Raw genomic sequence first — 57,671 nt, 5'->3', positions numbered from 1 at the left:
AGGCCTGCTTCCGTCATCTGCATGCCTCTCCCGTCTCGGTCGAACAGCGGCGTTCGCAGTTCGTCTTCGAGAGCACTGATTGACCGGCTGATGGCAGGGCCTGCTACGCCGAGGTGAGCCGAAGCGCGGGCGATGCTCTTCAGATCCGCGACGAAAACGAAGTACCGAAGCTGTCGTAGGTCCATGGCTTATGAACGGGCGAATTGATACATAGCAAATGCCGTTCGGCTTGTGCGGACGGGACCGCGACAGCTCTGCAACCAACCGTCAAACCGAGCTTGCCGCATGAATTTTTGGCCCTCACATGTTAGCCACTCAGCTTATGCGAGCCTGGCAGAGCGCACCAGTAGACGTTGGTTTCTTCCTCGCCCATTCGCCAGCTAGCTTGGGCAAACGCATCGCAAGGGCGGCGGCTGCCGAGCTCTCCGGCATCGTAGGTATGAATGGGTCTGCGGGGCCTGAACGGCGATCTGCGAAAAGGACCGCGAGAACGTGCTTCGTTGAGCCGCAATCCGCAGGACCCCTTTCCGACCTTGACGCCTGGTGAGCAAGGATGGCAAGGCGCGTGCGGCGGCAACTCTTTCGACCGCGGCTCGTTCTCGCCCAGTGCAAGTTGGATATTCGGCAATGTCAGTCCGAGCGTCTCAAGCCTGAGGAGACTAAATCGCAGCTAGGCAGCAGGATAATCAACTAGTATTGTATGATACCAATTACCGAATTAGTACAAGGAATTACTGCGTGAAGGTTTCCAAAGTCCAGCGCGTACCGGCCAAGGCCGCACCGCTCCGGCAACAGGTCGCAAGCAATCTGCGCACCGCCATCATTGATGGCCGCTTTCAACCAGGCGAGCGGTTGAAGGAAGGCGAGCTGTGTGCATGGACCGGCGTCAGTAGGACTGCCGTCCGTGAAGCCCTGCGGCAACTGGAGGCCGAGGGCATCGTCGACAACATCCCCAATCAAGGACCCGTGGTGGCGCGGGTATCCCCCGACGAGGCGCGGCAACACTATGAAGTCAGGGGTATGCTGGAAGGGCTGACGGCAAGGACCGCCGCCGAGCGGATCTCTGAGCGCGAAATCAAGGACTTGCACCGGCTCAAACGAGATTTGGACCGCGCCTTCAAATCAGGTAGCGTTGCTAAGGTGCTCGAATGCAAGAATCAGCTCGACGAATTCCTGATGAGCGTTTCGGCCAACAGCGTCGTCAAGGGCTTCGTGAGCGTCATTCGCGCACGTCTCAGCTATCTTCGTCCCATTGTTCTGTCGCAGCCCGAACGCCTGAAGGAAAACGCTGTCGAGGTCCATGCGATAATCGACGCGATCATCACACGGAAGCCGCAGGCGGCGTGGCAGGCTGCCGTCAATCACGTCAACATGGGCGCGAGAGCAACCCTCAAGGTGCTGGAGCAGCTGGAGGTGGCGGCGGAACACCAGGCCGCGCTGGACGCGGAAGCCGCGCTTCGGGCGAAACGTCCGCGGGGACGGCCGCGCCGTGACGCGGCACCAAATAATCCGGTCGGTAGGGTGACGATGTAAAAACCGGTCCGCGCGATGGTCTATCTGCTATCCACCCTCGGCCTGGAGACCGTTGTCTCGAACCACCTGCCCCCAAATATGCGCCTGCTCCGCGTAAAAGTTGCGCATGTAGTCCGGATCGCTCGCAGCGACCGTCAGCCCCATCGCGTTGATCCGTCCCGTCACGCTGGCGTCCTTCAGAACCGCGCGCATCTCTGTATTGAAACGCGCGATGATCTGTTTGGGCGTCTTCCCGGGCGCATACAGTCCCCACCAAGGCGTCGCGACGAGATCGGGAAACCCGCTTTCGGCGAGCGTCGGTACGTCGGGAAGGGTCGGGTGGCGTGTTGCGCCGGTCTGAGCGAGAGGGCGCAGCAACTTGGCGTCGATCTGGCTGTTGAGCACCGTGGTCGCTGCGATGATCAGGTCAATATGTCCCGCAATCGCGTCGTTCACCGCGGGGGCTGCTCCCTTATAGGCAACGTGGCTCCACTGCGCGCCGGAGCGTTTGGCAAGCAGCAGCATCGTGAGATGGCCAAGACTCGCCGTTCCAGCCGACGCAAATGCGAAGCCGCCCTGCTTGGCTTTCGACGCAGCGATCAACTCAGCCAAAGTCTGGTAAGGGCGTGACGGCTGACAGGCAATGATGTTCGGCGCCGTACCGACCAGCATGACCGGATCCAGATCTGTCTCGGAATTATATGGCAGGCTCGGCTGCGTCACCGGGGTGGTCGCGTGAGTATCGAATACGAACAGCCACGTGCGGCCATCTGGCGGTGACTTCGCCACTGCCGCCGCGCCGATGCTGCCCGCTGCGCCCGGACGGTTTTCGATGATGATCGTCGTTCCCAGTCTCTGCTGCAAACCCGGCTGAACCAGACGGGCGATAGCGTCCAGCGTTCCGCCGGCAGGAAACGGGATGATGAACTTCATCTGACCCGCAGGCCAGTCCTCTGCCCTGGCAACAAAGGGGGTGGCGAGTGCGCCGGCGAGCACGGCACGTCGTGTCAGTTGTCCCATGTGTTTCTCCCGAGGTGATGATCGAGAACAAGACTTCGGACCAACAGTTCGGGGGGGGGCCCAGGACGGCATGCAAGCGTCGCCGGCCCCGCCCATTCTCCTTATCGCTGCGCAAACGTTGCGATCGGCCCTGCAACAGGTTTTCCGCGGTGCCAGACCGCCGAGATCTTGTGGACGTTGGCTATGTCGGCCGATGGATCGGCGTCGAGCACGACGAGATCGGCGAGCTTGCCAGCTAGCAGGACACCGCGGTCATCCAGCTTGAGCAGCTTCGCCGCGCCGCTGGTCGCGATGGTCAGCGCCTGCATCGGCGTGAGGCCGGCTTCAACCATGAGATCGAGCTCACGATGTTCGGCAATGCCGGGGAAACGCAGGCCCACGCCGGAATCGGATCCGAACCCGATGCCGATACCTGCCTTGTAAAGCGTCATCAGGTTCTTCTGGTTCATCGCCAGCGCCTTGCGGGCGCGCTCGGAAGCTGGTGCGTCATGGACCTTCTGCTGCCAAGCCGGATCCTCCAATTGCGTCTTCACGGCGGGATCCAGTGCCCGGTTCACGAACGGATCCGCCGAGACCTGCGGCTTGTCGGCAAAAATGAAATTTGAATCGTCGAGCGCCAAGGTGGGAACGTACCAGGCGGCATTCTTCTTCATCAATTCGATCGTCGGCGGATCGATCTCTTTGTCACGGATGCCGTGCGCCAGAATGTCAGCGCCGGCCTTCAGGGCGGCCTGAGCATCTTCGAGGTCGTTGATGTGGAAGGCGACCCGAAGCGCGTTCTTGTGGGCCTCGTCGACGGCGGCGGTATAGACCTCCGGCTTCACTTTGACTGGCAGCAGCTTGCCGAAGTCGTCAAGCCAGATCTTGATCAGGTCGGTCTTGCGTCCCGCCATCTCCCTCACCGCTTCGCGCGCTGCGTCGGGCGTATCCGGGCGATAGATCTGGTTCGGGCCGACGGGAACGATCGCCACGGGCGGTGCTCCCATCGCAACCCCAATGCCGCGGTCGGCGCCAAAGATGTCGGCCCCTGGCGCCTTGCCGGCATGTAGATCCGCTCGCAGATCGTAGAATTCAGGTGCGTTCAGGCCCAGCGACGTGATCGTGGTGACGCCATAGGCCTCCCACTGTCGAAGTTGGGACAAGATGTAGTCGCGATTATAGTTGTCCGGACTCGCCTTGAGGCCCCTGACGATACCCACATGGGAATGATCCGAGATCATGCCGGGGATGATGGACTTGCCCTTGAGGTCAACGACATCGGCATCGGATGGCACCGGCACCGCCGTTACGGACCCAACGGCCGCGATGCGTCCGTCGCGAATGACCAAGACGGAATCGGGAAGCGGCTTTCCACCCGCTCCGTCGATCAGAGTGGCTCCCTTCAGGACGACTGACTTTGTTTGCGCCTGTCCCGGCATGCCCGATAGACACAGGCCCGCGATGGCCAAGATGACGACCGATGCGGCTCTCATGCGGCGCTCCTCCCTGTTTCCTCGTTCCCCACGGGTTGGTCCCAGGGGCCATTAAATCTTATAGTACTATATTACGAGCAATTAGCAATTGATCCCGAGACGATGCGCCCTGGATCACCTAACTCAGCGATTTATCGCAGCACGAACGGATAGGGCTCGTCGCCGCTGCTCATCCAGACGGTCTTGGTCTGCATGTATTCGTTGATGGCCTCGATGCCGTTTTCGCGACCGAGACCGCTGCGCTTGTAACCGCCGAACGGGGCCATGTAGCTCACCGTGCGGTAGGTATTGACCCAGACCATGCCGGCCTTTAGCCGGTCAGCCATGACATGGGCGCGCTTCATGTTCTGCGTCCAGACGCCTGCGGCCAGACCAAAGAGGATGTCGTTGCCGATCTCGACGGCTTCCTCCTCATCGCGAAATGGGATCACGGACAGGATCGGGCCGAACACCTCCTCCTGCGCGATCCTCATGCTGTTCTTGACGCCGGTGAAGACCGTGGGCTCGACGAAGAGACCCTTGCCGCATTCCGGCCGATGGGCACGATCGCCTCCGAGTGCCAGATGCGCGCCATCCTTCTTGCCGATCTCCATATAGGCGAGGACCTTGTCGAACTGCGGCCGGTTGGCGACCGGCCCGACCTGTGTTTCGTTCTGCATTGGATCGCCCATCTTGATCGTGGCCGCCGCCTTCAGGAGCTTTTCGACGAAGGCGTCGTGGACAGATTCCTGTACCAGCATTCGCGAACCGGCGATGCACGCCTGCCCGACGGCCGCGAAGATTCCGGCAATGGCGCCGTTGACCGCATTGTCGAGATTGGCGTCGTCGAACACGATATTGGGCGACTTGCCGCCCAGCTCCAGGCTGACGCGTTTCAGGCCGCGCGCAGCGCCCTTGTAGATCTTCTGGCCGGTGGCATCGGAGCCGGTGAACGCGACCTTGGCGACCTGAGGATGCTCGACCAGCGCCGGCCCGACCTCATTGCCAAAGCCGGTAACCACGTTGATGACCCCAGGGGGGGAGCCCGCCTCCTCCACCAGCGCCATCATCTCGAGGAGCGATGCGGAGGTGAATTCCGAGGGCTTGAGCACCACGGTATTTCCGGCCGCCAGCGCCGGCGCAAGCTTCCAGGCGACCAGCATCAACGGCGAATTCCAGGGGATGATACCGACGACGACGCCGACCGGCTCGTGCTTGGTGTAGGTGAACATGTTGGGCTTGTCGATCGGGATGACCGAGCCCTGAATCTTGTCCGCGAGGCCGCCGAAGTAATAGTACCATTGCGGAATGTAATTGAGCTGCCCTCGCATCTCGCTGATCAGCTTGCCGTTGTCCCTCACTTCGATCTCGGCGAGCCGCTCTGCATTCGCCGCGATCAGGTCCCCCAGCTTGCGCATCAGCGCGCCGCGCTGCGTTGCATTCAGCTTGGGCCACGGCCCCACATTCATCGCCCGATGCGCCGCCTGGACTGCGCGCGCGGCATCCTCGGCATTGCCGCGCGGGATCAACGCCCATGGCTCGGCGGTGTAGGGATTCATGGTCTCGAACCACTCGCCCGAGGCCGGATCCTCCCACTTTCCACCGATATACATCTGGTACTTCTTCACGGAACGCCTCCCTGCAGCATAAATATCTGGAATCATAATATCGTATTATTGGCTTTTAGTGAGGTCAAGCTATTGCTTACTACGCGCCCTGAGGGAGGTTTGACAAAATATCTTTTGCAATAATACGGTATGACATACTTTATTGACGTTGCAGGTCGACGAACCCGCGCGGGGAGGACTAGAATGACAAACAACGTGGCCACCGACATCACCGCTGCGCTAAAGCATGCCGGTGTCGAGAACTTCTTCCTCCTCACCGGCGGCGACCAGCCGTTGTGGATCGCGCTTCGCGATGCCGGAATTCGAATGGTGGTCGCACGCAGCGAGGCCAGCGCGGTCTACATGGCGGACGGTTATGCCCGCGCCAGCGGCCGCGTCGCGCCGGCCTATGGGCAGGCCGGGCCCGGCGCCGCCAACGTCGCGGCCGCACTGGCAGATGCCGTCTGGGCCCAATCGCCGGTATTCGCGCTGACAGGAGCGACCGCGACGCAAGCCCTGCACATGAACGAGTATCAGGACCTCGACCAACATGTCATTTTCCAGCCCGTCACGAAGTGGAACGGTGCCGTCGCCGCTCCTGAGATGACTGGGAGTCTCGTCTCGCAGGCGCTTCACATCGCGGCGACACCGACATGCGGACCCACCCATCTCGACGTGCCGAAGAATTTCTTCGCGCTGCCCGGGGACCCGCAAACCGCGAACCGGCTAGAACGTTCCTACTCAAATGCCGCCAGCAAGGTGCGTGCGCTCGGCACCGAGGTTGCTACGGCGCTCGACCTCCTCAAGCGCGCGGAGCGCCCGGTTCTGTTTGTCGGCGAGGGCGTGCGGCTTGCCGGCGCGTGGGCCGAACTGGCACTGCTGTCGGACCTTGCGGGCATCCCGATCGTCGCCACGGCTGGCGGCAAGCCGGCCATTCTGACGTCACACCCGAATTTCTGCGGCATCGTCGGACGCTATTCCTCGGTGAGCGCCAACAAGCTCGTGGCAGAGGCCGATTGCGCCCTCGCTCTCGGGACCCGATTGGGCGGACTGGCAACCAACGGCTACACTTTGCCGAGCCGCAAGGCGACCGTGATCCAGATCGACCATGATCCGGCTTCCCTCATTAACACCTACGCGCCACGCCTCGGTGTCCGCGCCGACATCAAGATCTTCCTCACCGACCTACTTGACCTCGTTAAACAGCAGAATTTGCGGACATCGTCCGCCTGGCTGGACCGCTGCCGCCGCGATACTGATAAATGGACAGCTAATCACCGCGAACAACTCGCTGCGTCAGGTGGCAACACGGCCCTCTCCCCGCTTTCGGTGCTCGACGAGCTCTCCCGCTATGGCAGCGAGATCACGCTGGTCGCAGACACAGGTTACATGGCTGCCTGGACCGGCGTGCTGTTCCCGACGCTGCGTTACGACGCCTTCTTCCGCGCAGTCGGATCGCTCGGCTGGGCGCTCCCCGCCTCGCTCGGCGTCCAGATCGCGCGATCGGAGAAGGTGGTATGCATTACCGGCGACGGCGGCGCCGGCTATCACCTGGCTGATGTCGAGACGGCGGTTCGCTACAGGCTGCCGGTCGTGATCATCGTCATGAACAACAGCGCGCTCGCCTTCGAATATCACGAGAAATATCGCTGGAAGGGAAATGTGGTTGCGGAAGCGAACGATTTCGGGCGCGTCGACTTCGCCGCGGCCGGAATCGCGCTGGGTGCAAGGGGCGCACGCGCCACCAATCGCGAGGAATTTGTGGCAGCCATGGCGGTCGCAATGAAGGCATCCAATCCGTTCGTGATCGACGTCGTCATCGACAAGGAAGCCTTTCCGCCCGTCACCAATTTCGATGCCGTGATGGAACGGAAGCTCTAGATTGGCGGACGGCGCGCCGGAGGAGCGGGCACGCCGTCAGCGATCCAACCTACGACAATCAACAATCATAAAGAACCAGGGTGGAACCATGAAGACCCGTCGAGCTATTGTTGGAGTTGCCGCGGTCGGCCTGTTGCCGCTGACCGCCCCCTCTGTCGTCCGAGCGCAAAAGGCCACGATCCGCTGGCGCCTGGCGTCCAGCTATCCCAAGAACCTCGACACCATTCACGGTATCGCCGTTCGCCTTGCCAAGCACGTCGAGGAGATGACGGATGGCGGCTTCCAGATTCAGGTGTTCGGCCCCGGGGAAATCGTGCCAGGCCTGCAGGTACTCGATGCCGTGCAGAGCGAAACGGTCGAGATAGGACACACGGCATCGATCTACTACAGCGGCAAGAACAAGGCGTTTGCGATCGACACCGGGCTGCCGTTCGGAATGACGCCACGCCAGCATCTGTCGTGGATGTATCGCGGCGGCGGGCTCGAACTGTTCAGGGAGTTCTTCAAGTCCTACGGCGTCGTGAACTTTCCCGGCGGCAGCACGGGCGTGCAGATGGGCGGTTGGTTTCGCCGCGAGGTCAATACGCTCAATGATCTGAAGGGCCTCAAGATGCGCATCCCCGGCATTGCGGGCGACGTGGTCGCACGCCTCGGCGTCGTTCCTCAGAACATTGCCGGCGGCGACACCTATGCTGCACTAGAAAGAGGCACGATTGACGCGGTCGAATGGGTCGGCCCCTACGATGACGAGAAGCTGGGCTTCAACAAAGTCGCAAAATATTACTATTACCCGGGCTGGTGGGATTGCACGGGGCAGTTGGCCTTCTATGTAGGAGCGAAGGCTTGGTCGGCCTTGCCTGCTCATTATCAGCGGGCATTCGAGGTGGCCGCCGCGGAGGCCTCCTGGGACATGCTGTCGCATTACGACGCCAGCAACATGGCGCCGCTGCGTCGGCTGATCGCAAACGGCACCGAGCTCAGGCCATTCTCGCGCGAGATCATGGAGGGCGGCTATCGCGCGGCATTCTCGCTCTACGCCGAAGAGACGGAGAAGAATGCCGAGTTTCGCAAGATCTACAGCGAATGGCTGAAGTTTCGTGAGGACATCGTGACCTGGTTCAGGGTCGCAGAAGCGAGCTTCGAATCCAATCTGTATAGCTTGTACAAGACGTGACCGGATCGGTCTCTAGGGCTCGGGGGCCCGCGCTTCGCATCGGCAACTCAGGCGACTTCCAGCAGCCGCGTTCAAACGATGCCCAAGAAGTTTCGTGCTGGCTATCCTTCTTGGACTGGCTGCGGCCGAATATGGATCGTGAGGGTCTTACCGCGCACGCTCCGTCATCCCCTCGAACTGTGTGCGGTAACACAACTCTGGGCCCTGACGCGATATATATAGTGCTACGCCGCAGAGTTCTTACTCGGCAACGACGCCCAGTAACGAATTCAGCACGAACACAGGACAGCCCGAGCCGGCGCATGCGGAGTAGGTTGGTGCCGCCGGAAGGCGATGCAATCATGTTGGACGGATTGGGACCGCCAAAACCGCTCGGCGCCGGGGCGGCAACTCCGGCAGACCTTGTCACCCGCCCATGGGACTGACTTTCCGCATTTTATAGCCAAATTGCCGGGCTGGCTCCACGTGAATACGCAAGCAAGGCGTAACTTAAGAAGGCACGGCAATGATCTGCTCGCTGTGAATTTCGCTATTCCGAGCGAAGGAATTGAGCAGAAGGCGCGCAAGACCGGTGGCTCGTGCGCCGAACCCGAGCAGATCAGAACCGACGTCGACCGCCACGCCGCCGAACCGAGAGTCTACAGATGCATCCTAGCTGCGCCGCGAAAAGCGACGGCTAGCACCATTCGCACATGATCGAAGAAGGCCTGGTCGGAACCTCGAAAAGTGGGATTAAGGTGCCGTTCCGGGCCGCCATTGAATGGCTAGCCATTGAGCTTGGCTGAGTTGTGCAGGCGTGAGATTATTGGCTACCGCGTCTCTTGTTCGAAGGTAATACGGGCGCCGTAGCTGAGGAGCGTGGGCGGCAGCCAAATTCAGCCACATGTACGCAAGAACGCCATCCTGCGCAACGCCATGCCCCTTATCGTAGGAGAGGCCGAACAAATATTGGCCTGTCGGATCACCGCATGCGGCTGCCGTGTGGTAATACGCCGCGGCTATCTCGTAGGACTGCGGGACATTGAAGCCATGTTCGTGCCTGAAGCCCAAGACAGCTGCGGCTCGAGCGGACCGGCATGCTTCAATCGCACCGCCCGCCGCCGAAACATGTCGCCGCGCGAATGAGCGCCCGTTTTCGGAGAGTTCGGCGCCGAACACGTTGCCGATAGTCCACAGTGTGAGGAACAAAGTTCCGATCAGGGGGCGTGCATTCTTCATAGATGTTCCCGAGTCGATTTGCAATCTGCAACGATCATTCGAACCTCACCAGACCTTCCATATCAGCCATGTGACCCAAATGGCTGGCGCGAAGAACAGACCGAACGGCAGCCGGGTGATGGCTTGGATGCTGTCGCGACGGAGAAGCGCCGCAATTCCGCAGGCGATTAAAGCTGATCCGGCCGCGACCTCGATTGCGATTGGAATCAGATTCCAATCGAGCCAGACTCCAGCAACGCCGGCGAGTTTGACGTCCCCCAACCCGATGCCGTCGCGCAGACGGACGGACCTGTAGGCGATGCGCAATAGCCAGAACATCGCGGCTAATGCCGCTCCGCGCGATGCTGCCGTCGCGAGCGTCGGCACCATCCAGTCTGGAGGTTGCACGAACACGTTTGCCAATCCGAGTACAAGCGCCAGGATGGTCAGTTCGTCTGGTATTACGAAGAGTCGCGCATCTATAACGGCGATTGCGATGGCAACGGCGGAGAATGCCGCCCCGAGGAGGCCTGCGGAGCTCGGATCCGCTGCGACGCTCGTCGCCATGCAGACGGCGCAGAGGACGAATGCCGCCGTGACCGTGACGTGGGTCGGTGCTCGGAACGTGAGAAACTTTTGCGAGCAACGCGAGAGGCGTTCCGGCATTTTCCTCGTTGCTCCTTCATTGAAGTAGTGGCGGTTGTCTTCCCCTGGAAGGAAGGGACTCGACCGTTCCGCGCAGCTTTGCCCGAAACTCCTCGGCGACGTAGTGGGCGGCAATGCTGTCCCGAATGACTTGCGGACGGATGAAGATAATGAGCTCGGTCCGGGTCGTCGTCTTGTTCTGGTGCGACAGGAGGTCGCCAATTTTCGGTATCTCGTCGAGAACCGGAATCCCACCACGATCGACTTCAGTGTTTTCCTGAATGAGGCCTGCCAAGAGTACGGTTTGCCCGTTCGGCACGGCGACAGAGCTCTTCACTTTGCGTTGCGAGACGGTCGGCGTGAGCGAGTTCGCGGTCGCGTTCGTCGCCTGACTGATTTCTTGCTCGATATCGAGGCGCACGTTGCCGTCGGGACTAACCCGAGGAATGACGCGCAAGATAATGCCGGTGTTGCGATAGTCGATTGAGTTGATGATCGTGTTGTTGGTGCCGGTCGCCGAATTGAGAACGTTGCCGGTGCCGGTCGATACCGGGATCTCGTTCCCAACGAGTAGTGTGCCGACCTGATTGTCGATCACAACCAGCGAAGGGTTCGATAATATCTTGACATCTGTCACCGCGTGCAGCGCATCTATGATCATGTTGGGCTGCGCCTCAGGGCCGACGAGGAAATTAAAGCCTGGGAAGGCGCGGTTAAGGAAAGCGGATGCGACGCCATTGAGGACGCTCGACTGCTGTCCTGGGGGGGAGCTTGGGACGTTCAGGGCGGAGCCTCGATCGGGAGCCATACCGAGGTTTTTGCTTTGGATGAAAAATTGAACCCCGTAGCTCAGATTGTTGTTGAGCGTAACTTCAGCGATGGTCGCATCGATCGCGACTTGAGCCTGCGGTTGGTCGAGCTGGCGTATGGTCTGTTCGACGGTCCGGTAATTCTGAGCGTTCGCATAGATAAGCAGGGAGTTCGTGGAAACGTCGGCTGCGATGCGAATCCCCTCCATCACGGGCCTGCCGCTAAGGCCAGCGCTCTGTAGCTCCGAGCCGCCAGTGTCGTTCCCTGTTCGCGATCCGCCCCCGAGTGCGCCTCCGCCGAAATCAGTATTGCCTTTTGTGCTTGTGGAGGAGCTGGAAGTCGTTGAGATGGCTGGTAGTCGGTCGGCATTGGACGATGTCCTCACCAAACCGCTCCCAGGCGCGACCTGTCCCGCCGCGCTGTCGGTTGCATTTGAGCTGCCTCCGCCGAAGATTTCGCCGAGCACTTTCGCGAGCTGCCGGGCGTCGCCGTACTTGACCCGGCGGACATGTACAACAACACGGGCAGGATCTGATGCGTCGAGTCGGCCAATCCAAGTCTGGACCGTTCGCAGGAGCTGCGGCTTGGAGGTTACCGCCAAAATCGCGTTGCGGCGCTCCATTACCTGAAACTTGACAAGATCGTGCCCAACGTCGCCTTCCTTTGAATTCAAGATTTTTTCGAGTTCTGTCAGGACAGGCTCAGGAGCGCTGTTCTGGAGTGGAAAGATACCGACTGACTGCCCCCGCATCCAATCAACGTCGAAACCAACAGCCGTATCGACGACCGTGCGACGCTCGGGCCCTGTGCCCTGAACCAGCAGCATGTTGCGAGCCTTATCCACGCGAACCGCACCGGGCTTCGTAGCAAAACTATCCAGGAGCTGCATCAGCGTCCCGGCCGATATGTATTGAAGCGGCACGACAGAGACGCCAAATCCCGGCTCCACGTTTGCAGGCTGCGAATCAAGACTGCCGGCTGCGAGTGCCTCTGTCTGTGGGACAATTCGATAAGCGGCGCCGTCGCGGACGAGCGCGACTCCTGCCAATCGGAGCGCACTCTCGAACACGAACAGCAAGTCCTGCTTCGGAACCGGCCTTCCCGACGCAATATTGATATTGCCCTGAGCACGCGGGTCGATTGTGTAGCTCGTCTTCAGGATGTCGCCGAGTACAGTTTTTGCAACCGACGCAATCGTGGCGTTTTCGAAATTCAGTTCATACCCGGGACCGGTGCCGGTACTCGTCGCCGGGGCCACGATTGCCTGCATAGAAGAGACCGGCTCGGCCGAAAAGAGTTGGGCGCGACCTGGCCGGACAGTGCCTTGCAGATCGGCTTCTGCGGTGCGTTCCGGAAATCGGGGAAGCAGATCCTGATTACGAACCTCATCCATTACGTCAGGTTTGGTGTGAGTGTCCTGCCACGTGAGTGGCGCGCCGCATCCCGTCAGAGCCCCCGCGGCAACTAGGGCAATTGTCTTCTTCAGCTTCGCGCCACATCGCAAACGGTGCAGGCGTGTCAACATAGCGCGTAGCCTCTCACTCTCTCGCGTCTTCATTACAAATGCGAGCAGATCGTCGAGCGCGTGAACCGCGCGGCGCCCAATCTTCTCAATGATTGACGTTACTCCTTATGTTGTTGTCGCAACGGCTAAGCCGCATGCAACAATATCGCTGCACCGACACTTTCGTTTCGCCCGTGACAATTCTGCAAAGCAATGTCTCCGCGCGCGAAATCGCTCATAAGACAGCTTGTTCAGCGTCGAGCGGCGACTTCATTCGGTTGAGCAAGGCTGTAATTGCCTCTAACTTAGACATCGCACCGAAACCTTGTTTGAGTATTGCGCATCCCAACCGACCGGTTGAACGTTGGGATTGAGATAAGCATCGCCGAGAAGTTCCCGTTGAGCGGCGGCATCGCCTGGCCGTGCGACGACGAGCGCGCAGTCTTTGGGTGCCTTCGTCATGATGACGGCGTCTCCTTCTTGGAAATCGAACTCGATCTCGTCTGTTTCATCGAAGAGCTCGAGCGTGAAATTGCTGTTGCTCACGGGCTGCTTGAAGTTGAGAGCCATATGCAATGTTAGCACCGATCCATCCCACTCGAGCCATGAATCGGATGCGCCATCGAATGGCTGCTTGGTGCCATTGACGCGCGCGAACGTATAGAAGTCAGACGCGCGCAGCGAATTAACCGTCGCCCTGGCCAGCGGATCAAGCTGGTCACGCCCGAGGTGTGGGGCGCTTTCGTTGAGGCCGCTACTTCGCAATGCCGTCACCGACGTTTCCCTATCGTAGGTCCAAGATACGCGGACGCCGCTGATAGAGCCATTTCCATCAAAGATAACCGCATCATGCATGTGAACCAATATATCCGGATGAGCGTCGACGTGCCTTGCGTGGATGCACACACACAGCGTTGCGACGATTACGAACCAAATCAGAGAGCGTTTCATTGCATCATTTCAGTTGCATCCGGCGCGCGGATCGTGGAAGGGCGCGACGGCTCCTCTTTTCGAGCAGCCGTCGGCGCGGTGGTCACGGCTTCCCGTGGTCGTCGTGGTGGTCGTCTGGATCAGAACCGCAATAATGCTTGATGGCGGGCAGCTTCTTTGGATTGTCCCAGCGCGGGTCCCGAATGTCGTAGACGATGGGCTTTGCGTAATCTTCGGGATCAACGAGCCATCGTGTGTCTGGCCATTGATCGAGTGTCAGGCCGAGGCGCTTAATTTGATCCAGGTATCCGCCGTAAACGGCGGGCGAGATGGATTCCTTGAAGGTCGACCCGGTGGTCAGATGCAACGGAATGAAGATCTTCGGGTTCAGCGATTGAATATACGCGAAGGGATCACGATAAGAATTGTTATCGAAATTGGCTGTCGCAATCGTACCGGCATCCACATCGGTGGCCGGTAAACTCTTCAGGATGTTCGTGATACGCTGGCCGTCAGCTGGCGTGCCGTTGGGCCACCCGCTTCCCAATCCTTCTTTGAGTGCTCCCGACGAGTTATACCAAGCAAAGGTGAAGTGACGACCTTCGCGCAACACAAAATCGAAAAACAGCGGAATAGGGCCACCCGGACCACCACTGCCGCTGGTAGCAATGTTGATCTGCCCAGGCAGCGTCCCACTTTTCCCGGGCGCAAGCGGCGTTCCGGCCGGAAACAGCCCCGGATCGCGCGGGTCAACCGCATAATAAACGGACGGATTAGGTGCCCGCGGCCAGGTCGGGTCGACCGGGACTGCAACCGAGTGCAAGTGTCGGAAGGCGATTACGCAGGCGTCCGGTTCCAGGAAGTCCAGTTTGACAATTTGGGTGCCGGGAACCGAACCGGTCGTCGTGACCGTGTTGCAGGAGATCGACGCCTTGTGAGGAAACGCCGTAGCCGGATTACCTTGAATCGCCGGGTCGGCCTGCTCGCGCGCGAAATCGGCTTGCAGGGCAACGCAGGTTTCCGCGGTGGCGTAGAGTTTCGCGCCGGTCATCGCAGCGATGTAGGCCGCGTTGTCCGCGTGATCGAAGTGACCATGCCCGATTAGAAGGCCTTCTGGTTTGAGAGCAACCAAATCGCCGATAACGAAGGGCGTGCGGCCCGGCGAAACTTCGAGCCGAGTGACGTAAGTGTCCAAAAGCAAAACGTGGCCGGCAATGGAAGCCGCCAGAGTTGAATTCGAGAGCCACGACAAGATGACCTTGTCGGGACTGACCCGCCCGGACTCGGGATCGACGTTCTCGTCGCCGAAAAATTTCTGACGCGCTGCGATCAAGTCGCCATTGTTTGCGTGAGCCGTGGTCGACAACGCCGAACCTGCCATGAGCGTCGCGGCCAAAGCCAAGGCACACTTGGTTGGGATTGAGTTCCTGCGTAACATATAAAGGTTCCTCTTTCGGTTGTTCAATCGTTAGAGTGAAGGTCGCCATCTCGAAAAGCCTCGCTCGTGTTTCCGAGTAGATAGGCGACAGATCGGATCGGGCCATTGATGTTTGAAAGTCCCCCGCCAGCCGCGCCAAACGAAAAGCGGTTCATAAGGCGCTTTCTCGCGATGCTAGGGACTGAATGACGGACATCAATATCTGAGGTGTGTTGTCGAGCGACACGAAGTGTTGCTTGTCAAGATGAATTGCCTCTGTGCGCTGCAACGTAGGGTCTGCGGCATTGCACGCAATGGCACGAGCGGCTACGAGATCGTCGTGTCGGTGTACCTGAAGGCGACCCATCGCAGCGCGGCACACTTGGCGGTTGCGATTGATCCGCTAACATAATCGCATTTACCCTTAACGCTTCGCAGGATGCCGTATTGAAGCGGTGCTGGCTTCCACAGGCGCCGGATCTGCGGTCGTGCCGGGCAAGGCGAGAGCCAGAACCTTGATGTTCTCGCCGTTCGAAAGCGTGGCTTCACGCGCTCCGATGTCGCGCAACGTCCATCCTGATTGAACTTCATCCTGCCGCAACTTCACCGTCTCGCCAGTCGCGCGATTCACAAAGACGGCGATGCTGTCGGCGCCCCCAGTTATCGTGCCCACGAGTTCAAATGGCGGAAGCTCAGGCTCGAGCGGCTTGGGAGCCGCGACGACAACGGGGATAGTGGGCGCGTTCGGCGGCGGCAGAGACGGAGGGCGGCGTGACGGAGAGAATAGCGGGCGCTCTTGCGTTTTATTGAGCTGCGCAAGGGGGACTTTGGCAATGGGATTATGCTCCGATCGGGTAGCCTCGAATGGCTCCTTCGCAAGCAGGTACTCCATTGTGGGCGACACTGGCGGATTCAGGCCAGTAGCCGTTGAAGTCTGACTCGCCTCGGCAGGCCGCCTCCCCGATTCGACTGCCAAGATCAGGAAGGCCAGCGCGAGAGCTTGAATCGTGAGGGGGCACTTCATTTGACACTCCGCCACCATCCGGAGACGACAATTGCGACGCGCACCTTCGTCGCGGCGTGTCTTGTCGACGACTCGGGTACCTGTATGACCAATTGATCGATGAACAGGAAGGGCGATCCCGCCTCCAGCTCGTAAAGGAGGCCTTGAAGGGCCGGCTGCTCGATCTCGAGATCGACAGAGACTCTGACGATCCCGTGTTGTGCTCCTGCGTCCTGCAGATCGACCTGCGACGATAAGATGTTGCTTCCCATCCGCGTCGCTTCTGCAGAAACGTGCTGCAGCACCACGGCGGCCGCGACTGTGACCGTGGGACCTTCGACAACTGGTGGACTCACAGCGAGCGCCCCGTCGTTCGTGCTGCGGGCCGCCCGCTGTTGTGACTGCAACCTGTCGAACATTTCGTTCGCGTTCGCCAGCGTACGATGCTGTTCCGCCAGGTCCAACGCCGTCCAGCCCGTGATCAGCAATAGAAATCCCGTCATTGCCGCGTAACAAATTGTGGCAACGAACGGAATGGCGCTGACGTAGCGTCTAATGCGGTAGGTCTGGTTCATGGATAGCGGCGAATGCGGGGTTGATTTGAGCCTCGACGTGGAATTGCTCTTTGGTTGCTCCTTCAGACCGTGTGGTTGGAGCGAAGAAGATCGCGTGTGAAAACTGGGGCGACTGCTCGATCAGGCGGATGAGCGATGCGGCGTCGCTCGTAAGGCCCGCTATCTGTAGTTTCGCGTGATCGATACGCAGCTCCGTTAGGAACGTGTTGTCTGGCAGTAGATCCGACAGCGCCTCAATCGCCATTACGGGCGAAGGAGTGTTGCGCTTCTGTTGTTCGAGCTCTCGCAAAGCGGATTCGGCAACAACATTCTGCGACGCTCTTGTGAGCACCGATATCTTTCGAGAGAGTTCTTCCCGTCTCAGGGCCAAACCGTCCGAAATGAGCGCTGAAATGCAAAGCGACGAAGTGGCAGCAAAGCCGCTTAACAGCAGAACTACCATCAGGCACGTACGAACACGACGGAAATCGGTCGGTCCGTGTATTTGTGTCTCAACGATCCTAATTGGCACGTTCGAACGTGACGTGGAGACCAGGATTGACCAAGTCCCAAGCGATCCGATAGCATCGAGCAAGGGCGTTAGCTTAGCGCGAGGCGTGGCAGCGATTGTCAGCTGAATGCGGTCGCCAGTCTCGTCAGGTGAAGCACTCCAACCATAGACCGCTTCTTGCACATCCCACGGGGTTAGTCGGTCGATTTGGGACCTCACGACACCCGCCGCATATTCGGCAGCGCGCCTCGGCAAATCCAGCGGGCGAAACAGAAATCGCGCCGGGTGAAGGACAAGTTCAAGCTGACTTCCAGTCAGAGCTAACTTCCATGCTGGAGGGATTGGGCTAGCAACCGCTCCCTCCAGGACCGCGAGCGCGTGGTCAGGCGCTTTCGCGTTTTTGGGGTCGGTCACGAGATGAAGGGTGAATTGATCCTTCTCGAATTCCACCATCCGAACCTGCGAGCGTCGGCGCAAGCCGTTCGAGAGCGATGAAACTTCGGACGCCACGGCTTGTACCCACGAAGCGAGGCCTGCCGCTATCGAATTAAACAGGATCATGGCGGGTTCGCCGTTGCCATGCCCTGACGACAGTCACCGCGCAAACTGTCATCCCAGGCAAGGATATGAAAAGGATCGTCCGGACCCTGTAGCAAGATGACCGCTTCCGCACAGCTATTCCATCCCCCTGCGCCCCCTATTTTTATGTCCAGCCGGAACGCGTCACTTGCATCGGCGGTCGCGGCGGTTTGATCTGAACCGAGCAGTCGGACTAGAGCGTCCTTACTGGGAGCCACGAGCTGCCGTTGGCCAAGAAAACCATTCAGACGATCTAGGGTCATGCCAGGCAAAGCCGCAACAAGCTCGGGCGGCGCGTCGAAGACGTTAATATCGGCCCTGCCGCTGTAAACGGTCACCAGAGGCAACATTCGTTCTATGATGACCTGCGGCAGACCTTGAACTAACCATAACTCTCCTACATGTGCGAAGGGAGCGCCTCGCGGTCCATAGCCGCGGCCGGCGGCGCGGTAAAGCTGCGCTTCATTAGCGCGATCGGATGGTCTTAAGCGCTCTCGCCAACCAACAATCCGCGCAGCAAAACGCGGGGCATCCTCCTCCGATGCGCCGATCGCTATGAAGAAACTCGATAGTAGTTCGCGCGGGGCCTGATTGAGATCGAGCCGGGCCGCTTCGGAAACGAATCTGACCGATGCGTTGGCTTGGCCTAGCCGGAAGCTGAAGTGGCCATGCGTAGGTCGATCGCGCTGGTCTGCCACAGCAAGGCGTTGGGTCGCGAGATTAAGGCTGGCTGACACCAATTGATCGGCTTGCAGACGGCGCTCGATCACCGAACTCGACCAGGAAGAACTGCCTATGTAAATCGAATAGATGGACGCAAGTGTCGCGAGTGCAATCAACATCCAGAGGACCGCAATGAGGATAAAGCCCTCCCGCCCCCCAGATAAGTGTCCTTCCTGCGGATTGCAAAATATCATTGTGGCCTCAGGTCCGACGGCTCTCGAGAGAGTCCGCTGCGGGAGCCGTATCGGGACTAGTGTCGGGCTCTCCCGTGCAATCCGTGCTCTTTCCGCTGATGCATAGTGCAGGCGCGTCAACATGAATAAGCGTCGTGGTCGAGATTACCCTCGCCTCCCCAAGGGTGTGATCTTGGACCGTGAGGCGGATGGCGGCCGGCAAGTGGCCGACATTCAGCCAGTTCGCCTTCCACACGCCGCCGGGTCCCGCATAGGCGAACTCGGCCCGATAGGGCGATCGCAGCAGGACGACGGGATTACCAAAGCCAGACGGGTCAATCGCACCTTCAAACAAGACGAAGGGCCTCGAAGAGCGTATGAGGACGAGACCAGTAGGGTCCTTGATTGTTTCGATTTTAACGATCTCGAGGCCCGACTTGGCGTTGGGGCTTGTAACCGTGCGCACAAAAGTGACAGATCCTTCTGTGCCGTTGAACAGCGGCTTTTTGCTTCCGCCGTTGGCGGAAATGAACTGCGATGCCGCAAGATCGGCGGTTAAACGGTCAAGGGCGATGCCAATAAGCTCGGCGCGTTGCGCGCGCGCCAGGCCACGATCCCAGCTGGGTAGCCAATGCGTCGCGATTGTGCTTAGACAAAAAACAACAATCCCCATAAGTACGATCGCCGCGAGAGCTTCGAACAGCGTGAACCCCGCGATACTCGCGCGGTGCAAGGCTTGGGAGAGGTGATCCCGGGCTATCACTGCGACCTCCGGCCCAGACGCGCAGTTTCCAGGGCGAAGCTCGTACCTGCTGAAGATTTAACCTGGATCCGGACCCGTTTCGGCACCCATTGCTGCTTGTCGGACGCTGTCCTGAGCAAGGGCGATATATCGACGCGCCAGACAATGCCGTTGAGTTCACCCGACGTTACGCCCGTGGTTGCGTCGCCGCGCGGCGGCAATGCTGCCGCCAGAGTGCGCGCCGTCTCCACCAAGACCATGCGATCATCAATCCTCCGCGCGCCTTTTATGCTGGTCGACATGAGCGAGCCGATCGCCGCCAGCATGGCGGTGGCGATCGCGAGAGCGGCCAATGCCTCGACGATCGTAAACCCCGCGACGCTGCGGGAGGCATTACACAGCCGGAACGCGCACAATCTCGATTCCCCCCGTAAGCCAATTCACACGAACTTCGTAGACAGTATTCAGACGCGAGAGTCTAAGCGTGCCACCGCACGAGAACCCGCTCGGGAAAAAACTTATGGTCGAAAGGGCGGGTCGTCCTTCGCAATCCCGTGGCAATAGTGCGTCCAGCGTCACATCGTCCGGTACCACGAGAACGCTGCCGTTCGAACCTGATTGCAGGCGCCGGGTGCTCGCGTCGATTCTGGTCAGCACGCGCATCCCGCTCTTAACTGCCGCGTTCCGGTCGATCTTCAATAGGGACGCGATTTCGAGTGCCGATGCCTCGAGCCGCGGCCGCGACGTTCCAGGCGAAAGCCGTGGCAGAAGGATACCGACCAGCATTGCGACGATGGACAACACGCAGACCATCTCAAGCAAAGTAAATCCGTTTTGTGCTTCCGGGCTATTTCTCATTGCTGTTTGACGAGATATCGGCGGCAGAATCCGCACCGCCCTCATGCCCGTCAGCCCCGTAGGACATGATCTCAAACTTGGCGTTCCCACTGGGCGACCGGTAAACATAGGGCCTACCCCACGGGTCGTTCGGTAGGCTATTTCCATCGATGTAGGGACCGTGCCATCCGGCCATCGAAGCTGCGGGTTTTACCAGGGCGTTAAGGCCTTCCGAAGATGACGGATAGCGTCCCGTGTCGAGAAACATGAGATCGAGCGAACTGGCGAGGCTGCGGATTTGTATCTTGGCCGTCTTGACCTTGGACTCAGCGAGATAGTTCAACACGCGGGGGCCGATCAGTCCCATGATCAGCCCGATGATCGTAATGACGACCAGCATCTCGACCAAGGTGAATCCATTCTCGCCCGCTGCGAACGACCGCCGCCGCCAGGCCATTGCGCGGGATGAGATAAGCGTCATTTGCGCTCGCTGTTTTGAGATCACGATACGAGTTGAGTGATAGACAGCAGGGCCGTCATAATGGAAACGATGAGACCGCCGACAACCACGCTAATGCCGATCACGGCCGCCGGTCCGATAACGGCGAGGAGCCGGTCAAGACTCCTCTGTAGCTTGGCTTCGTAGAACTCCGCGATGCGCCCGGCGAGTATTGGCAGCTGGCCGGTTTCTTCGCCAATGCGGATCATGCGGATCGCCATCATGGGCAAGACCGTTGACTGGGAAAGGGCGTCAGAAAGCTTCGCGCCGTGTCGTACTTGATCAGCCGCGGTTGTCCAGGCGGGAACATCGCCCGAAAAGGACATGATATCGACGAGGATGCGCAGGGTGGTGGTCAAAGGTACCTGACTGCCAGCAAGGATGCCGAGATTGCGGCAGAACACCGCAGTTTGGTAGGCCCGAAAAATCGAACTGGGGCCCGGCAATCGCATCAGTGTTGCGAGCAGCCGGAACCGGATCACGGGCCGGCGGAGGACGGCATAGGCTGCAAAGATGGCGGCCCCTGCGACTCCAAGAATCGCCAGACCGTTGGAGCGCGTCCATTCAGAAACGCCAAGCACCGTGACAATCAGCGAGTCCTGCTTGGCGCCGAAATCGCGCAACACAGCTCCGAACTGTGGCAGTACCACGAGAACAAAAAATGCCAGCACGCAGGATGCAGCGAGCAACACGAATGCAGGATATTGCAGCGCATCAGTAATTCTTCGGCGCAAGGCCTCCGTGCGCGCGCGCTCGCTTGCCAGCATATCGAGAAGGTGGCCGAGCTTCCCGGACGTTTCGCCGACTTGCACGAGCGCCGCATAGATAGGCGGAAAGCAACTCGGATATTTGCCGACGGCTTCAGCGAAGCTTTCGCCCGCAAGCACTGCGACGCGGAGTTTACTCACAATCGGGCGCAGGCGGCCGATGTCGTCATCTGAGCACAACAACTCCAGTGCATCGTCAAGCCTCGCGCCCGCCTTGAGCAGCAAAGAAAGATCACGTGTAAAGATGGTCACGTCTTCGGCGCGTGGTCGCCCAAGAAAACCAGCAGCGATATGAGCGACCGCAACCTTAGTGTCCTGAGCGACTGTTTCGATCGGAACGAGACCGAGATACTCGATACGCGCGAAAACTTCCTTCGCGGTGGACGCGGAGATCATACCGTTTACGAGCTCACCGCTCTGGGTCATAGCTAGATAGCGAAAGGTTTGCATCACGTTATCGTATGGTCGTTACGCGGAGAACTTCCGCGGGCGACGTGACGCCGGCTCGGCATTTCGCGAGGCCGTCTTGGATCATGGTGGTCATTCCAGATCGAACCGCTGTTCGATCAATCGACACGGCGTCGCAGTGCGCATTCATCAGCTGACGAACCTCATCGGCCACTTCAAGGACCTCGAACAGGCCAACGCGGCCGCGGTAGCCCGTTCCGCCGCAACGCTCGCATCGGCCTGCCTTGTAAACTTCATCACCAACCCGAAGGCCGATCGCGGCGTACCGCCGATCGGCCGCAAACTCCGAGTGCTCGAGCCGGCTCGTTGTTTTGCACCGGTCGCAAAGCTGCCGCACCAGCCGCTGCGCGATCACGGCACGGAGGGTTGAACTCAACAGAAACGCCTCGACGCCGAGGTCCAGCAGTCGCGGCACGGCGGCCGCAGCGGTTTCGGTGTGCAGCGTGGTCAGGACGAGGTGCCCGGTCAGGGCAGCGTGGATCGCTACTTCCGCTGTCTCGGCATCACGGATCTCGCCCACCATGATGACATCCGGATCTTGCCGCACGAAAGCGCGCAATGCCTTCGCGAAAGTCAGGCCGATAGCAGAGTTTACCTGGGACTGATTGATGCCCTTGATTTCGTATTCTACCGGATCCTCGATCGTCAGTATCTTCCGGGAGGATTCGTTGAGGAGGCCGAGCACGGTCGCAAGCGTCGTGGTTTTACCGCTGCCGGTTGGTCCGGTGACCACGATGAGACCGTGCGGGAGCGTCAGGACTGCGCGGAGCTTTGCTTCGTCGTCGGGCGCAAAGCCGAGCTTCTCGATCGCAAGGAGTCCCCGCTCCTTGGGCAGAAGCCGAATGACGGCAGACTCACCATGCTGCGTCGGCATGATAGCGACGCGCAAATCCATTTCAGCTCGCCCAAGTTGGACACGCGCGGCGCCATCTTGAGGCAATCGGCGCTCGGCTATGTTGAGACCCGCCAGGATCTTGATGCGGGAGACTATGGCCTGTGGGAGTACATGGGATGGTGAGGGGATATGGCGAAGCAGGCCATCAACCCGCATACGCACTGCCAGTTCCGTCCTGAAAGGCTCAATGTGTATGTCACTGGCGCGAAGCTCGGCGGCCTTTTCGATCAATTCGGAGACGGCACGGACGACCGGCGCGCCGCTAGCTAGGTCGCGGAGGCTTTCGATATCCTCCTCGCGGACAGCGATGGTATTATCCCTATTCGCTGCGGTGGTCTCGCCTTCGCTAAGGCGCTGAGAGAGCGCGGTATCAATGTCCTCAAACGACGCGATGGCGACCTTTACCGCGGGGCCGAGTACAATCTCCGCGGCGCTGATCGCTGCCGTGTCCGTGGGATCGAACAGGGCAATCACGGCGCGTCCATTCGCGAGCTGATACGGAAAAATCGTCATTTCCCGGAGGAAGCGAGGCGAGAAGTGTTCGACCAAGCTCGTCCCAGCCAAGAGGTCGGCTAAAGCCGCACGGTCATGTTTGAAAAAGGCTGCGACCGCGTCGGCAAACTCCTGGGCCGACAGGTCGGACGATTCGAAAAGCTGGCGCAGCGTGAGCTTTTCGGCGACAAGGCCGCCCATGCCGGCTGCGACATGCGCATCGCCCCGAAGGCGCTCTGCAAACTCAGTCACGGTTTCAGGCCTCATGAAGCGCGGGAGCCTCCTCAAGTGTGAGCTCTGTTTCACCTGGAGTCTCGGGCCATCGCTTTGTGGCAAGTGCGAATGGCCCGTCACGGAGCCGCTCGCGAATATAGCGGACGCAAAGATAATATCGGTACACACTGCTTGAGCGGACTTTGGTGACGGCAGATATATCAGCCGGCTGCCACCAGAGGGGAAGCACGTGGACTAATTGGCCATTCGCGAGCCCCTTGGCCACGTCCCAATAAGAACGCAGCATTATCCCACGGCCGGCAATCGCCCAATTGCGGATGATATCGCCATGGTTGGTGGAGAGGGCAGCGGTGACGTTGATGGTGCGCATCCCGATGGGACCATGCAAAGTCCAGCGCTCGAACACCTCGTCACGTTCGCGCATGACCAGGCACGAATGTCCAGCGAGATCGCCGAGTTCCTCCGGCATGCCGCGTCGATTGAGATAGCTGGGAGCCGCGCAGAGAATGCGTCTTCCCTGCGCAATAGGATGCACGAGCAAGTGAGGCTCGCGTACCCTGCCGACCCGAATGTCAATGTCGACATTCTCCTCAACCAGATCCACGCTCCGATCGACGATTTCCAGCCGAATATCCAATTCCGGGTGTAGGAGCGCCAACTCCGATACAAGTGGTGCGACATGATTGCAGCCAATACCCGAGCTTGCCGTAATTCGTACGCTGCCGCGGGCGACGGAATCGGTCTCAGGACCGTCAGCTACAAAATCCGCATAGGCATCGAGAACGCGCTGCGCTTTGGACAGCAACACTTCCCCATCGCTGCTGAGCACCGCTTGTCGAGCGGTACGCAGGAACAACACGCGTCCGAGTGCCCGCTCAAGTAGCGCGACGCGCTTGCTGACGTAGGCAGGCGACGCACCTAACTCTGTCGCCGCCGCAGCAAAACTTCCCCGCCGCGCCGCAACGATAAACACCTCAAGATCTTGTGCTAATGGTTTCACCCCGACGTTTCCCGATTGCAAAACGGAACTTATTCGCCCGCTAATCTATAATCTTAAGGTCACTGGCTCGCTGACCTCAATGCTCATTATAATATACAAACGATTAGAATAATTTCTTGCGAGGACGTGATCTGCTGGGCAGTTGCGCAAGGTTGGGCCGGCAAACGGCATAGGCCGCGCTGCGACGTCAGCTGGTTAGAGGAAGGGGGCGGCCAGGATGGCGGCGAAGCGCTTAAGCAATCGTCACCACGCGTAAATTATTGGTTGTGCCGGCATCGCCGAAACGTATGCCGGCCACGGCGACGATGACATCGGCATTCTCCGCAAAAGTTCACGTTGAGAGCGGTTTGCGTCGCGCGTTCGACCATCTCCTCGTAGGAGCTTATGTTGGGGGACTTCATGCCGTGGGCGCCCCCACAACAGGCATAGTTGGCGCGAGACCCGTTCCTCCGGTGTGATCGCGAGGATCAGTACCTTGGGACGTTTGCGCGCGATGCGCGTTGCAGTCGTACCGCTCGAGGTGAAGGCGAGGATCGCTGAGGCTCCGATCATCGTTGCGAGATCCGCAGCCGCCGCGGTCGGGGCGGTCTGCTCCTCGTCCGGCTCCGACGCATTGACGATCGAACGATACATTTTATGTCGCTCGGTGCTTTCGATTATGCGGCTCATGTTGGTGGCGGCCTCGCACGGATATTGCGCGGTCGCAGATTCCGCGGACAGCATGATCGCGTCGGCTCCGCCATAGATCGCTGTGGCCGCATCCGAAGTGTCGGCGCGTGTCGGCGTCGGCGCAGCAACCATTGAGCGTCGAGGCGGCACGATCGGATCAATTCCTTTTGTCGGCCGGGAACCTCCGCATGCGGAATTGCGACGCCAAGATCAACGCGCGCGATCACTATCCCATCGGAGAGGCGCACGATGTCATCGATATGCCCGGACGCCGACCGACGGAACAAAGCGAACGGCGTCACCGGCACTGAGGGAAAATCTGCCATTCCTTATGGTACCAACCCGGATCTTTGGCCCCTGCAAGTCCTGAAGAATACCAATAGGGCGGCTGAATCTTCGTTCGAGTTGACGAATTGCGCCATGACGCCTTGCGTGATCTGCCTGTAAGTCGGAACGTATCCGCCCGCCTGGCCCAATGCCGCGAGCATCTCTGGCGAACGGCTGGCGGGTCCGACGGTCGCAATAATCTTGGCTCGCCGACGATGCATGTTTTACCTCGCGAAATTGCGGGGCCGCCCATCAAACAGCCCTGACATTGCCGACGTTCGTGCGTATCGAATCGATGCGAATGAGAGCGCCGACGCGATCAAGAAGGCCGTTGCTATCGCGGGCCGCGAGGCAAGAGCGGATCGAAGTGTGCCGCATGTGCCTGGCCTAGCGCGCTCGGCGCACGATCGTGCCTGGCGCACTCGGCGTCTCCGTCCCAGCCAAGTAGAGCAGCATCACTTTCGCAAACCGGACCTCCAGATCGTTCGTCAAGCCGGATGGGCTCCTGGCCCGATCGGCGTTTGATTGTTCTGCGCATCGACGGCGCTATCGAGAAAACGCTGCAATCAAGGCAGAGCGGATTCAATCTCCAATCGTTTATACAAAAGAATGACATAATAAGACCGGCGTTTTTGATGTTATCGTCGTCGTACGGAGGAACTGATGGACCTGCAACAACTGCGCTGCTTCGTAGCAACAGCCGAAGAGCTTCACTTCGGAAGAGCGGCGCAACGAATGAATATGCTTCCCTCGGCCCTGGGGCGGTTTGTTCGGCTGCTGGAGGAGGATCTCGGCACGCGGCTTCTGACGCGCACGACGCGAAACGTCGCGCTGACGGACGACGGTGTTGTCTTGCTTAAAGATGCGCGTGCGCTGCTGACGCAAGCCGATGCGCTTGCGGTCAGATTTCGGACGCGCTCGCGCAAAGGGGCAACAATCATACGCGTTGGTGCCATCGACAGTGCTGCCGCCGGACTTATTCCGAAACTTCTTAAAGACTTTCGCAAGCGTCGGCCTGATGCAACGATTCAACTGGTCGAGGATAAGACCATTCGTCTGTTGCCGCGCCTTTTGACCGGACGGCTTGATCTCGCCTTCGTGCGCCCCCCAAAAGACGCCAACAAGCGGCTGGAGTTTCTATTTCTCTTCTTTGAGACAGCCGTCGTAGCCCTTCCGCACCATCATCGACTTGCGTCGAGGAAGATGGTCAAGGTTGCGGATCTCAAGAACGAGCCACTGATCGTTCCCGAACGGCGGTCCAGGCCTCATAGCCACGATCTAACGATGAAGCTCTTTGCGGAAGCCGGGCTAGACGCCCGGATTGCTCAGATTGCGGAGGAAAAGCAAACGATCGTCAACCTGGTGTCGGCCGGTTGGGGGATCGCTATCGTACCTAGCTGGACGTCGCGCCTGGCGAGCCGCGGGGTTCGCTATGTCCGGCTCGTGGCGTCGGACATGAACAAACTTCCCCTTGCGGCTGCTTGGTCGCGCGGGACCAGGGATCCCATCCGAGACGACATATTGAAGATGCTGCGGGCCGATCTTGCAGCTTACGCAAAGGAAGCTTGAGTCGCACCCGATCGCACTACTCTCTCCCGCAGACTGCCCGCCACCTATGGCGGGCGTTTTTTTGGGAGTTAGGCAGACTGGGAAAACCACCGGGCCGGAAGGCTACATCATTTCGGGCCACTCGAGGTAGATTCGGAAGAAGCCCATGGGGTTCAAGCGGCCGCGTTATAGACACCGCGGATCTTGGTTTTGTTGTGCTTCCAAAGTTGGTGGAGCGCCGCCTCATCGCGCCATCGCTGTATATTTAGGGGCCTACTATCTTAGGCGGTTATCGGATCGACGAAACCGTGTCCTCTCTTTCCGGAGACGATCTTGCGCAGGATATACCGAAGCGGGCAATCAGCTCGGAGGCGACGCGCGTCGGCGGCCGGATCCGCAAGGCAGATAAGGCCCAGATCCCTTCTGATTTCGGCCTGACGATTGAGCCGGCGCTCAAAGTTCCGTCACGAACTCATGTCTGACCGCGCAGAACGGGAGGACGCCGGGGCAAGGCGCTGCCGGACGAGGTCTTTTAGAGGAATCATCGTGTCGATCTCCAGCACAATCGACACCGACAGATCGATGCCCGCGGCACCGGCGTCGAGAAGGCTTCGAATCGGATTTTGAGCAGAGGGAAAGAGTATAGCAAGCAGGCTCGCGGGGCTGACCGGATCGCCGGCGAACATTTCTGGCGGCCCGATTGCGAACAGCCGCTCCACTGCGAGGCGCTTGCTGATTAAGCGTGGGCTTTCTGGTTGAAGACGTGGACCAACGCGACGTCGATCGAGCGCGTCAACGTCCCTCTAGCAAGTGCGGGCGTACTCGGGCAGACGCTCCCGGTAGGCCCTGATCAGCTCCGCGCCTGCCAATGCAATGACGGACGGGGTAGCACCGATGATGACATCACTGGTGAGATGCTTTCCGTCGGCCATGACTTCCTAACCGGCAAGGTCACGCAGGATCTGAGATGCGCTCCGGTGCAAGAGAAGGCTTGCCTCGGTCATCTGCATTCCTCGACCGTCGCGGTCGAACAGAGGTGTTTGTGAAACGCAATAGTTACGGCTCCGGGGCTAGCAGCGGATCGCACCCCCGATCGGTCGTCCAACTTGGATCGCGCTGATGAACATCGAAACGCACGCGAAGTGGGCTTGCAGGATGCCTCGACAATCGACGGCTCATGAGTATTCGTGCTCCTTGCCTCCCTTTCCAGATGCGCTCAACGATGACCATCGGTACCCGACCGAACACGGTTCAAACACTTTCGGACCGGCGAGCTTGACATTTGCGCTCGCATCGGAGCTCGGCGCCTGGCTTTCTGCAAGAATCATCAGGCACCTTTGGCATAAGACCGCAACCGCTTTTCGAGGACCGTCAAAAGCGTATCGCGAATAGGATCGCGGGAACCACGCAGCCAACTTGCAGCGAGCGGAAGCCGTCCAACTGCTCCAAAGCGCTCCAGCTTGAGCGGAACAAAGCGAACGCCCGCAACAGCCATGCGAGAGGTCCAGCGGGGGACGACGGCCAGTCCCAGTCCAGCCGCAACCATGTTCACGATCGTCTGCTTTTCATCGGCGAGCTGAGCGATGCGGGGCGTCAGCCCGGCGTCCTCGAACAGCTTCATGGTCAAGTCGTGGCTGTGGGGCCGAGATCGCCGATCAGGAACGATCATCGGTTGATGAGCGATCGCCGAGAGCGACAGACATTCGTTACGTGCAAGCGCGTGCCTGCGGGGAAGGGCGACCACTGCGGTTTCCATGAGCAGAGTTTTACATTCGAGCCTTCGGTCCATCTTCTCCGGAGGACGGATGAAAACGAGATCGAGCGCTCCGGAAAGGACCTTGGGAAGCAGCCGGAACGTCTTTTCCTCCAGAAGATGAACGGTGACGTCGGGGTATTTCGCGCGGAAGTCTCGCAACAGCTGCGGCATAAGCCCGGCCGCAGCACTGTCTATGGCGCCTACCTTGAGATTCCGGGCTCCGACCGAACGCGAGCGACCGCGCAAGACGGCCTCCACGGTCGAGACCTTTGAGAGAATGATGCGCGCCTCCCGAAGAAGTAGCGCGCCGTCGTCGGTCAAAGAGACGGCTCGCGTGGTCCTTGCAAACAGCCGCGTACCAAGATCCTCTTCCAAGAGTTTGATGTGGCGGCCGAAGGCGGAAGGTAGCATCTGCAGGTGTTGGGCCGCGCGGCCAAAATGCAGCTGCTCGGCGGCGGCGACGAAACATCTCAATTGACGCAGCTCCATGAGCAGGCCCTTTTGTCGAATCCGAGCCATTATACCATTTTTTTGTACAAATAAGGGCGTATTGAGTGACGCCGTCTCTTCCTTCTAGGCTGGCCGTAGATAAAAGGCATGGCTGCCAGCCGGGGCGCCAGCCGAAAAACGAGGAGGCCCAAGGTGGTGAACGAGGTTCAGAAGCGCACGATCCGTCGAGTAGCTTACCGGATCGTGCCATTCGTGATGCTACTCTACTTCGTCGCGTTTATCGACCGAGTGAACATCGGCTTCGCAGCGCTGACGATGAACAAGGATCTTGGTTTCTCCTCCTCCGTATACGGATTTGGTGCGGGCATTTTCTTCTGGGGTTACTTCCTGTTCGAGGTGCCCTCCAACATCATTTTGGACAAGGTGGGAGCCCGACTGTGGATCGCTCGGGTCATGATCACCTGGGGCTTGATATCCGGGGCAATGGCGTTCGTCCAAGGGCAAACAAGCTTCTACGTTCTTCGCTTCTTGCTCGGCGCGGCCGAAGCTGGGTTCTTCCCAGGAATTATCCTCTATCTGTCCTATTGGTTTCCCGCGCGCCAGCGTGCCGGGATCACCGCTCTGTTCATGGCAGCGGCGCCTCTTTCAACGGTCCTCGGATCGCCCGTCTCGGCCGCTCTTCTGGAGTTGCACGGCTTGTTCGGCCTTAAGGGGTGGCAATGGCTATTTCTCCTCGAGGCGCTACCCGCCATCGTGCTTGGGTTCATCGTGCTCGGATTCATGACGGATCGGCCGGAACAGGCGAAGTGGCTTGCCGATGATGAGCGGGCCTGGCTGGTCGAGGCCATGAATGCGGAGCGGGCGGCCAAGGCAGGGTCGGCGAGCCATAGCGTCTGGCGGGGACTGACGGATCTACGCGTTCTGGCTTTGTCCCTCGTCTACTTCGGCACGTCGGCGGGACTGTACACGCTGGGGGTATGGGCGCCGCAGATCATCAAAGGCTTCGGCCTGTCGAATATGGCGGTTGGATCGCTCAATGCGATCCCGCCGACGATCGCCGTGGTGGCCATGTATCTGTGGTCAAGGCATTCGGACCGCACCAACGAACGGACGTGGCATGTAGTCATCGCTTGCCTCGTTGCGGCGGCCGGGCTCGCGCTGGCAGGCATGTCGACTGGCGTTGCTTCAGTTATCGCTGCGCTGGTGCTGGTGAACGTCGGCATCAGCGCCGCCAAGCCGCCGCTTTGGAGCATGCCGACACTGTTCCTGGCCGGTCCGGCCGCGGCGAGCGGCATCGCAACCATCAACTCCATCGGCAATCTCGGCGGCTTCGTCGGTCCGGCCATGATCGGATGGATCAAGGACCTCACCGGCAGCTTCGAGGGCGGGCTCTATTTCGTCTGCGCACTCTTGTTGTTGTCCGCCACGCTGACGTTGCTGCTCGCGCGCTCGATCGGCCGCCATCAGGCGGCCGTCGCGCACTAATCATACGGAAGAGGAAGGATATCTCTCATGAAGACCTACAACGTTGCGGCAATCCCAGGCGACGGTATCGGCTCCGAAGTTGTGGATGCCGGCGTCGAAGTTCTTAAGGCGCTGGCGAAGCGCGATGGGGCATTCACCTTTCACTTCGACCACTTTGATTGGGGTGGGGAATATTATAAGCGGCATGGCCGCATGATGCCCGAAAACGGGCGCGATCTGATCCGTAATCACGATGCAATCCTGTTTGGCTCCGCAGGGCACCCAGAAATTCCGGACCACATCACGCTTTGGGGCCTGCGGCTCGCGATCTGTCAGCCGTTCGATCAATATGCGAATGTGCGTCCGACCCGCATCCTTCCCGGCATCACCTCGCCCTTGCGTGCCGTCAAGGACAAGGAGCTCGACTGGGTCATCGTTCGGGAAAATTCGGAAGGCGAGTATGCGGGCGTCGGCGGACGGGTCCATCAGGGATCTCCTTTGGAGGCAGCAACCGATGTCGCTATGTTCACGCGCGCCGGTGTGGAGCGGATCATGCGCTTTGCCTTCGGCCTTGCACGGTCTCGTCCCCGCAAGTTGTTGACCGTCGTGACGAAATCCAATGCACAGCGGCATGCAATGGTCATGTGGGATGAAATTGCAGCGGAGGTCGCGCGCGAGTTTTCTGACGTGACGTGGGACAAGATGCTGGTCGATGCCATGACGATGCGCATGGTCATGCGCCCGCAGAGCCTCGATACGATCGTGGCTACCAATCTCCATGCTGATGTGCTGTCCGACCTTGCCGCTGCCCTTGCCGGTTCGCTTGGCATCGCCCCGACCGCCAATCTCAATCCCGAGCGCAAATTCCCATCGATGTTCGAGCCCATCCATGGCTCCGCCTTCGACATCACAGGCAAGGGCATTGCCAATCCCGTCGGGACATTCTGGTCGGCGGTTATGATGCTTGAGCATCTGGGGGAGAATGCAGCCGCGCAGCGGCTCATGAAGGCAATCGAGCGCGTCACCGCCAACCCCGAACTGCATACGCCAGACCTTGGAGGATCGGCGAACACCCGCAAGGTGACAGACGCTGTCGTGAGCGCGATCCAAGCGGAAAACGCGTGAAGCCCCCCAATGTCCGCTGTGTGGACCGACGCACGGGCTCGCAGCTTGCTGCGGCAACTCTTTGATGCCGCAATCGCGAGCGCTGATCCGCGCATAGCCGTCACGACGCATCTGCCGCCAAAGCCCAGCGGACGCTGTATTGTTGTCGGAGCCGGCAAGGCGTCCGCGGCAATGGCTGCGGTGGTCGATGCGGCCTGGCCCGACGTCGAATTGTCGGGGGTCGTTGTGACGCGGCACGGGCACGCGGTGCCGGCGGGCGGGGTCGAAGTCCTTGAGGCGTCGCACCCCGTCCCGGACCACTCGAGCGAGGCCGCGGCGCTGCGGATGCTGGATGCGGTCAGAGGGCTGACGAAGGATGACCTGGTCCTAGCGTTGATGTCCGGTGGCGGGTCCGCACTGATGGCCCTTCCCGCCCCTCCGATGACCCTCGCGGACAAGCAAGCGGTAAACCGGGCATTACTCGCGAGCGGGGCGACGATTGCGGAGATGAATGTGGTGCGCAAGCACCTGTCGGCGATCAAAGGCGGTCGGCTGGCGCTTGCAGCGCGCCCTGCGCGCCTCCTCACCCTCGTGATCTCAGACATTCCGGGGGACGATCCGGCTGCGATCGCCTCCGGCCCGACGCTGCCGGATGCCAGCACGAAGGCCAATGCGCGCGAGATCGTTCGCCGTTTCGGGATCAAGCTGCCCGACTCTGCGCAAGCCGTTCTAGACGGCGGACAAGATACGGCGAAGCCTGGGGACATTGCCGAAGATGTCCGTATTATCGCCGCGCCACTCACGGCCCTTGATGCTGCAGCGCAGCTCGCCAAGCGCGAGGGATTGAGCGCTGTTGTACTTGGGGACGCAATCGAGGGGGAGGCCCGAGAGCTCGGTACCATGATGGCCGGAATTGCCCGGTCGGTCGCTCAGCACGGGCATCCTGTAAAGGCGCCGGCCGTTCTGCTTTCAGGAGGAGAGACGACAGTTAGCATCGGTCATGGCCGAGCAGGTCGTGGTGGTCGCAATACCGAGTTCTTGCTCGGACTTGCGGTGGCCCTTGATGGAGCGGCGGGCATTTGGGCCATTGCCGGGGATAGTGACGGGATTGATGGAACGGAGGATGCCGCCGGCGCTTTGGTGACGCCAGATACCTTGCATCGCGCCGCTGCGAGCCAGCTCGATGCCCGCGCGCTTCTGACGGCTCACGATAGTTACACCTTTTTCGAGCGTCTTGGTGATCTCGTTCGAACAGGTCCCACTCTCACAAATGTCAATGACATTCGGGCCGTTCTGATTGCGCCGACTAGGCAACAGACGTCGTAAGCTGGCAAAGCTCGTTCGTTCGCCTACATAAGGCGCCCGCTCGTGCGAGAGCTCCCGCGAGCGCGTCGTGCAGAGCTGCATGCTCAGAGAGCAACCATTCCACACCAGAACATCCAATCTTTGCCGATATCGACCTCGTATTTGCGAGCGAAGTTCAGTTTGCCATCGTCGGCGACGTCGAATACTGTCAACCCTGCTGGAACCGTCCGAACGGCGCCACCGTCGCGAACGTCAAGCGGCGCAACCGCAGCTGTGACCAGCATTCGTCCGGCCGGATGGATTGAGAATGTCCTGCAATGGAAGGTCAGGGTATCAATGGTCTGGATGAGCGTCGGCTCTCCGCTTGCGGGATTGATCGAAAACACGGCGACAGTATTTTCTCCCTCCCCATGGACCTTTCGGCCCGCGAAATCGATCGTTCCGTCCGAGCGGTTGGCAAGATAGACGAACCGGCCGTTGGGGTGCACGTGGATGGGGCCGACGAACTGGACCGGTAGCCTAGCTTCGTGGTTTTCAGCAGTATATCTTTCGAACAGCGGCTTAGGATCGATGCCTTCGTCACTCGTCCCATAGACCAGCAGCTGGTTGTTGCGTTCCATCGATACGAACATCCACGGTTTTTCCGGATGAAAGTCGACGTGCCGCGGGCCGAAGCCAAGTCCGTTTCCTTTAGTGATCGAAGTCTCATGCGAAAGCTGCCCCGCTTCAAATCGGAAGACTTTCAGGGCTCCGGGATCTTCGGGCTTGCCGGCGCCCGGATCGTTGCCGCGCGTCGGAAGCACGACGAGCTTGCCAGACGGTGAGACACGGACTTGGTGAGCATAGATGCCGGCATCGATTGAGCCGGACTGCTTGATTTCAACTCCGATGGAGCCGTTCTCCCCGAGCGCATGGACGGTCAGATCTGACGGCATGTTGTAAGCAACAAGCAGATAGCGCCCTGCCGGATCGAGCGTGAGGTTAACTGGGCGGTTCTTGAGAAAGACAGGCTCTCCAAATTGCTGCAGCCGCCCCGTGTCTTGATCGATCGCATAGACCGCGACCCCGTGCCGGTCGTCAGCCTTGGAGGTATACCGGTTGCTAAAAGCCACGTAGAGCAGCGGCTTTGATGGATGCTTCCAGGCGTACTGAACCGCCTCTGGCACGCGAATAGTGTCAATTTTCTGCAAGGCGAGCTTCGTGTCGTCGGCCTCGTAACACATCAGCTCGGACCCAACTGCGACGTAGAGGACCGCGCGAGCTGTGTTCTGCGCAGCAACTGCTCGTGGCGATAGCCCCGCTGCGGCAAGGAGGCCTACAAACGTACGGCGGCTGAGTGACACTGCGCGGTTCATGCGTTCAACTCCTCGTAACGTGCTGCTAAGTCTACTCGGCCTCAAAAGGCTGGGCCGGCGGGGCCGGACCAGCCTTCTGTTTATTAGGGCCGCTTTCCGGCTTCGTGAGTGGCGCGAGTCCATGCCCGAGCCTGATCCGAGAGGCTGAAGCCGAGGCCCGGTCGGTTTGGCACGATCATGCGTCCATTCACGACATGGAGTTTCTCGTTGAACATGGCTTCCGACCACTCGAAGTGCTCGACCCAGGGCTCGCGGCCGTAAGCCGCCGTCAGATGAAGGTGGATCTCCATGCAGTAATGGGGAGCGAGCTGCAGCTTCTTATGGTCGGCAAGCGCGAGGATCTTCAGGAAGGGGGTGATGCCCCCGACGCGGGGGGCGTCTGGCTGAATGAAGTCGACCGAATTGTGCCGGATCAGCTCGTAATGTTCATCGACGCTTGTTAGCATCTCACCCGTGGCGATCGGGGTTGCAAGCTCCTTGGCGAGCGCGGCATGCCCTTCGTAATCGTAAGCATCCAGCGGCTCTTCGATCCAGGTCAGGCTGAACTGCTCGGCAATGCGACCAAACCTCAGTGCAGTCGTGCGGTCCCATTGCTGATTGGCATCGATCGCCAGCGGTACGTCGCCAATATGTTTGCGCACTGCCTCGATGCGGGCGAGATCAACCATCGGGTCGGGCTGGCCGACTTTGAGCTTGATGGCGCCGATGCCCTTTTCGAGCGCCATCGAGACGCGCTCCTTGACCTCCTCGATGGGCATGGAGAGATAGCCGCCGGATGTGTTGTAGCAGCGAACCGAATCTCGGTGGGCGCCGAGCAATTTGGCCAGCGGCAGCTTCGCTCGCTTGGCCTTGAGATCCCACAACGCAATGTCAAAGGCGGCAATTGCCTGGGTTGACAGTCCACTACGCCCGACGGAAGCGCCGGCCCAGACCAGCTTGTCCCAGATGCGCGCGATGTCATTGGGATCCTCACCTATAAGTTCACCGGCAATTTCCTTGGCATGAGCGAACTGCCCGGGCCCTCCCGCGCGCTTCGAATAGCTATAGCCGATGCCACTATGGCCCTGCTCGGTTTCGATCTCCGCGAACAGGAACGCGATCTCCGTGAGCGGCTTTTGGCGGCCGGTAAGCACCTTCGCGTCGCTGATCGGTGCGGCAAGTGGAAGGAAAACCAGCGATAGCTTGACCCATGCGATTCGATCGGTGGTGGCTTCGCCGGGCGCAAGTCCCGCAGCTAGCGGATTGGCAATGATGCGTGTCGTGTTTTGCATAAAGTTCATCTGTTCGTCCTCTTTCGTCGTTGAATACTCTTCTGCGGCCCGGCGTCTATTCGGCTGGTATTGGCGCAGCGCGAGGAAGCTCGGGCCTTTCCTGAATGACGGCACGTTGAATCGGGCCCACGATGACCCAGTAGCTGATAATGGCGAGTAGGCCATGGAGGCCGACATAGAGCAGCGCGCCATTGAAGGATCCGGTCGCTGCAAGGATGTAGCCGATCGCAACCGGGGTCGTGATGCCGGCAGTATTACCGATCGCGTTGAAGACGCCGCCGGTCAGCCCGATGACTTCTTTTGGCGCGGTATCGGCCACTACGGTCCAACCTAGCGATCCAAAGCCCTTGCCGAAAAAGGCGGCGCTCATCAGGACTAGGATCAACGTGGTGGAGTCTGTGTAATTGCAGCCGATGATCAGCATCGTCATCAACAGACCAATCGTAATCGGCGTCTTCCTCGCGGTGCTTAGCGATCCGGTCCTGCGAAGAAGCCAATCTGAGAAGAAGCCGGTCATGACGCCGCCAACGAAGCCGGCGATGGCCGGGATGGTCGCCACTAAACTTGCGTCGAGTACCGAAAAGCCGCGGGCCTTGACGAGATAGCTCGGAAACCAGGAGACGAAGAACCAGGTGATGGATGTAATGCCGTACTGCGCGAGGAAGATGCCGACGAGCATGCGGCTGCGGAAGACTTCGGCCAGATCCGACCATTTTGGACCGCGCTCGGCGGAGCGCACAGGAGCTGCGCCGAGGTCGACAAGGCCGCCACCAGAGCGAATGTGATCGAGTTCAGCTGGCGCGACTTTTGGATGTTGAGCAGGCGGATAGTACGTGACGAACCAGAGGGCGGAGAATGCGAGCCCTAGGACGCCCATCACAGTGAAGATGTGCTCCCAGCCGAAGCGATGATCTAGATAGCCCATCAAAGGCGTGAAGATCACGAGGGAGACATATTGCGCGCTGTTGAAGATCGCGCCGGCAATGCCGCGCTCGCTCGATGGAAACCAGGCAGCGATGATGCGCCCAGCAGCCGGCCCGACTGGAGATTCGAACACGCCAAGCAGGAAGCGCAAGGCGAGCATGGCCAGAAACGGATAGGCGAGCCAGGCCACGCCGCTCATCAGGAACGTGACGACCGACCAGAGGATCAATCCGACCAGGATGCTGAGCTTTGCGCCGAGCTTGTCCGTGATCCAGCCAGCGGGCACCTGAGCCAGCACGTAGGCCCATGCGAAAGCGGAAAACATCCAGCCGAGTTCGACCGGGCTGATGCCAAGAGCCTTGGACATATTGGGGCCCGCGATCGAGAGCGTCGCTCGATCGCCGCTGCTTAGTGCCAGCAACATCGTGATGAGTGCCAAGATCACGAAACGAAATTGGAAGCGCGCCACTCTGCTCCCTGACATACGATCCTCCCGTCGAGGTTTTCCCGGATCGATCTCTCGCCGATCACGGAGCCCAACCTAGACGCAGGATCAATTCACGTCTAAACTCAATTTTGGATCGAGCTAATACCTTAAAGTTATCAATGATCGAATTTGCACAAATTCGTGCCTTTGTTGCGGTTGCCGACGAGCTTCATTTCGGGCGAGCGGCCAAGCGCCTCAACATGACTCAGCCGCCACTCAGCCGGCACATCCAGATGCTCGAGCAACAGCTCGATGTGACGCTGCTTGAGCGAACGAGCCGGTCGGTTGAGCTGACCGTCGCTGGAAGGGCGTTTCTCTCTGAAGCGCGAGGGCTGCTTCAGCAACGGGAGAATGCGGTGAAGGCTGCGCGACAAGCAGCCTTATTGGCTGGTGGTGCCCTGACGATCGGCTTCGTGGGGGCTACAACTTACGGGTATTTGCCTTGGCTTGCCTCGTGCTTGCGCAGCGAACTACCGCACATCGAAGCAAGCTTTGTCGAGCTGACCTCGCGCGAGCAGCTCGAAGCTCTCAAATCAGGGCAAATCGATTTCGGCTTGGTGCGCCCATTGCAGACGGCCGAGACGGTCAGAAGCGCATGCGTGTTCCGCGAGGAGCTGGCGCTCGCCCTGCCACTCGATCACCCGCTCGCGGGGCGGCGCCGGCCCGAGCTTGAGCAGCTCGATGGGCAACCCTTCATCATGTATTCGAGCGCTGGCCCCTACATGAACTCGCTGCTGACCATGGCGTTTGGAGCCGCCGGCATCCGGCCGAATGTCGTGCAGTCGATGAGCCAGGCACAAGCCATCCTCGCGCTGGTCAGCACGGGGTTGGGTCTTGCGATTGTTCCCGGAGAGACCCGCAATGCCTGCTTCGACAATGTCGTGTTTCGGCCTATCCGCTTTGGGCGCTCTATCTTTGCTGAATTGCACGCCATCTGGAGAAGTGACAATCGCAATCCTGTTTTACCGCGCCTGCGCGAGCTTGCCTTTCGGGACGAGGGCAGCGGTGTCCGCCGGCCCTTGCAGCTGCAGCCCTAGAGGCCACTAACCAGAACGCGGACCCGGATTCGGTCCGCCACCGCCGCCCTGGGGTGGCTCGTCGCTTACTTCTGCAATGATGTTAAATGGTTGACGAAAGGTCGTAGTGAAGGCCCTGCGTCACTTCGATAAGATTTATCTTATTGTCAACCTTGTGTATTATAAGAAAAAGCTTATTACCGCGGGAAATATTAATATGGTATTCCTTATAGATTTATCAGCTCGTTATATGGTATATCTTATCGGATGAAAGACGCTATCCGGCATCTCGACAGCCGCTTTGCCGCGCTCCGAGCGCTCTCGCACTCCCAGCGCCCTCCCAAGGGCTGGATTCGCGCGATCCGCGACGCCCTCGGCATGACCACCGCCCAATATGCCAAGAGGCTGGGGGTTTCGCAGCCACGCATCGTGGAACTCGAAAAATCCGAGCAAGGCGGCAGCGTAACCCTCAATACGCTTCAACGCGCGGCCGAGGCCCTCGGCTGCAGGCTGGTCTATGTGCTTGTACCCGACCGCCCCCTCGCAGAAGTTGTAACCAAGCGAGCTGCTGAGGTCGCCGAGCGGCAATCACGAGCTATCGAGCAAACGATGCGGCTCGAGGACCAAGCGGGGGAGGACAATCAGGCTGCCCGCGCGCTTCGGGAACAAGCGATCGAGGATTTGTTGAAACGCCCCGCGCGCCTCTGGGACGACGAATGACTGAGACTGATCTGCATGCCGCCGACGATCACGCGACACCGCTGACCCCTCAGGAGCGCGAAGATCTTATCCCAACGCACATTACCTTACGTAGCGAGTTGAACGAACTGGAGCAGCAGAACATCGCGACGGCAAACCGCTGGGCGTTTGGCCGCCGCAAGGTTCCGACGCGGGAAAGTTTTCTCAAGAGTTTGCATCGGCGCATGTTCGAACGCGTCTGGCGCTGGGCTGGAAAATTTCGAACGACGGAGCGCAATCTTGGTGTCGCGCCACATCTGATCGAAATTTCGCTGCATCAGGTGCTCGACGACGCAAGGTATTGGATTGAGAACAACACCTATCCACCGGACGAACTTGCGGTTCGCTTCCATCACCGCCTCGTATCCGTACATCCGTTCCCAAACGGCAACGGTCGCTGGTCACGATTGGCTGCTGACTTGTTGATCGTGCAGCTTGGGGGCCGGCGCTTTACATGGGGCGCCGCCGGCTTGCAGACAGCCGGCACCGCACGCAGGGCCTACATTGCAGCGCTTCAGGCTGCCGACAACCATGATTTCGGGCCCCTCATCGCTTTCGCGCGATCATAAAATGCCCGGCCCACCATCGGGCAAACCCTAACTAAACCAAGGCGCTTTCCTTAGCTAACTCGGTCTACGTCGGAATCAACAGCAGGGATCCGCAGATTTCGCCTGTAGAGCAGCCGTTCGAACGCATACTGTGTGAGCAAGAGATCGAAAGGCTCGTTACGCTGTTTGCAAGATTGAGCAGGCGGCCACGGATGGATGCTCCGACATTCGTCAGCGGCCTACGCATTCAAGGTCAGCGTCTCAAGGCGCGGCTGAACGATTTTGTCCCATATGCCGGCTTCGGCGGCGTATTTTGCGATTTCGGAGGGTGTCGCTTTGCGCAGTCTGATCGCGTCTTTCATCGCTTGCGTGGCGTGCGCAAGGCCTGTGGGGACGTTGTAGAAGGCTTTTTGACGTTGGCCGCTCTTGAAGAGATCGACGATAGTTTTGGCCGGTGTGTAGATCGGTACCGAGATCCCTTCGATGGTGTAATGCTTGATCCCCTTGTCAAACTCCTTGGGACCAAAGCGCGTAATTTGAATGCGAGGCCGCGCAATCTTGGGCCGCCAGTCGCGCGGACCGATCGCCATCCATACATAGGGCGGGATGCGGTCTGTCAGCTCATGGAAGGCGAGCGCAGACTCGTAACAGATGACGCCGTTTCGAATGAGTTTCGCAGCAACTGCGAGCGAGTGGTTACTGTCGAGCAGTGCATCGGGTAGCTGGTAAAGGCCGCGGCTGAGCTGATTGAGCGTGCCCTTCTGTTCCATTCGGGAAATGGTTGCGGCCGTGATCCCTTCCTGGAGAAATTCAGAAAGGCGCATCATGCCCCGCTTCTGAAGAAGCGAGATCGCCCTATCCCTCTGGCGTTGTGGTTGCTTCCTCATGGAAACCCGCATGATACAAAACCTTGCAAGTGTCAAGATTTTGCACAAGGAGTTATATCAATGCGACGTTCCCACAAGACAAATGCCTTTTTGAAACCAAGCACATAACCCCTCGCTTCACTGGCTCGGAATCTGCCCCTCCGGGTCTCACCATGTGGGCAACCCGGCTGGATGAGGCGCACCAAGCCTGCGACAGGCTGGATGGTCTCGTCTCGTGAACCTAAAATTGGGCCATGTCTGAACACGAAGTCGAGTGGTCGCCGGAGCTGATCCATCCTAAGAATGTCGCCGGGACGGCGCTTCTGGGAAAGGCCTGCGATATTCTCGAGCTGATCGGCAGATCACCCGGCGTCCTCGACCAGGCGCGTCTTGCGGACCAGACGGGCATCCCCAGGGCGACCCTGTATCGCATCCTTGCGGCGCTGATCTCGCGTGGACTGATCCGGGCAGATCCGCGCACCCAGGCCTACACGCTTGGTTTCAACTTTCTCGATCTTGCACAGAATGCTTGGTCGTCGTCTGACCTTGCGTCAATTGCGTCCGTAGAGTTGAGGCGCTTACGCGATTTGACCGGTGAGACCGCCTATCTCGCGGTTCAAGACGGTCACCACGTGCTCTCGCTCGGCCGCTTCGAGAGCGCACATTCCGAGCGATCCAATGCGAGGCTCGGCGCGCTTAAACCGATGCATTGCACAAGCCAGGGCAAGGCGATCCTCGCTCATCTCTCCGACGCGCAACTCGACTTGGTGGTCCGCGACGGGCTTGCCAAGTTTACCGAGAAGACGATTTGTGACGGCGAGCAGTTGAAGGCACATCTGGCCATCGTCCGTGCGCGCGGCTATGCGATCGATGACGAAGAGATAGTTCTCGGCACCCGCTGCGTCGGAACGGCTATTCTCGATCCCGCCGGCAAACCGCTTGCGGCCATCAGCGTGGCCGGCCCGACTTTTCGCATCACCGCCGAGCGCGCCGAACGATTAGGGCAAGAGCTCGTTGATGTCGCAAGACGGATTTCGAGCCTGCTCGCACCTGCCATCAAGAGCGCTCGGCATGATCCGGGAAATTACAAGGTCTGGACGAAGAGCACAGCCTTTGTGGGCGCGGCGCCGCGCTGGGATGCGCGCGCGCAGAACTTGGTTTGGGCCGACCTGTTGGCGCCTGCTATCCGCGCCGACGGCGGGCATCCCTTCACCGTCTCGCTGCAGGCGCTCTCTGAGGGCATCAACTCGCTGTGCCTTGTCGAGGGCGGCGTCGCCTATTCAGTTGGCCATGACATCGTGATCGACAATTTATCGGGCGGCCAGGAGCGCATTGAAGGAAAGCCGGGTATTTCCTTCAAAGTGCTGCGCGTCTCGGAGGCTGGTGAGATCTGGGCAGCAGCCTACAGCGCCGAGGCCAACATAAGCCTGGTTGGACCGTGGCGACGGCAATCGGGGATGGAACCGGTGTTCGAAGTGCAAGGCCAGGTGAGCGACATCGCCTTTTGCGGTGATGCCGGCCTGTTCGCGACGGAGCCATCGCGTCAATGCGTCTATCTGCTTGAGCGAAAGGCGGCGCGAAAGCGAAAATTCGCCGATATTCCGAAGGTCGCGGGCGCTCCTTGCGCCCTCGCCGTCGACGAGCAATTTAACCCATGGGTTGGATTGTCGGACGGCTGGAGCGTCGTGAAGCTTAATGAGAGCGGAGAGATTGAGCGAACCGTCGCCCTCCCCGTGCCAAGACCAACCGGTATCGCGTTTGGAGGAGCCTCCCTGTCCGAGCTCTTCGTGACCAGTGCCCGCACCGGCCTGTCGCGCGAAAGCCTCGCCAATGCTCCTCTTTCGGGACACCTCCTGTCGATCGATGTCGGCGAGCGCGGCCTCGCCGATCCAGTCGCAAGGCTTTGACCCAGGCCACTCGCATTATGCCCCAAAGCAACACCGTACCCAAGATCATCTCACTGCAAACCTTTCCGGTGCGCATTCCGTTCGCCGATGGCGGCCCGGGCACGGGCGGCACGCCGTCCCGCTGGCATCGCCTCGACATGGTGCTGATTCGTATCGAAGATGAGGATGGGCATGTCGGCTGGGGCGATGCCTTTGCCTATTTCTGCTTGGAGGCGGTGCGCGCGGCCGTCGATCACATGATCGCGCCGTTTGTGACCGAGGCAGCCATCGACGATATCGCTGCCTGGAACCTGGAGGTGCAAAAGAAACTTCATCTCTTTGGACGCTACGGCATAACCATGTTCGCGCTGTCAGGGGTCGACATCGCGCTGTGGGACTTGAAGGCGAAACGGCAGGGCGTGCCGCTATGGCGGCTTTTCCGGGCGAATGCGCCGACGCACCGGCCGGCCTATGCGAGCCTCGTCAGGTATGGCGACAAGGACCTCGTCGCTGAGCAATGCAAGCGGGCGCTCGAGCGCGGCTACCGGCACATCAAGCTTCACGAGATCGCCCCGGATGTAATCAGGCACGCGCGCGAGGTCATCGGGCCCGGTGTCGCGCTGATGGTTGACGCCAATTGCGCCTGGTCCATGCAGGAGACGATCGCTTTGCGAGAAACGTTCCGCGCCTGCAACACCTTGTGGGTGGAGGAGCCGGTATTCCCGCCCGACGACTACAAGAGTATGGAGGAGATTGAGAAGGCCGCAATCCCCGTTGGCAGCGGTGAGAACGCCAGCACGGCCTTTGATTTCATGCGGATCATCAACGCTGTTACCTATCCACAGCCGAGTATGACAAAAGTCGGCGGGATCTCCGAATTCGTCAAGATCTTGGCCGCATGCGAGCGACACGGTAAGAGCGTCATGCCACATACGCCTTACTTCGGGCCGGGATATCTTGCGACCCTGGCGATGCTGCCTTTGATGCAGGAGAAGACGCTGATCGAGTTCCTGTTCGTCGACCCTGAAGTGTGGCTCGCGAGCACACCGAAGCCGGGGAAGGGGGGTGTCAGCGCATCTGATCGCATCGGCATCGGCTTTGAACCAGATCTCGATGTCCTCAAGCGCTACGCTCCCCGCACCTGATCTCAACATGTGAGACGGCGCACTCGCTGCGAGCTTGATAGGCCTTCCGCCGAGCACTGCTGCCGCTATGGTGATGCCTGAAGGCAAGCATTGCACTGCTTGCGCTGGTTTAGATTCCGTTCTTGGAGGTAGATACGCATGGCTCCGATTGCTTCCCAAACCCTCGAAAAGCTGAAGGCCTGCTCGACAGCGACGCTGACCACGCAGCTCTTCAAGCGCAACTATCGTCAGCAATTCCTGGTTGGGATCACGCCGCTCAATCCGAGCGCTGGTGCGTTTGCCGGGGAGGCTTTCACCTTGCGCTTCATTCCCTCGCGGGAAGACAAGGACTGGGATCTTTCTGATCTCCGCAAGCGGGGTGAGGACAATATGCAGTGGGAGGCCGTGGAGGCGATTGGTGCAGGCCAAGTCCTGATGATCGACAGCCGCAACGACCCGCGTGCCGCATCGGCCGGCAACATGTTGATGACGCGCATGATGCGCAAGGGCGTTGCGGCAGCCATTACCGACGGCGCATTCCGCGACGGGACAGAAATCTCAAAAATGGCGTTTCCCGCTTACTGCAGGGCCAACACGGCCTCGACGCGCCCTGCCTATCATCGCGCGGTTGACATGCAATTGCCAATCGGCTGCGCCGATGTTGCCGTTTACCCCGGCGACATCATCGTCGGGGACAGCGATGGCGTCGTCGTCATCCCACGTGCCATCGCCGAGGAGGTGGCGGAGGAGTCTCATGAGCAGGAGCTGCGCGAGAGATTTCTATTCACCAAGATCGATGCTGGCGCGCCTCTTTGGGGCACCTACCCGCCGAACGAGGCAACGCTGAAGGAATACGCGGAATGGCGAGCCCGGCGAGCGGCGGAGTAAAGCGATGGGTGCGCTCACGAAAGCCGCGCAGGCGGAGGCCTTGATCCGCCGATACTTTCAAGCCTGCAACGATGCCGATCACCAGGCGCTGCTGGACTGCTTCACGAGCAATGCTGTCCACTATTTCCCACCCGGCCTGCCTGGTGCGCCCTGGCGCGGCGCTCAGGCAATAGCCGACGGCTGGGTCTGGTGTGTCAAAACGATGGGATCGCGCTGGACCATTGAGAAGGTTCTGGCCAGCTCGGACGGCCACGAAGCGGTGATCGAATGGACCCATTGGAAGACGGCCCTTGGTGAGGTGCTGCGCGGCGATGAATGGTACGTCTTCAACGACGACGTCACACGGATTGCCGAGATCCGGGCCTACTATGCCTCTCCCGTCAACAAGGCCGAGACAGTCAACAAGCTGCATGACTTCGACTATGAGGCCAGGGGCTATGCCATGGCGCCGCCCTCGCCTCCGCCCAAATTGTCCTGAAGCGCCCGGGCCTGTTCATGACCTCACTGACCGGAAAGACACGCGTTCATGCGCTAATAGGCTCGCCTATTTCGCAGGTGCTGGCACCGGGCTGGCTGACCAAGCGAATGGAGGATGCCGGATATGACGGTGTGCTGGTGCCGCTGCAGGTCGAGAGAGGCAATCTTGACACGGCTCTGGCGGCCCTCAAAGCAATGCTCAACATCGACAGTATTCTTATCACGCTGCCACACAAATTCGGGGCGATCGCGCATTGCGACCGCCTGTCTGATCGCGCCAAGGTCCTCGGGGCGATCAACGCCATGCGACGAGAACAGGACGGCCGCTGGCTCGGCGACAATTTCGACGGTGCCGGTCTGACTGCCGGATTGAAGAAGGCGGGCCATGCCATCGCCGGCAAAAACGTGTTCATGGTCGGCGCGGGCGGTGCAGGCTCCTCGATCGGCGTCTCCATGCTCGAAGAAGGCGCCCGCCGGTTGACCTTCCACGACCTCGACGCGTCAAACCAGAACAGCCTGTTTGACAGGCTTAGTAAGGCATATCCAGGCAAGGTCTCCATCGATACTGCCGTTCCTCGCGATTGCGATATTGTCGTCAATGCGACGTCGGCAGGCTTGCGGGACGGCGACCCGCTACCAGTCGATCCCGCTCAACTTGCGCCGCACATGATCGTTGCCGACGTTATCACCGATCCGGTCCCGACAAGGCTCCTGTCGGAGGCAGCCAAGATTGGCTGCGCCACGCGAGACGGCACGCACATGCTGGATGGACAGATCGCGCTTCTGTTCTCCTTCATGACCTCTGGTCATTGAGCATCAGACCGCTCACTAACGGCGACAGTCTCACGAAGTGAGACGATCTCTCGCGGACAATGAAAGACGGGCTTCACGTTGAAAGCCGCGCTCGCTAACGTTTCGCGCAATCATAACAACAATACTTGGCACTCTGGAGGAGACACTTGCGAACGCCATCGAGGCGGTCGGGCCAAAGGAATCGATCGCCGCCTGCTCCCTGAGTGGTCGCTCTGCCTGGCACCGCCGCGACGAGAATAACGCCGGGGCGGAAGCGGATGCGCTCCGAATACCGAGTCCGAATCGACCTCTTCTAGCCGAAAATCTGGGCGTAGCTCTAATTCGAACAGTCAATTGCCATCGGGAGGATTGAAAATGAAGACTCTTGCTAGAGTTTTGACAGCTGCTGTTGTCTCGCTGGCCCTCTTGGGGCAAACAGCGACAGCCGGGACGCTTGAGAAGATCAAGTCCGCGGGTATCATTCGCATCGCCGTCGATCTCAGTGTCCCTCCCTGGGCATTCAAGGACGAAGACCTCAATCCCACTGGCTCGGAAGTCGAAACAGCTAAGCTCTTGGCTGCCGATCTCGGCGTGAAGATGGAGATCGTGGGGACGAACAGCGCCAATCGCATTCCTTTCCTGATGTCGCATCGCGCAGACGCAGTCCTTTCGGCCTTGTCGATCACTGATGAGCGCAAGAAGCTGATCGCGTTCTCGCTGCCATATTCTGGAGCGACGTCCTATGTGGCAGCACCGAAGAGCATGCAGATCAAGACGTTCGCTGATTTGTCGGGAAAGCGCATTGCCGTCACGCGCGGCACGACGAACGATGCGGATGTGACTGCGGCGGCCCCGCGAGATGCGGAAATCGTGCGCTTTGAGGATGAAGCAACGACCATGACGGCGGTCGTGTCCAACCAGCTTGACTTGGTCGCGCAGGTGCCGACCCTTGTCGACCTGATCAATAAGAAGAACCCGGCCAAAGAGCTTGAGCTGAAGCTGCCGCTTCGGACCGCGCCTATGGGTGTTGGCATGCGTAAGGAGGATACGGATCTGAAGGAATGGGTCGACAGCTGGGTGAAGAAGAACATCGCCAACGGAAAACTCCAAGCGATCTTCAAGAAGTTTCAGGGCGCCGACCTGCCCCAGGAAGTCATCGCCGCGTCTCAATGACATGGCCTACGGCCCTTGAAACGAGCAAAGTCCTATGACTTACAATTTCGACTTCGCAGCCGTGCTGGCTTATTGGCCGCTCCTGTTGGAGGGTATCTGGACGACGCTACGGCTCACTTTATTCTGCACGGTGTTCGGCATCCTTTTAGGTGGTGCCTGCGCCGTGGTCCGGACCGGCGGGCCAACCTGGGCCCGTTGGATCGTCTCCTTGTATGTGGAGTTCATCCGCAATACGCCGCTGCTCGTGCAGTGCTACTTCCTAATCTTTGGCATTGCGAGCATGGGAATTCGGTTGCCCATCCTGGTTGGTGCGACCATCGCGCTGACGGTCAATATCGGAGCTTATACGACTGAGATCGTGCGTGCGGGCATTGAATCGATCCATCGCGGCCAGCTTGAGGCGGCGACCTGCCTTGGACTGTCGCGCACCCAAACCTATCTGCATGTGATTATTCGGCCAGCGCTGGAGCGCGTCTATCCGGCGCTGTCGAGCCAGTATGTTCTGTTGATGCTGGCCTCGAGCATCGTGTCCTCGGTTGGCGTTGAGGAGCTATTCGGGATCTCTAACCGTATCCAGAGCGAGACTTATCGCAATTTCGAAATCTTCGTCGTGCTCGGCGGCATCTATCTAGGTCTCGCCATACTGGTACGTGGGGGGTTTGCTCTCCTCGGGCTTGCGATGTTTCCTCGCCGCCGCAAGCTCGGAACCCCGCTGTGAGCATGGAGATAGCAGATGAATAGCGCCTACATTCTCTCGTTGCTCCAGGGGCTATGGGCGACGGTCGTATTGAGCCTGTTAACTTTCCTGTTTGGCGGCATCGCCGGCTTCATCGTCGCTCTGGCACGCATCTCGCGGAATTGGGCGATTTCGCGCGGGGCGGCGGCCTATATCGAGATCATGCAGGGACTTCCGTTGCTCGTCCTCATGGGTCTGTGCTTTTACGGGCCGAGCATTTTGGGCTACGACTCCTTATCTCCGCTGACGGCAGCGACCTTCGCGCTCACACTTTACAGCAGCGCCTATCTGGGCGAGATCTGGCGCGGCTGCATTCAGGCGGTGGCGAAGCCGCAATGGGAAGCCGCAGAGTGCCTCGGCCTGACGCGCTGGCAGCGCATGAGGGCTGTCATCCTGCCGCAAGCTCTGCGCATTGCCATTCCACCGACAGTCGGCTTCTTGGTCCAGATCGTCAAGAACACATCGATCGCCTCACTTGTGGTCGGATACGCCGAGCTCTCCTACAACGCAAAGATCATCAACAACGCAACATTTGAGCCGTTTCTCTACTTCGGCATCGCTGCCCTGATGTACTTTGCGATCTGCTATCCGCTGTCGGTTCAAAGCAGAGCCCTCGAAAGGAAACTCAATGTCGCCAATCGTTGAATTAAAGGACGTGCGCAAGAGCTTTGGCGAGCTGGAAGTCCTTAAAGGTGTCACCTTTGAGGTGAACAGGGGCGAAGTCGCCGCTATCATCGGCCAGAGCGGATCGGGCAAGAGCACGGCGCTACGTTGCATGGATCGCCTGGAGACCATCCAAGGCGGCTCGATGCTGATCTGCGGCCACGAGCTCCATGATGACGACATCGACTTGAAGTCTTTGAGACGCGATGTCGGAATCGTTTTTCAAAGCTATAACCTCTTCCCGCACCTGACCGTGGCCGAAAATATCATGTTGGCCCCGCGCATGGTAAAAGGCATGAAGCAGCGGCAGGCCCGCGAAATTGCGGATACTGTGATCGCCAAAGTGGGGCTGCGGGAGAAGATGGACTGCTATCCGGAACAGCTTTCCGGCGGGCAACAGCAGCGCGTAGCCATTGCCCGCAGCCTTGCCATGGAGCCTAAGTTGATGCTGTTCGATGAAGTGACTTCAGCGCTCGACCCGCAGCTTACGGGAGAAGTGTTGCGTGTCATGGAGCAGCTCGCGGCCGACGGCATGACCATGATCCTGGTGACCCATGAAATGGCCTTTGCCCGCAAGGTGGCGGACCGCGTCATTTATATGCGCGATGGCAAGGTGCACGAAATGGGATCGTCGGACATCCTGCGGATGCCTGCGACGCCCGAGCTGGCGGCGTTCGTCGCCGAATCAGCTGAGCATTAAGCTGCGGCAGTGAACGGGCGCTCAAACGGTCCATCTCAAATGGTTTGAATGGCGTTCTATGATCACCAACCAGCTTTTGACGGCCGGTGCGGCTCGACTTGGCTTCTCGGCGTCCGCTGGCGGACGCGTGACCTCTCTCGAGCTGTGCAGCAGCAAGGGTAGCGGCTTGCCGCGACGGGTCTTGCGTCCGTTCCCGGCCGGGGTAGAGCCCGCTCAGTTACTGCGCTGGCCCAAGGGTGGTATCTATCCCCTCGTCCCCTATAGCAACCGCGTGAGGGATGGGGTTCTTCTCTTCCAGGGTAAGCGGTACGAGCTTGCGGCCCATCCCGACGCGCTGCCGCATACGTTGCACGGGCATGCGCACAGGATGCCTTGGGAGACGATCTCGCTGACGCCATCGCAGGTGACGATGCGATACTCGCACAAGGGAGGCGCCGACTGGCCTTGGGCGTTCAGCGCAACTCTTAAGGTCGAACTTGAACCCTCGCGTGCCATATTTTGTCTCAATCTTCGAAACGAGGCGCAGACGCCGATGCCGGGTGGAATCGGCCTGCATCCCTATTTCGAGCACCAAGTCGATGACAACATAGAGTTTGACGCACCGATCGACTGGGCCGTGACGACGGACTATCTCGCCGCGCTGCCGGATGCCCATTCTGCCGGGCCCACAGCAGATTCATTGCCGCCCGGTGAGGTGACGCTTTATCGCAGTGGATGGCGCGGGCTCTGCGTTATTCACCGCTCGAATGGTGATCGGATTGAAATGCGAGGGGATCCTGCATTTTCGCATTTTGTGCTGCATCGGCCCGCTGATGCCGCACATCTATGCGCAGAGCCCGTCAGCCACGTTGCGGACGGGTTCAACCTGTTCGCTCGCGGTTGTGCTGACACTGGAACTGTGATTCTGGAACCCGGAGACGAGCTGAAGGGCTCTGTTGTGATTTCCATGAGTTGATAGCCGCGGATGGTCAAAGCTGCGGATGGCGTCGGACATTTGGTCTCCCTTTGCAAGCGCCGCGCCCCGGCAGGGATGGACCGTTCAGGCGAGCATTGTTCGAAAGTGCCAAACATTGCGAGACCCTAGCCTGCCAGTTGCATGCATTACCGAGAGATTCCGCTGAGCGGACGAAGTAATTCAGGGAACATAGACTGATGTGAATAGGGATAGGGTGCTGGCGAGGCGCTCACTTGGTTCAAGCGCTCCACCTCCTTGATGGAAAGTTGCCAGTCGAGGGCTGCGATGTTTTCAACGAGCTGTTCGGCCGTGCGGGCGCCAATGACGACACTTGAGACGGTTGGCCGGGCGAGTAGCCAATTGATCGCAACTTGAGACGCGCTTGTCCCGCGCTCCTGCGCGATATCGTTGAGCGCATCCACGATGTCAAAGAGCTTGGCGTCGCGCTCGGTCAGGCCTCCGAATTTCGCCGCTCGGCTGTCGGCCTGCGGCGGCCGGTCACGGCTGATCTTGCCGCTAAGCTTGCCGCCGGATAGCGGGCTCCATATGATGGCGCCTATGCCCTGATCGAAACCCGCGGGCATCAATTCGTGTTCATAGTCCCTGCACAGCAAGGAATAGTGGACCTGATGCGAGATGGGGCGCGGCAAGCCAAGCCAGTCAGCGGTGGTGGCCATCTTGGCCAGCTGCCATCCGGAGAAGTTAGACGCCCCAATATAGCGGACCTTCCCGGCCTTGATCAGTTCCTCGAAGGCGCGCAGTGTTTCCTCGATCGGTGTATTTTCGTCATAGCCGTGGAGTTGCAGCAGGTCGAGGTGATCGCAGCCAAGTCGCTTCAGCGAGGCCTCGCACGCCATTATGATGTGCTGCCGGCTCGCCCCCATTCCGTTCGGCCCGCTATGCGAGCGGTAGCCGAGCTTGGTGGCGATCAGGGCCTGCGATCGGCGTGAGCCCAGAGCCTTTCCGAGGATTTCTTCCGCCGCGCCCATCGAGTAGACGTCGGCGGTGTCAAAGAGATTCAGCCCCGCATCGAGGCATATGTCGACGAGCCGTCGGGCCTCCGATAGATCGGTCGTGCCCCACTTGCGAAAGAACTCGTTCCCACCGCCGAAAGTCGCTGTCCCAAAGGCCAGGGCTGGGATCCTCAGCCCTGAACGGCCGACACCCCTATGTTCCATCACATTGTCCTAGCCATAAGCACCCTGTGCTTGCCTCGTTGCAAAGCGGCTCATTTTGGATGCTCGATCTCGGGGGAGCGTCATCAGACTTCATCAATCACAGCGCCCATCTCGATCCGGGTCTGGCTCGACACAAGAGCACGGATCCGAGCCTTGCGGACGGGAGCGTGCCTGGAGTTACGGTGCGCCTCGACGGCCTCGTAGTCGTCGAAGAGTTCATTGGACATGAAAGTATCCGGCAGCACCACGCCATCAGGATTAACCGCCTGCAGGATTTCGAAGCGACGACAGCCAGGCTCCTCCGCCAGGGCGATTGCCGCAGCCTCTAGTAGTGTAGCCCTCAATTCCTCCTCACAACCCGCCTTCGCGACAAAGCGCGCGACGATGGCTAAAGTTCCTGACATGGCTTTCTACCTCAAGAGCGGAGAGACGGTCGCGGCATATGCCGACCGATAAGAAACAAGAAATAAGCCGCCGGTCGTCACGGGCGCGAGCGCTAGAAATCGAAAGGATCGCGCTCGACGAGACTAACCCAACGAAAGCCTCCCCTGGCGCACTTGGAAGGGGCTCAATTTAGCCGAAGGCGCAGGTCAAACCGGCAGCCCAGAGCTTCTCAGAAAGGACTGCCTGGCTTGGATCGCATCGGTTCGTGCAAACCGATGCGCTAAGATGCAAAGAACCGCTAGTCAGTCATTGAAGGGTATACCAGGCGCCGGTGTCGTCGGAAGCCCCGGCTCGGTAATGCGCGCGCAGTTGCTTGGCGTCTTTTTGCCTTCAAGTGTCTGTTTGAAGAACGCCAATGCGTCCGGGAAAGCGGCAATCAGGCCCCCGTTGTGAGTGGCACCAGGATAGGTGTTCCAAACGACCTCGTTTCCGGCCGAGCATAAGGCCGCCACGGCTGCATATTGGCGACGGGGCGGCAGTACTGAATCGGCCAGACCCGTGCCAAGCAGAACGGGCACCGGCAGCCGCACGGGCTTCATGTCGGTCGGAGACGCAAGGCTCGCTTCGATGTTCGCGATCGGTTGGACATAGGCGTTGTCGGCGGTGACAGTATCTTTCTGCGCGATCGCGCGCATCTCGCCGGTGCAGCCTTCTCGTGCTGCGCGTAAGACGAGCCTTCCCTTGTCAGTCACGAGGTTGTCTACGGGGGGTGCCTCATCGGGAAGCGAACCGCCGAGCATCATGAGGGTGAGGTAAATCGGCGAGCCAACCTTGAATGCCTCCGCAGGCCGGTAAGGGCCGTCGGGAAAGGTCGACACGACCCCTGTGGCGACTGTGGCGAGCAAGGGTACATCTGGCGCATAGTTCGGTGCGACCGTTGTTGCGCCCAAAGCTGCGCCTGAGCCTTGCGACTGACCACTGATGAAGACCTTGGGAGCGAGCTTGTCGCCATGGGCGGCGCGCGCTGCCCGGACGGCATCGAGCACGGAATGCCCTTCAGCTTCCCAGATCAGGTAAGGATGCGGGCCGGGACCGCCGAGACCCTGGTAATCGGTGGCAACGACCGCAAACCCATTCTCTAGCCATTTTTGGATGTAGGTTGCATCGCGCGGCTTGTGCCCGGCCCAGGACGGCGCGCACACGTCCGCAACGCCCAGCGTGCCATGAGCCCAGGCCACGAGGGGCCAGCCTCCGGCCGGCGGTTCTCCAACCGGCAGATACAGTGTCCCGCTCACCGGTACGATCCCGGCGTGCCAACGTACATCCGTCGAACTGTAGAGAATGCGTTCGGCGAGAGCCGCTTTCGTGATCTCCGGCTGGGCCTTCATTGGCTCTTCACGCAGCATCACGCCCGGCCTTGTGGGCAGCGGATCGGTCCAACGATAAAAAGCCGATAGGTTTTGATCGCCCCATTGGGGGCCAGTCGGCAGCGCGGTGTTCTGCGCGAAGGCCTCGGATAATGCCAAGGCCGAAAGGATCGAGATTGCGAGCACCGACTTCATTGTGAACCTGTTGGGATTGAGCTTTAGCAGCCTGTTCATTTTCTTCATCCGATCTGGTTCCATAACGGGCTATCGTGCGATGGACTTGAGCGCCTCTTCATGGGCAGCGCGCAGGAGGCCGAGAATGTAGCCGTTTGCGAACGCAAAGCCTATCACGTAAGAGGGATCATCCTGATGACGCGGACTATGATCGGCCAGCAGTGAGCCGCCGCTGTCGCGAAGCAGGCGAATGATGTTGAACAAGTCCACATCGCCCTCGTCATGATAGACCTCGACGAAGTCGTTCTGGCTGGCGCGGACATTGCGGAAGTGGATCTGATGAATCTTCTTTCTCTTGATCAAACCGTATAACAGCGCAAGCTGATCAACCCCTTCAGGCATCGATTCCCGTGAGACCCCGGTATCGTATTGAAAGCCATTATGAGGTGAATCGTACAGCTTCTCGTATTTGAGCAGCGCGTTCGCATAATCGCCGGCATCGAAGCTGTCGACACCGAGATAGCCGAGAGGCAGGCCGCCCGGATCGTAGGGGTGGCAAGCCATTTTGACCCCGCTCTCCGCGGCCACGGGGATGACGCGGGACGCCCAAACATGCAGGCGCTCCCAATAGTCGTCCGCTGAGACACGGCCTGCAGGGGTCGGCGGGAGGTCGCGCCAATTGTCTTCTAGCTTGAACGCGTCGTATTCCGACCCACCACGGCCCTGAACTTTGCGATTGCGCCGGATCGGGGTCAAATTCCAATGATAGCTGATGATCTTGACCCCGGCGCGGCCGGCGGTTTGGACGTTTTCGCAAATCAGATCCAGATAACGGTCGCGTTCCGGCCCCGGCGCCATCGCGATGTACGCCGAATCCATCCGGATGCTCTCCCAGATGAGATCGTTTTTCTGCAGCGTGTCGGCGATGCGCATCATGCCTTCGAGGCTCCAGCGCGTGGTGGGCTGAAGCCGCGCGCCTCCCATGCCCGTGCCGAGCGCCTGAGCGCGAGCAAGCGCACCCTCGTCGGGCGTATCGCTTCCAAAGACGTCCGGAGCGGCGTTTCTCGTCTCCAGCGAGACATCGAGATAGCGAATGCCCCACCGCTGGTGCCACTGCATGTTCTGCCGCGAGGTCACCGGTCCTCTGTCGAAGTTGCGTTGGCCACCCAGCCTGATCTTGTCGTTGACGCGCACGGCAAGCGAAGGGACGCCGCCGCTTGGCTCCTGCTCCGCGACCGCTGCACCTGACATGCCAGCGCTGGCGGACATGGCCAATAGGGCCTTTGTAAAGTCGCGCCGATCCATTTGTTGCATCTCCAACACGCCAGATCAGGATAGCGACTTCAGCAGCAGGGTCGCGATCACAATCATGATCGCCCCGCCGACACGAGTGGCGATCTGGGCGAATGCCATGAGGCCCATGCGATCGGCGGCGCCAAGGATGGCAACATCCCCGGTGCCGCCCAGTCCCGAATGGCAGGCGGTGACGATCGCAGCCTCGACCGGATACATGTTTAGCCACTTGCCGACATAAAAGCCGGAGGCAATCATGGCCAGCACGGTCGCGGTGCAGATCATGATGTATCCCGGGTTGAAGGAGGCGACGAGTTGTTCCCATTTGACCAGCAATGCGCCCATGGCGACGAGGATCGCAAAGGTCAGGTTGGTCGACATGAACTTGTTGATCTGGTAGGCGCCGAGCTCCATCTCGTTCGGTAGGATCTTGGTCAGCTTCAACGCGACCGCCGCGATGATCATCATGATCGGTCCAGGTATCCCTGTAAATGGCGCTAGGGTCATGCCAAGCACGAATAGACCGCAGGACAGCACCATACCTGCTCCCAGCAATCCGAGATCAATAGGCCGATCGGGCCGCACGTCGCCTAGGATGTCATTGTCGCCGGTCTTGACCAGCATGCCCTGCCCGCTCAGATCGCGCCGTCTCTCGCCAAGGCGCGCAAGAAGCCCGGCGCAAACGATTGCGACCACGTTGCCGAGCAATGCCGCAGGCACCATGTGTGCGACAAGATCGGCTTTCGGCCGCTGCAAGATCTCGGAATAAGCAATGGAGAGCGGCAATACGCCCTCGGCAAGGCCGCCGCCGACGATCGGAATGATGATGAAGAAGAACGTGTCCTTGGGAGTATACCCGAATGCCAGCCCGACCAGAATGCCGGCCGAGACGGCGGCAATGGTCCCGATCAGAAGCGGAACGAACATGCGGATGAAGCCTTGAACCAAGACGCGGTAGGGCATTCCGAGGATTGAGCCTGCGACGAGACAGGCGATGAAGAAGTATTGAAAATTGGCGGTCCGGAACGTCGTGGTGATTGCTTTAAGGGCGGCATCCGGCATCAAGCCATAGCTTACCAGTGCTGCCGGAACGAACAGGCATAGGATCGCGGTCCCACCGATCTGCTTGAGAACCGGTATCGTCTGGCCAAGCTTGCCCAGCAGAAAGCCGAGCAGCATGAGGACCAGGAGACCGCCGATCACATCGTTCGGGAGCTTTCCAGAGTAAACCGCGGCAGCACAGACGATGGCCGCTCCGACGTATATGCTGATTGGCAACGGGCCGATCTTGACGCCGTTGAGCTTCGTCGAAGGGATTGCCTCCGGCGCGGCCGGACGAAAAGTCGTGTCAACCAAAGTTCCCTCCAATTTTGTTATTTTCGTCATCCGGGCTGCGGCCAGTCTGCTGGCCGCGAGGACTGGCTTGCCAGTCAGAAGATCCAGGGATTCTCCGCAGCATGGCGTGCTTCGAAAGCGCGGATGTCGTCAGCAAGGACCAGGGTTGATGCGACGAAATCCCGGCCCGTCAGGAACGCCTCTTTCCTCGTCGGCTCGATGTCGAATTTGATCGGGCGGCGGCCACGGTCGAAGCGGATCGTCTGCGCTGCAAGATCAACGAAGACGTCGTTGCGCTCACGATGTGCCACAGCGTTAGCGATCTCAGCTACGAGATCGGGTTCGAGCGAGATCGTCAACAGGCCGTTGTTGCCGCAATTGTCATTGAATATCCCGGCGAAGCTGGTGCCGATCAATGCCCGGATGCCGAGCTGTTGAAGCCCCCACACCGCGTGCTCGCGGCTCGAACCGCAGCCGAAATTTGGGCCGACCACGAGGAAGCAAGCGTTGCGATAACCGTCCTGATTGAGAATAAACTCGGGATTGGGTTTACCGGCGGAGAAGCGCAGCAGATTGAAGGCGCCCTCGCCCAGCCCGCTCCGGTCCACGCCCTTAAGAAACATTTTGGGCATGATCACGTCGGTGTCGATGTTTGGCGACATCATGGGTGCAGCGACGCCTGAAACTTGATCGAATGGCATCATTGGCCTGCAACTCCCAGCAGTGAACGAACGTCAGCGATGTGGCCGGTGACCGCGGCCGCGGCCACCATTGCCGGACTCATGAGATGCGTGCGGGCGCCTGGTCCCTGGCGGCCTTCGAAATTTCGGTTGGTCGAGGACGCACACCGCTCTCCGGGCTTGAGCACATCGTCATTCATGGCAAGGCACATCGAGCAGCCGGATTGCCGCCATTCGACGCCGGCATCCGTGAACACTTTTGCAAGGCCTTCAGCCTCGGCTTGCGCTCTGACGTGGGTCGATCCCGGCACTACGATTGCCCGTACACCGGCCGCAACACGGCGGCCACGAAAGACCTCGGCCGCGTCGCGCAAATCCTCGATGCGCGAATTCGTGCAGGAGCCGATGAACGCAAAATCGATCGGGACGGATTGAATGGGATCACCGGCTCGAAGCCCCATATAGCTCAGGGCGCGAAGGGCCGCGGCCTTGCGTTCAGGCGCCACCTGTTGCGCAGGATCGGGGATAATATCGGTCACTGCAATTGCCTGGTCGGGGCTGGTTCCCCAGGTGACGAGAGGGGCGACATCCGCGACATCGAGCGCAACCTCGCGGTCGAACCGGGCATCGGGGTCCGAGGCGAGCGTCAGCCATTTCTTGGCCGCTCGCTCCCACATCTCGCCCTTTGGCGCGCGCGGCCGGCCCTTTAAATAGTCCAGCACCTTCTGGTCCGGGGCGACCACGACACCACGCGCGCCCGCTTCGACGATCATGATGGACATGACGATGCGGCCTTCGACGCTCATGTTTGAGACGACGGGGCCAGTGAACTCAACGGCATAGCCAGTAGCCCCGTCGGCGCCGATCCGCCGGATGATCTCCATGACGATATCTTTCGGCGTGACCCCGAACGGGACGTCTCCGGTGAGGTGGATGCGCATCGTTTTGAGGCGTCGGTAGCGCACCGTCGAGGTTGCAAGATAGTGCTCGATATCGGAGGTCCCGATGCCATAGCCGAGCGCGCCGAAGGCGCCATAGGCGGTGCTGTGGCTGTCGCCGGCGGCGATGACCATACCTGGCATGACGAGGCCCTGCTCGGGGGCGACGACGTGCTCGATGCCTTGGCGCGGATCGAGAATATCGAAATATTCGATGCCGAAATCCCGGGCGTTTTCAGCGAAGTAGTCAACTTGGCGCGCGGCGCCGCTATCCGGCATGGCGCGGGTGCGTTGTGCGGCTGTAGGGTTGACGTGATCGACCACCATCAGCGCCGCTTTGGGATTCCAAACTTTCCGCCCCGCGGCGCGCAGGCCGGCAAACGCCTGGGGGCTGGTATACTCGTTGAGGACGGTTCGGTCGACGTACAGCAGGACGAGCCCGGCATCATCCAGATTGCGGACCACATGGGAGTCC

General features: G+C 59.8%; 53 protein-coding genes and 1 pseudogene (2 of these 54 only partly in view). 20 read left to right on the top strand and 34 right to left on the bottom strand.

All coding sequences use genetic code 11. The annotated features are described in order from the left end of the window. Window positions 1-185, bottom strand: the 5' portion of a protein-coding gene (locus X268_RS38835; RefSeq protein ID WP_128930084.1) for a LysR family transcriptional regulator. Its footprint begins 775 nt before the window's first position; 185 of the gene's 960 nt are visible here — the first part of the coding sequence; it begins with the start codon at window positions 183-185; its stop codon lies off the left edge, out of view. Between the two features lie 553 nt (window positions 186-738). Between X268_RS38835 and X268_RS38830 the strand changes: the two genes are divergently transcribed. Beyond that, window positions 739-1,533, top strand: coding sequence for a GntR family transcriptional regulator (locus X268_RS38830; RefSeq protein WP_128930083.1), 795 nt, complete (start codon window positions 739-741; stop codon window positions 1,531-1,533). A 27-nt stretch (window positions 1,534-1,560) separates the two neighbouring features. Here X268_RS38830 and X268_RS38825 read toward each other — a convergent pair whose 3' ends face one another. The 3 genes from X268_RS38825 to X268_RS38815 all read right to left on the bottom strand — a co-directional run bounded on the left by X268_RS38825 (window position 1,561) and on the right by X268_RS38815 (window position 5,611). Next, on the bottom strand, window positions 1,561-2,532 hold the full coding sequence (locus X268_RS38825; protein ID WP_164938231.1) for a Bug family tripartite tricarboxylate transporter substrate binding protein: 972 nt from the start codon (window positions 2,530-2,532) through the stop codon (window positions 1,561-1,563). 101 nt (window positions 2,533-2,633) lie between these two features. Then, window positions 2,634-4,004 carry an amidohydrolase family protein gene (locus tag X268_RS38820; protein ID WP_128930081.1) on the bottom strand — a complete coding sequence of 457 codons (1,371 nt, stop codon included), beginning with the start codon at window positions 4,002-4,004 and terminating at the stop codon, window positions 2,634-2,636. A gap of 131 nt (window positions 4,005-4,135) precedes the next feature. After that, complete coding sequence (locus X268_RS38815) at window positions 4,136-5,611, bottom strand: aldehyde dehydrogenase (protein WP_128930080.1); 1,476 nt, start codon at window positions 5,609-5,611, stop codon at window positions 4,136-4,138. 183 nt (window positions 5,612-5,794) lie between these two features. Between X268_RS38815 and X268_RS38810 the strand changes: the two genes are divergently transcribed. Further along, window positions 5,795-7,471 carry a thiamine pyrophosphate-binding protein gene (locus X268_RS38810; RefSeq protein ID WP_164933594.1) on the top strand — a complete coding sequence of 559 codons (1,677 nt, stop codon included), beginning with the start codon at window positions 5,795-5,797 and terminating at the stop codon, window positions 7,469-7,471. A gap of 88 nt (window positions 7,472-7,559) precedes the next feature. Next, complete coding sequence (locus X268_RS38805; protein ID WP_128930203.1) at window positions 7,560-8,645, top strand: TRAP transporter substrate-binding protein; 1,086 nt, start codon at window positions 7,560-7,562, stop codon at window positions 8,643-8,645. A gap of 732 nt (window positions 8,646-9,377) precedes the next feature. Here the strand turns inward: X268_RS38805 and X268_RS38795 are convergent. The 17 genes and pseudogenes from X268_RS38795 to X268_RS38715 form a co-directional block, all read right to left on the bottom strand. Further along, the gene (locus X268_RS38795; protein WP_128930077.1) at window positions 9,378-9,863 is read right to left on the bottom strand and encodes an SEL1-like repeat protein; all 486 of its coding nucleotides are present in this window, start codon (window positions 9,861-9,863) and stop codon (window positions 9,378-9,380) included. A 45-nt stretch (window positions 9,864-9,908) separates the two neighbouring features. Beyond that, window positions 9,909-10,508 (bottom strand): prepilin peptidase, encoded by a 600-nt coding sequence (locus X268_RS38790; RefSeq protein ID WP_128930076.1) that lies wholly within the window; start codon window positions 10,506-10,508, stop codon window positions 9,909-9,911. Between the two features lie 16 nt (window positions 10,509-10,524). Next, the gene (gene gspD / locus X268_RS38785; protein WP_128930075.1) at window positions 10,525-12,822 is read right to left on the bottom strand and encodes a type II secretion system secretin GspD; all 2,298 of its coding nucleotides are present in this window, start codon (window positions 12,820-12,822) and stop codon (window positions 10,525-10,527) included. Window positions 12,823-13,101: 279 nt separating this feature from the next. Continuing rightward, window positions 13,102-13,752, bottom strand: coding sequence for a DUF1007 family protein (locus X268_RS38780; RefSeq protein ID WP_128930074.1), 651 nt, complete (start codon window positions 13,750-13,752; stop codon window positions 13,102-13,104). A gap of 82 nt (window positions 13,753-13,834) precedes the next feature. Beyond that, the gene (locus tag X268_RS38775) at window positions 13,835-15,133 is read right to left on the bottom strand and encodes an MBL fold metallo-hydrolase (protein ID WP_128930073.1); all 1,299 of its coding nucleotides are present in this window, start codon (window positions 15,131-15,133) and stop codon (window positions 13,835-13,837) included. 439 nt (window positions 15,134-15,572) lie between these two features. Continuing rightward, a complete protein-coding gene (locus tag X268_RS38770) occupies window positions 15,573-16,172 on the bottom strand; it encodes a hypothetical protein (protein ID WP_128930072.1) in 600 nt (199 codons plus the stop codon). Continuing rightward, window positions 16,169-16,726, bottom strand: a complete 558-nt coding sequence (gene gspM / locus X268_RS38765; protein WP_128930071.1) for a type II secretion system protein GspM — start codon at window positions 16,724-16,726, stop codon at window positions 16,169-16,171. The genes X268_RS38770 and gspM overlap by 4 nt, the downstream gene beginning before the upstream one ends. Continuing rightward, window positions 16,704-17,777 carry a PilN domain-containing protein gene (locus tag X268_RS38760; protein WP_128930070.1) on the bottom strand — a complete coding sequence of 358 codons (1,074 nt, stop codon included), beginning with the start codon at window positions 17,775-17,777 and terminating at the stop codon, window positions 16,704-16,706. The genes gspM and X268_RS38760 overlap by 23 nt, the downstream gene beginning before the upstream one ends. Continuing rightward, window positions 17,774-18,637 carry a type II secretion system minor pseudopilin gene (locus X268_RS38755; RefSeq protein ID WP_164938230.1) on the bottom strand — a complete coding sequence of 288 codons (864 nt, stop codon included), beginning with the start codon at window positions 18,635-18,637 and terminating at the stop codon, window positions 17,774-17,776. The genes X268_RS38760 and X268_RS38755 overlap by 4 nt, the downstream gene beginning before the upstream one ends. 82 nt (window positions 18,638-18,719) lie before the next feature. Beyond that, the gene (locus X268_RS38750) at window positions 18,720-19,454 is read right to left on the bottom strand and encodes a general secretion pathway protein GspJ (RefSeq protein WP_128930068.1); all 735 of its coding nucleotides are present in this window, start codon (window positions 19,452-19,454) and stop codon (window positions 18,720-18,722) included. Beyond that, window positions 19,451-19,849: a general secretion pathway protein GspI gene (locus X268_RS38745; RefSeq protein WP_128930067.1), complete on the bottom strand. Its 399-nt coding sequence runs from the start codon at window positions 19,847-19,849 to the stop codon at window positions 19,451-19,453. Before X268_RS38745 ends, X268_RS38750 begins: the two co-directional genes overlap by 4 nt. After that, on the bottom strand, window positions 19,827-20,291 hold the full coding sequence (locus tag X268_RS38740) for a GspH/FimT family pseudopilin (RefSeq protein WP_128930066.1): 465 nt from the start codon (window positions 20,289-20,291) through the stop codon (window positions 19,827-19,829). Before X268_RS38740 ends, X268_RS38745 begins: the two co-directional genes overlap by 23 nt. Continuing rightward, window positions 20,281-20,751 carry a type II secretion system major pseudopilin GspG gene (gene gspG, locus X268_RS38735; protein WP_128930065.1) on the bottom strand — a complete coding sequence of 157 codons (471 nt, stop codon included), beginning with the start codon at window positions 20,749-20,751 and terminating at the stop codon, window positions 20,281-20,283. Before gspG ends, X268_RS38740 begins: the two co-directional genes overlap by 11 nt. A gap of 20 nt (window positions 20,752-20,771) precedes the next feature. Further along, complete coding sequence (locus X268_RS38730) at window positions 20,772-21,986, bottom strand: type II secretion system F family protein (RefSeq protein ID WP_128930064.1); 1,215 nt, start codon at window positions 21,984-21,986, stop codon at window positions 20,772-20,774. A 4-nt stretch (window positions 21,987-21,990) separates the two neighbouring features. Continuing rightward, window positions 21,991-23,658 carry a GspE/PulE family protein gene (locus X268_RS38725; protein WP_128930063.1) on the bottom strand — a complete coding sequence of 556 codons (1,668 nt, stop codon included), beginning with the start codon at window positions 23,656-23,658 and terminating at the stop codon, window positions 21,991-21,993. Continuing rightward, on the bottom strand, window positions 23,648-24,625 hold the full coding sequence (locus X268_RS38720; RefSeq protein ID WP_128930062.1) for a LysR substrate-binding domain-containing protein: 978 nt from the start codon (window positions 24,623-24,625) through the stop codon (window positions 23,648-23,650). The genes X268_RS38725 and X268_RS38720 overlap by 11 nt, the downstream gene beginning before the upstream one ends. A gap of 232 nt (window positions 24,626-24,857) precedes the next feature. After that, a pseudogene (locus tag X268_RS38715) lies at window positions 24,858-25,842 on the bottom strand (pyruvate kinase). Window positions 25,843-26,284: 442 nt separating this feature from the next. Between X268_RS38715 and X268_RS38710 the strand changes: the two are divergent. After that, entirely contained in the window at window positions 26,285-27,190 is a 906-nt protein-coding gene (locus X268_RS38710) for a LysR family transcriptional regulator (protein WP_128930061.1), read from the top strand. Window positions 27,191-27,633: 443 nt separating this feature from the next. Here X268_RS38710 and X268_RS38705 read toward each other — a convergent pair whose 3' ends face one another. Next, window positions 27,634-27,888, bottom strand: coding sequence for a type 2 periplasmic-binding domain-containing protein (locus X268_RS38705; protein WP_232995554.1), 255 nt, complete (start codon window positions 27,886-27,888; stop codon window positions 27,634-27,636). A 608-nt stretch (window positions 27,889-28,496) separates the two neighbouring features. After that, window positions 28,497-29,414, bottom strand: a complete 918-nt coding sequence (locus X268_RS38700) for a LysR family transcriptional regulator (RefSeq protein WP_128930059.1) — start codon at window positions 29,412-29,414, stop codon at window positions 28,497-28,499. A gap of 153 nt (window positions 29,415-29,567) precedes the next feature. Between X268_RS38700 and X268_RS38695 the strand changes: the two genes are divergently transcribed. The 3 genes from X268_RS38695 to X268_RS38685 are packed head-to-tail and all read left to right on the top strand — an operon-like array spanning window position 29,568 to window position 33,269. Beyond that, window positions 29,568-30,860, top strand: a complete 1,293-nt coding sequence (locus X268_RS38695) for an MFS transporter (protein WP_128930058.1) — start codon at window positions 29,568-29,570, stop codon at window positions 30,858-30,860. 27 nt (window positions 30,861-30,887) lie between these two features. Then, window positions 30,888-31,964 (top strand): tartrate dehydrogenase, encoded by a 1,077-nt coding sequence (locus X268_RS38690; RefSeq protein ID WP_128930057.1) that lies wholly within the window; start codon window positions 30,888-30,890, stop codon window positions 31,962-31,964. 9 nt (window positions 31,965-31,973) lie between these two features. Beyond that, window positions 31,974-33,269, top strand: coding sequence for a glycerate kinase type-2 family protein (locus X268_RS38685; RefSeq protein WP_128930056.1), 1,296 nt, complete (start codon window positions 31,974-31,976; stop codon window positions 33,267-33,269). 83 nt (window positions 33,270-33,352) lie between these two features. Here X268_RS38685 and X268_RS38680 read toward each other — a convergent pair whose 3' ends face one another. From X268_RS38680 to X268_RS38670, 3 genes are all read right to left on the bottom strand, one after another. After that, window positions 33,353-34,603, bottom strand: coding sequence for a lactonase family protein (locus tag X268_RS38680; RefSeq protein WP_164933592.1), 1,251 nt, complete (start codon window positions 34,601-34,603; stop codon window positions 33,353-33,355). An 83-nt stretch (window positions 34,604-34,686) separates the two neighbouring features. Further along, window positions 34,687-35,874 (bottom strand): L-talarate/galactarate dehydratase, encoded by a 1,188-nt coding sequence (locus tag X268_RS38675; RefSeq protein ID WP_128930202.1) that lies wholly within the window; start codon window positions 35,872-35,874, stop codon window positions 34,687-34,689. A 55-nt stretch (window positions 35,875-35,929) separates the two neighbouring features. Continuing rightward, window positions 35,930-37,165, bottom strand: a complete 1,236-nt coding sequence (locus X268_RS38670) for an MFS transporter (RefSeq protein ID WP_347341926.1) — start codon at window positions 37,163-37,165, stop codon at window positions 35,930-35,932. Window positions 37,166-37,404: 239 nt separating this feature from the next. On the opposite strand from X268_RS38670, the gene X268_RS38665 reads away from it, so the two are divergent. The 3 genes from X268_RS38665 (at window position 37,405) to X268_RS38655 (ending at window position 39,608) form a co-directional block, all read left to right on the top strand. After that, window positions 37,405-38,322, top strand: a complete 918-nt coding sequence (locus X268_RS38665; RefSeq protein ID WP_128930053.1) for a LysR family transcriptional regulator — start codon at window positions 37,405-37,407, stop codon at window positions 38,320-38,322. Window positions 38,323-38,568: 246 nt separating this feature from the next. Further along, window positions 38,569-39,021 carry a mobile mystery protein A gene (locus tag X268_RS38660; protein WP_128930052.1) on the top strand — a complete coding sequence of 151 codons (453 nt, stop codon included), beginning with the start codon at window positions 38,569-38,571 and terminating at the stop codon, window positions 39,019-39,021. Then, window positions 39,018-39,608, top strand: coding sequence for a mobile mystery protein B (locus X268_RS38655; protein ID WP_128930051.1), 591 nt, complete (start codon window positions 39,018-39,020; stop codon window positions 39,606-39,608). Before X268_RS38660 ends, X268_RS38655 begins: the two co-directional genes overlap by 4 nt. Before the next feature lie 218 nt (window positions 39,609-39,826). On the opposite strand, the gene X268_RS38645 is transcribed toward X268_RS38655, so the two are convergent. Continuing rightward, the gene (locus tag X268_RS38645; protein WP_232995553.1) at window positions 39,827-40,414 is read right to left on the bottom strand and encodes a type IV toxin-antitoxin system AbiEi family antitoxin domain-containing protein; all 588 of its coding nucleotides are present in this window, start codon (window positions 40,412-40,414) and stop codon (window positions 39,827-39,829) included. A gap of 293 nt (window positions 40,415-40,707) precedes the next feature. On the opposite strand from X268_RS38645, the gene X268_RS38640 reads away from it, so the two are divergent. The 10 genes from X268_RS38640 to X268_RS38595 all read left to right on the top strand — a co-directional run bounded on the left by X268_RS38640 (window position 40,708) and on the right by X268_RS38595 (window position 49,847). Continuing rightward, window positions 40,708-42,360 (top strand): IclR family transcriptional regulator domain-containing protein, encoded by a 1,653-nt coding sequence (locus X268_RS38640; protein WP_128930050.1) that lies wholly within the window; start codon window positions 40,708-40,710, stop codon window positions 42,358-42,360. Window positions 42,361-42,377: 17 nt separating this feature from the next. Further along, window positions 42,378-43,484 carry a mandelate racemase/muconate lactonizing enzyme family protein gene (locus tag X268_RS38635; protein ID WP_128930049.1) on the top strand — a complete coding sequence of 369 codons (1,107 nt, stop codon included), beginning with the start codon at window positions 42,378-42,380 and terminating at the stop codon, window positions 43,482-43,484. A gap of 138 nt (window positions 43,485-43,622) precedes the next feature. Beyond that, window positions 43,623-44,351: a ribonuclease activity regulator RraA gene (locus X268_RS38630; RefSeq protein WP_128930048.1), complete on the top strand. Its 729-nt coding sequence runs from the start codon at window positions 43,623-43,625 to the stop codon at window positions 44,349-44,351. A 4-nt stretch (window positions 44,352-44,355) separates the two neighbouring features. Next, the gene (locus X268_RS38625) at window positions 44,356-44,829 is read left to right on the top strand and encodes a nuclear transport factor 2 family protein (protein WP_128930047.1); all 474 of its coding nucleotides are present in this window, start codon (window positions 44,356-44,358) and stop codon (window positions 44,827-44,829) included. Between the two features lie 17 nt (window positions 44,830-44,846). Next, on the top strand, window positions 44,847-45,641 hold the full coding sequence (locus X268_RS38620; protein WP_128930046.1) for a shikimate dehydrogenase family protein: 795 nt from the start codon (window positions 44,847-44,849) through the stop codon (window positions 45,639-45,641). A gap of 354 nt (window positions 45,642-45,995) precedes the next feature. Continuing rightward, entirely contained in the window at window positions 45,996-46,793 is a 798-nt protein-coding gene (locus tag X268_RS38615; protein ID WP_128930045.1) for a transporter substrate-binding domain-containing protein, read from the top strand. Window positions 46,794-46,827: 34 nt separating this feature from the next. Further along, entirely contained in the window at window positions 46,828-47,511 is a 684-nt protein-coding gene (locus X268_RS38610) for an amino acid ABC transporter permease (RefSeq protein WP_128930044.1), read from the top strand. Window positions 47,512-47,526: 15 nt separating this feature from the next. Next, window positions 47,527-48,174: an amino acid ABC transporter permease gene (locus X268_RS38605; protein WP_128930043.1), complete on the top strand. Its 648-nt coding sequence runs from the start codon at window positions 47,527-47,529 to the stop codon at window positions 48,172-48,174. Continuing rightward, window positions 48,158-48,892, top strand: a complete 735-nt coding sequence (locus X268_RS38600; protein ID WP_128930042.1) for an amino acid ABC transporter ATP-binding protein — start codon at window positions 48,158-48,160, stop codon at window positions 48,890-48,892. Before X268_RS38605 ends, X268_RS38600 begins: the two co-directional genes overlap by 17 nt. 58 nt (window positions 48,893-48,950) lie before the next feature. After that, on the top strand, window positions 48,951-49,847 hold the full coding sequence (locus X268_RS38595; RefSeq protein WP_128930041.1) for an aldose epimerase family protein: 897 nt from the start codon (window positions 48,951-48,953) through the stop codon (window positions 49,845-49,847). A gap of 146 nt (window positions 49,848-49,993) precedes the next feature. Here the strand turns inward: X268_RS38595 and X268_RS38590 are convergent, their stop codons facing one another. The 7 genes from X268_RS38590 to leuC form a co-directional block, all read right to left on the bottom strand. Further along, window positions 49,994-51,025 (bottom strand): aldo/keto reductase, encoded by a 1,032-nt coding sequence (locus X268_RS38590; RefSeq protein WP_128930040.1) that lies wholly within the window; start codon window positions 51,023-51,025, stop codon window positions 49,994-49,996. An 83-nt stretch (window positions 51,026-51,108) separates the two neighbouring features. After that, on the bottom strand, window positions 51,109-51,429 hold the full coding sequence (locus tag X268_RS38585; RefSeq protein ID WP_128930039.1) for a putative quinol monooxygenase: 321 nt from the start codon (window positions 51,427-51,429) through the stop codon (window positions 51,109-51,111). A gap of 282 nt (window positions 51,430-51,711) precedes the next feature. Further along, complete coding sequence (locus tag X268_RS38580) at window positions 51,712-53,019, bottom strand: lipase family protein (RefSeq protein WP_232995552.1); 1,308 nt, start codon at window positions 53,017-53,019, stop codon at window positions 51,712-51,714. A gap of 21 nt (window positions 53,020-53,040) precedes the next feature. Beyond that, entirely contained in the window at window positions 53,041-54,255 is a 1,215-nt protein-coding gene (locus tag X268_RS38575; protein ID WP_164933591.1) for a mannonate dehydratase, read from the bottom strand. Window positions 54,256-54,279: 24 nt separating this feature from the next. Next, on the bottom strand, window positions 54,280-55,599 hold the full coding sequence (locus X268_RS38570) for a 2-hydroxycarboxylate transporter family protein (RefSeq protein ID WP_245478026.1): 1,320 nt from the start codon (window positions 55,597-55,599) through the stop codon (window positions 54,280-54,282). A gap of 74 nt (window positions 55,600-55,673) precedes the next feature. Further along, window positions 55,674-56,282, bottom strand: coding sequence for a 3-isopropylmalate dehydratase small subunit (leuD, locus tag X268_RS38565; RefSeq protein ID WP_128930036.1), 609 nt, complete (start codon window positions 56,280-56,282; stop codon window positions 55,674-55,676). After that, window positions 56,279-57,671: the 3' portion of a 3-isopropylmalate dehydratase large subunit gene (gene leuC / locus X268_RS38560; protein ID WP_128930035.1), read on the bottom strand. 32 nt of this gene lie beyond the right edge of the window; only the last 1,393 of its 1,425 coding nucleotides appear in the window; the start codon falls outside the window, past its right edge; the stop codon is at window positions 56,279-56,281. The genes leuD and leuC overlap by 4 nt, the downstream gene beginning before the upstream one ends.

Source organism: Bradyrhizobium guangxiense (assembly GCF_004114915.1).
Classification (GTDB): domain Bacteria; phylum Pseudomonadota; class Alphaproteobacteria; order Rhizobiales; family Xanthobacteraceae; genus Bradyrhizobium; species Bradyrhizobium guangxiense.
The sequence above is the reverse complement of the archived record's forward strand: the minus strand, read 5'-3'. Positions and strand labels throughout refer to the sequence as shown.

Bases quoted from the DNA above. Each gene is read 5' to 3' on its own strand.
- X268_RS38780 (WP_128930074.1), bottom strand. From the start codon at position 13,752: ATGAAACGCTCTCTGATTTGGTTCGTAATCGTCGCAACGCTGTGTGTG.
- X268_RS38790 (WP_128930076.1), bottom strand. From the start codon at position 10,508: ATGCCGGAACGCCTCTCGCGTTGCTCGCAAAAGTTTCTCACGTTCCGA.
- X268_RS38730 (WP_128930064.1), bottom strand. From the start codon at position 21,986: ATGCAAACCTTTCGCTATCTAGCTATGACCCAGAGCGGTGAGCTCGTA.
- gspG (WP_128930065.1), bottom strand. From the start codon at position 20,751: ATGACGCTTATCTCATCCCGCGCAATGGCCTGGCGGCGGCGGTCGTTC.
- X268_RS38710 (WP_128930061.1), top strand. From the start codon at position 26,285: ATGGACCTGCAACAACTGCGCTGCTTCGTAGCAACAGCCGAAGAGCTT.
- X268_RS38590 (WP_128930040.1), bottom strand. From the start codon at position 51,025: ATGGAACATAGGGGTGTCGGCCGTTCAGGGCTGAGGATCCCAGCCCTG.
- X268_RS38645 (WP_232995553.1), bottom strand. From the start codon at position 40,414: ATGATGCGCCTTTCTGAATTTCTCCAGGAAGGGATCACGGCCGCAACC.
- gspD (WP_128930075.1), bottom strand. From the start codon at position 12,822: ATGTTGACACGCCTGCACCGTTTGCGATGTGGCGCGAAGCTGAAGAAG.
- X268_RS38595 (WP_128930041.1), top strand. From the start codon at position 48,951: ATGATCACCAACCAGCTTTTGACGGCCGGTGCGGCTCGACTTGGCTTC.
- X268_RS38810 (WP_164933594.1), top strand. From the start codon at position 5,795: ATGACAAACAACGTGGCCACCGACATCACCGCTGCGCTAAAGCATGCC.
- X268_RS38665 (WP_128930053.1), top strand. From the start codon at position 37,405: ATGATCGAATTTGCACAAATTCGTGCCTTTGTTGCGGTTGCCGACGAG.
- leuD (WP_128930036.1), bottom strand. From the start codon at position 56,282: ATGATGCCATTCGATCAAGTTTCAGGCGTCGCTGCACCCATGATGTCG.
- X268_RS38635 (WP_128930049.1), top strand. From the start codon at position 42,378: ATGCCCCAAAGCAACACCGTACCCAAGATCATCTCACTGCAAACCTTT.
- X268_RS38640 (WP_128930050.1), top strand. From the start codon at position 40,708: ATGTCTGAACACGAAGTCGAGTGGTCGCCGGAGCTGATCCATCCTAAG.
- X268_RS38685 (WP_128930056.1), top strand. From the start codon at position 31,974: ATGTCCGCTGTGTGGACCGACGCACGGGCTCGCAGCTTGCTGCGGCAA.
- X268_RS38670 (WP_347341926.1), bottom strand. From the start codon at position 37,165: ATGTCCAAGGCTCTTGGCATCAGCCCGGTCGAACTCGGCTGGATGTTT.
- X268_RS38740 (WP_128930066.1), bottom strand. From the start codon at position 20,291: ATGAGAAATAGCCCGGAAGCACAAAACGGATTTACTTTGCTTGAGATG.
- X268_RS38580 (WP_232995552.1), bottom strand. From the start codon at position 53,019: ATGAAGAAAATGAACAGGCTGCTAAAGCTCAATCCCAACAGGTTCACA.
- X268_RS38620 (WP_128930046.1), top strand. From the start codon at position 44,847: ATGACCTCACTGACCGGAAAGACACGCGTTCATGCGCTAATAGGCTCG.
- gspM (WP_128930071.1), bottom strand. From the start codon at position 16,726: ATGAACCAGACCTACCGCATTAGACGCTACGTCAGCGCCATTCCGTTC.
- X268_RS38675 (WP_128930202.1), bottom strand. From the start codon at position 35,874: ATGCAAAACACGACACGCATCATTGCCAATCCGCTAGCTGCGGGACTT.
- X268_RS38820 (WP_128930081.1), bottom strand. From the start codon at position 4,004: ATGAGAGCCGCATCGGTCGTCATCTTGGCCATCGCGGGCCTGTGTCTA.
- X268_RS38825 (WP_164938231.1), bottom strand. From the start codon at position 2,532: ATGGGACAACTGACACGACGTGCCGTGCTCGCCGGCGCACTCGCCACC.
- X268_RS38605 (WP_128930043.1), top strand. From the start codon at position 47,527: ATGAATAGCGCCTACATTCTCTCGTTGCTCCAGGGGCTATGGGCGACG.
- X268_RS38575 (WP_164933591.1), bottom strand. From the start codon at position 54,255: ATGGATCGGCGCGACTTTACAAAGGCCCTATTGGCCATGTCCGCCAGC.
- X268_RS38760 (WP_128930070.1), bottom strand. From the start codon at position 17,777: ATGATCCTGTTTAATTCGATAGCGGCAGGCCTCGCTTCGTGGGTACAA.
- X268_RS38600 (WP_128930042.1), top strand. From the start codon at position 48,158: ATGTCGCCAATCGTTGAATTAAAGGACGTGCGCAAGAGCTTTGGCGAG.
- X268_RS38655 (WP_128930051.1), top strand. From the start codon at position 39,018: ATGACTGAGACTGATCTGCATGCCGCCGACGATCACGCGACACCGCTG.
- X268_RS38805 (WP_128930203.1), top strand. From the start codon at position 7,560: ATGAAGACCCGTCGAGCTATTGTTGGAGTTGCCGCGGTCGGCCTGTTG.
- X268_RS38725 (WP_128930063.1), bottom strand. From the start codon at position 23,658: ATGAGGCCTGAAACCGTGACTGAGTTTGCAGAGCGCCTTCGGGGCGAT.
- X268_RS38770 (WP_128930072.1), bottom strand. From the start codon at position 16,172: ATGAAGTGCCCCCTCACGATTCAAGCTCTCGCGCTGGCCTTCCTGATC.
- X268_RS38680 (WP_164933592.1), bottom strand. From the start codon at position 34,603: ATGAACCGCGCAGTGTCACTCAGCCGCCGTACGTTTGTAGGCCTCCTT.
- X268_RS38690 (WP_128930057.1), top strand. From the start codon at position 30,888: ATGAAGACCTACAACGTTGCGGCAATCCCAGGCGACGGTATCGGCTCC.
- X268_RS38700 (WP_128930059.1), bottom strand. From the start codon at position 29,414: ATGGAGCTGCGTCAATTGAGATGTTTCGTCGCCGCCGCCGAGCAGCTG.
- X268_RS38585 (WP_128930039.1), bottom strand. From the start codon at position 51,429: ATGTCAGGAACTTTAGCCATCGTCGCGCGCTTTGTCGCGAAGGCGGGT.
- X268_RS38630 (WP_128930048.1), top strand. From the start codon at position 43,623: ATGGCTCCGATTGCTTCCCAAACCCTCGAAAAGCTGAAGGCCTGCTCG.
- X268_RS38660 (WP_128930052.1), top strand. From the start codon at position 38,569: ATGAAAGACGCTATCCGGCATCTCGACAGCCGCTTTGCCGCGCTCCGA.
- X268_RS38610 (WP_128930044.1), top strand. From the start codon at position 46,828: ATGACTTACAATTTCGACTTCGCAGCCGTGCTGGCTTATTGGCCGCTC.
- X268_RS38615 (WP_128930045.1), top strand. From the start codon at position 45,996: ATGAAGACTCTTGCTAGAGTTTTGACAGCTGCTGTTGTCTCGCTGGCC.
- X268_RS38755 (WP_164938230.1), bottom strand. From the start codon at position 18,637: ATGTTGATTGCACTCGCGACACTTGCGTCCATCTATTCGATTTACATA.
- X268_RS38795 (WP_128930077.1), bottom strand. From the start codon at position 9,863: ATGAAGAATGCACGCCCCCTGATCGGAACTTTGTTCCTCACACTGTGG.
- X268_RS38625 (WP_128930047.1), top strand. From the start codon at position 44,356: ATGGGTGCGCTCACGAAAGCCGCGCAGGCGGAGGCCTTGATCCGCCGA.